Annotated in this window: 54 protein-coding genes, 1 tRNA gene and 1 riboswitch (2 of these 56 cut by a window edge); of the genes, 34 read left to right on the plus strand and 21 right to left on the minus strand. The window is 67.4% G+C overall.

The window, feature by feature from the left end; translation table 11 throughout:
- The 3 genes from ACKTTN_RS11290 to ACKTTN_RS11300 all read left to right on the plus strand — a co-directional run.
- On the plus strand, positions 1 to 112 hold the final stretch of the coding sequence (locus tag ACKTTN_RS11290) for a TonB-dependent receptor plug domain-containing protein (RefSeq protein ID WP_407909928.1). The gene continues 2,801 nt to the left of window position 1, outside the view; 112 of the gene's 2,913 nt are visible here — the last part of the coding sequence; its start codon lies off the left edge, out of view; its stop codon occupies positions 110 to 112.
- A gap of 237 nt (positions 113 to 349) precedes the next feature.
- A complete protein-coding gene (locus ACKTTN_RS11295) occupies positions 350 to 3,274 on the plus strand; it encodes a TonB-dependent receptor plug domain-containing protein (protein WP_407909929.1) in 2,925 nt (974 codons plus the stop codon).
- A 96-nt stretch (positions 3,275 to 3,370) separates the two neighbouring features.
- Positions 3,371 to 4,048, plus strand: coding sequence for a putative 2OG-Fe(II) oxygenase (locus ACKTTN_RS11300; RefSeq protein WP_407909930.1), 678 nt, complete (start codon positions 3,371 to 3,373; stop codon positions 4,046 to 4,048).
- On the opposite strand, the gene ACKTTN_RS11305 is transcribed toward ACKTTN_RS11300, so the two are convergent.
- Genes ACKTTN_RS11305 through ACKTTN_RS11325 form a run of 5 tightly spaced genes read right to left on the minus strand, consistent with a single transcriptional unit; the run spans position 4,049 to position 9,664 of the window.
- Positions 4,049 to 5,626, minus strand: a complete 1,578-nt coding sequence (locus ACKTTN_RS11305; RefSeq protein ID WP_407909931.1) for a tetratricopeptide repeat-containing sulfotransferase family protein — start codon at positions 5,624 to 5,626, stop codon at positions 4,049 to 4,051. It lies immediately after the preceding gene.
- Positions 5,627 to 5,636: 10 nt separating this feature from the next.
- Positions 5,637 to 6,662, minus strand: a complete 1,026-nt coding sequence (locus tag ACKTTN_RS11310) for a hypothetical protein (protein ID WP_407909932.1) — start codon at positions 6,660 to 6,662, stop codon at positions 5,637 to 5,639.
- Positions 6,659 to 7,237 carry a 2OG-Fe(II) oxygenase gene (locus ACKTTN_RS11315; protein ID WP_407909933.1) on the minus strand — a complete coding sequence of 193 codons (579 nt, stop codon included), beginning with the start codon at positions 7,235 to 7,237 and terminating at the stop codon, positions 6,659 to 6,661. Before ACKTTN_RS11315 ends, ACKTTN_RS11310 begins: the two co-directional genes overlap by 4 nt.
- A complete protein-coding gene (locus ACKTTN_RS11320) occupies positions 7,234 to 9,036 on the minus strand; it encodes a phosphoenolpyruvate carboxykinase (GTP) (RefSeq protein WP_407909934.1) in 1,803 nt (600 codons plus the stop codon). Before ACKTTN_RS11320 ends, ACKTTN_RS11315 begins: the two co-directional genes overlap by 4 nt.
- Positions 9,037 to 9,079: 43 nt before the next feature.
- Positions 9,080 to 9,664, minus strand: coding sequence for a TetR/AcrR family transcriptional regulator (locus ACKTTN_RS11325; RefSeq protein WP_407909935.1), 585 nt, complete (start codon positions 9,662 to 9,664; stop codon positions 9,080 to 9,082).
- Positions 9,665 to 9,872: 208 nt separating this feature from the next.
- Between ACKTTN_RS11325 and ACKTTN_RS11330 the strand changes: the two genes are divergently transcribed.
- Together ACKTTN_RS11330 and ACKTTN_RS11335 are read left to right on the plus strand one after the other, a co-directional pair.
- A complete protein-coding gene (locus ACKTTN_RS11330) occupies positions 9,873 to 12,347 on the plus strand; it encodes an acyl-CoA dehydrogenase (RefSeq protein WP_407909936.1) in 2,475 nt (824 codons plus the stop codon).
- A gap of 65 nt (positions 12,348 to 12,412) precedes the next feature.
- Positions 12,413 to 12,886: a hotdog fold domain-containing protein gene (locus ACKTTN_RS11335; protein WP_407909937.1), complete on the plus strand. Its 474-nt coding sequence runs from the start codon at positions 12,413 to 12,415 to the stop codon at positions 12,884 to 12,886.
- Positions 12,887 to 12,889: 3 nt separating this feature from the next.
- Here ACKTTN_RS11335 and ACKTTN_RS11340 read toward each other — a convergent pair whose 3' ends face one another.
- Positions 12,890 to 13,744: a metallophosphoesterase gene (locus ACKTTN_RS11340; RefSeq protein ID WP_407909938.1), complete on the minus strand. Its 855-nt coding sequence runs from the start codon at positions 13,742 to 13,744 to the stop codon at positions 12,890 to 12,892.
- Complete coding sequence (locus ACKTTN_RS11345) at positions 13,741 to 15,048, minus strand: NTP/NDP exchange transporter (protein WP_407909939.1); 1,308 nt, start codon at positions 15,046 to 15,048, stop codon at positions 13,741 to 13,743. Before ACKTTN_RS11345 ends, ACKTTN_RS11340 begins: the two co-directional genes overlap by 4 nt.
- 106 nt (positions 15,049 to 15,154) lie before the next feature.
- Here ACKTTN_RS11345 and ACKTTN_RS11350 point away from each other — a divergent pair, with 106 nt between their 5' ends.
- A complete protein-coding gene (locus tag ACKTTN_RS11350; RefSeq protein ID WP_407909940.1) occupies positions 15,155 to 16,750 on the plus strand; it encodes a GMC family oxidoreductase in 1,596 nt (531 codons plus the stop codon).
- 220 nt (positions 16,751 to 16,970) lie between these two features.
- The gene (locus tag ACKTTN_RS11355; RefSeq protein ID WP_407909941.1) at positions 16,971 to 18,320 is read left to right on the plus strand and encodes a serine hydrolase domain-containing protein; all 1,350 of its coding nucleotides are present in this window, start codon (positions 16,971 to 16,973) and stop codon (positions 18,318 to 18,320) included.
- Between the two features lie 641 nt (positions 18,321 to 18,961).
- On the opposite strand, the gene ACKTTN_RS11360 is transcribed toward ACKTTN_RS11355, so the two are convergent.
- The 6 genes from ACKTTN_RS11360 to ACKTTN_RS11385 all read right to left on the minus strand — a co-directional run bounded on the left by ACKTTN_RS11360 (position 18,962) and on the right by ACKTTN_RS11385 (position 23,465).
- Complete coding sequence (locus ACKTTN_RS11360; protein ID WP_407909942.1) at positions 18,962 to 19,486, minus strand: histone H1-like repetitive region-containing protein; 525 nt, start codon at positions 19,484 to 19,486, stop codon at positions 18,962 to 18,964.
- Between the two features lie 361 nt (positions 19,487 to 19,847).
- Complete coding sequence (locus ACKTTN_RS11365; protein WP_407909943.1) at positions 19,848 to 19,979, minus strand: hypothetical protein; 132 nt, start codon at positions 19,977 to 19,979, stop codon at positions 19,848 to 19,850.
- Between the two features lie 408 nt (positions 19,980 to 20,387).
- Positions 20,388 to 20,780, minus strand: coding sequence for a glycine cleavage system protein GcvH (gene gcvH, locus ACKTTN_RS11370; protein WP_407909944.1), 393 nt, complete (start codon positions 20,778 to 20,780; stop codon positions 20,388 to 20,390).
- Positions 20,781 to 20,891: 111 nt separating this feature from the next.
- A complete protein-coding gene (gene gcvT, locus ACKTTN_RS11375) occupies positions 20,892 to 21,995 on the minus strand; it encodes a glycine cleavage system aminomethyltransferase GcvT (protein ID WP_407909945.1) in 1,104 nt (367 codons plus the stop codon).
- Positions 21,996 to 22,069: 74 nt separating this feature from the next.
- Positions 22,070 to 22,510 carry an NfeD family protein gene (locus tag ACKTTN_RS11380; RefSeq protein WP_407909946.1) on the minus strand — a complete coding sequence of 147 codons (441 nt, stop codon included), beginning with the start codon at positions 22,508 to 22,510 and terminating at the stop codon, positions 22,070 to 22,072.
- Between the two features lie 10 nt (positions 22,511 to 22,520).
- Complete coding sequence (locus ACKTTN_RS11385) at positions 22,521 to 23,465, minus strand: SPFH domain-containing protein (protein ID WP_407909947.1); 945 nt, start codon at positions 23,463 to 23,465, stop codon at positions 22,521 to 22,523.
- A 97-nt stretch (positions 23,466 to 23,562) separates the two neighbouring features.
- Here ACKTTN_RS11385 and ACKTTN_RS11390 point away from each other — a divergent pair, with 97 nt between their 5' ends.
- The 3 genes from ACKTTN_RS11390 to ACKTTN_RS11400 are packed head-to-tail and all read left to right on the plus strand — an operon-like array spanning position 23,563 to position 26,196.
- Positions 23,563 to 24,159, plus strand: a complete 597-nt coding sequence (locus ACKTTN_RS11390; protein ID WP_407909948.1) for an RNA polymerase sigma factor — start codon at positions 23,563 to 23,565, stop codon at positions 24,157 to 24,159.
- Entirely contained in the window at positions 24,152 to 25,015 is an 864-nt protein-coding gene (locus ACKTTN_RS11395; RefSeq protein WP_407909949.1) for a hypothetical protein, read from the plus strand. The genes ACKTTN_RS11390 and ACKTTN_RS11395 overlap by 8 nt, the downstream gene beginning before the upstream one ends.
- 17 nt (positions 25,016 to 25,032) lie before the next feature.
- Positions 25,033 to 26,196, plus strand: coding sequence for a PDZ domain-containing protein (locus ACKTTN_RS11400; RefSeq protein ID WP_407909950.1), 1,164 nt, complete (start codon positions 25,033 to 25,035; stop codon positions 26,194 to 26,196).
- 54 nt (positions 26,197 to 26,250) lie between these two features.
- Here the strand turns inward: ACKTTN_RS11400 and ACKTTN_RS11405 are convergent, their stop codons facing one another.
- Positions 26,251 to 27,225, minus strand: a complete 975-nt coding sequence (locus ACKTTN_RS11405; protein WP_407909951.1) for an aldo/keto reductase — start codon at positions 27,223 to 27,225, stop codon at positions 26,251 to 26,253.
- A 290-nt stretch (positions 27,226 to 27,515) separates the two neighbouring features.
- On the opposite strand from ACKTTN_RS11405, the gene ACKTTN_RS11410 reads away from it, so the two are divergent.
- The 13 genes from ACKTTN_RS11410 (at position 27,516) to ACKTTN_RS11470 (ending at position 41,615) form a co-directional block, all read left to right on the plus strand.
- Positions 27,516 to 28,079, plus strand: a complete 564-nt coding sequence (locus ACKTTN_RS11410) for a TMEM165/GDT1 family protein (protein WP_407909952.1) — start codon at positions 27,516 to 27,518, stop codon at positions 28,077 to 28,079.
- An 87-nt stretch (positions 28,080 to 28,166) separates the two neighbouring features.
- Complete coding sequence (locus tag ACKTTN_RS11415; RefSeq protein WP_407909953.1) at positions 28,167 to 29,447, plus strand: nucleoside permease; 1,281 nt, start codon at positions 28,167 to 28,169, stop codon at positions 29,445 to 29,447.
- A 10-nt stretch (positions 29,448 to 29,457) separates the two neighbouring features.
- Positions 29,458 to 30,438: a ribokinase gene (locus ACKTTN_RS11420; protein WP_407909954.1), complete on the plus strand. Its 981-nt coding sequence runs from the start codon at positions 29,458 to 29,460 to the stop codon at positions 30,436 to 30,438.
- Positions 30,439 to 30,459: 21 nt separating this feature from the next.
- Positions 30,460 to 31,452: a tRNA dihydrouridine synthase DusB gene (gene dusB, locus ACKTTN_RS11425; RefSeq protein ID WP_407909955.1), complete on the plus strand. Its 993-nt coding sequence runs from the start codon at positions 30,460 to 30,462 to the stop codon at positions 31,450 to 31,452.
- A 55-nt stretch (positions 31,453 to 31,507) separates the two neighbouring features.
- Complete coding sequence (locus ACKTTN_RS11430; protein ID WP_407909956.1) at positions 31,508 to 32,341, plus strand: class I SAM-dependent methyltransferase; 834 nt, start codon at positions 31,508 to 31,510, stop codon at positions 32,339 to 32,341.
- 107 nt (positions 32,342 to 32,448) lie between these two features.
- Positions 32,449 to 33,660, plus strand: coding sequence for a methionine adenosyltransferase (gene metK / locus ACKTTN_RS11435; RefSeq protein ID WP_407909957.1), 1,212 nt, complete (start codon positions 32,449 to 32,451; stop codon positions 33,658 to 33,660).
- 224 nt (positions 33,661 to 33,884) lie between these two features.
- Entirely contained in the window at positions 33,885 to 35,483 is a 1,599-nt protein-coding gene (locus tag ACKTTN_RS11440) for an SDR family NAD(P)-dependent oxidoreductase (RefSeq protein ID WP_407909958.1), read from the plus strand.
- A gap of 184 nt (positions 35,484 to 35,667) precedes the next feature.
- Positions 35,668 to 35,773: riboswitch (S-adenosyl-L-homocysteine riboswitch) on the plus strand.
- Between the two features lie 48 nt (positions 35,774 to 35,821).
- On the plus strand, positions 35,822 to 37,252 hold the full coding sequence (ahcY, locus tag ACKTTN_RS11445) for an adenosylhomocysteinase (RefSeq protein WP_407909959.1): 1,431 nt from the start codon (positions 35,822 to 35,824) through the stop codon (positions 37,250 to 37,252).
- 313 nt (positions 37,253 to 37,565) lie between these two features.
- Entirely contained in the window at positions 37,566 to 38,249 is a 684-nt protein-coding gene (locus ACKTTN_RS11450; RefSeq protein WP_407909960.1) for a hypothetical protein, read from the plus strand.
- Between the two features lie 171 nt (positions 38,250 to 38,420).
- Positions 38,421 to 39,242, plus strand: coding sequence for a methylenetetrahydrofolate reductase [NAD(P)H] (gene metF / locus ACKTTN_RS11455; RefSeq protein WP_407909961.1), 822 nt, complete (start codon positions 38,421 to 38,423; stop codon positions 39,240 to 39,242).
- 106 nt (positions 39,243 to 39,348) lie between these two features.
- Positions 39,349 to 39,990 (plus strand): hypothetical protein, encoded by a 642-nt coding sequence (locus ACKTTN_RS11460; protein ID WP_407909962.1) that lies wholly within the window; start codon positions 39,349 to 39,351, stop codon positions 39,988 to 39,990.
- A 46-nt stretch (positions 39,991 to 40,036) separates the two neighbouring features.
- Complete coding sequence (locus tag ACKTTN_RS11465; RefSeq protein ID WP_407909963.1) at positions 40,037 to 40,642, plus strand: hypothetical protein; 606 nt, start codon at positions 40,037 to 40,039, stop codon at positions 40,640 to 40,642.
- Between the two features lie 55 nt (positions 40,643 to 40,697).
- Positions 40,698 to 41,615: a branched-chain amino acid transaminase gene (locus tag ACKTTN_RS11470; RefSeq protein ID WP_407909964.1), complete on the plus strand. Its 918-nt coding sequence runs from the start codon at positions 40,698 to 40,700 to the stop codon at positions 41,613 to 41,615.
- A 35-nt stretch (positions 41,616 to 41,650) separates the two neighbouring features.
- Here the strand turns inward: ACKTTN_RS11470 and ACKTTN_RS11475 are convergent, their stop codons facing one another.
- The 6 genes from ACKTTN_RS11475 to ACKTTN_RS11500 form a co-directional block, all read right to left on the minus strand.
- Entirely contained in the window at positions 41,651 to 42,979 is a 1,329-nt protein-coding gene (locus tag ACKTTN_RS11475) for a sensor histidine kinase (RefSeq protein ID WP_407909965.1), read from the minus strand.
- Positions 42,980 to 43,057: 78 nt separating this feature from the next.
- A complete protein-coding gene (locus ACKTTN_RS11480; protein ID WP_407909966.1) occupies positions 43,058 to 43,741 on the minus strand; it encodes a response regulator transcription factor in 684 nt (227 codons plus the stop codon).
- Between the two features lie 310 nt (positions 43,742 to 44,051).
- Positions 44,052 to 44,960 carry a 30S ribosomal protein S6--L-glutamate ligase gene (gene rimK / locus ACKTTN_RS11485; protein WP_407909967.1) on the minus strand — a complete coding sequence of 303 codons (909 nt, stop codon included), beginning with the start codon at positions 44,958 to 44,960 and terminating at the stop codon, positions 44,052 to 44,054.
- On the minus strand, positions 44,957 to 45,421 hold the full coding sequence (locus ACKTTN_RS11490; protein WP_407909968.1) for an ATP-dependent zinc protease family protein: 465 nt from the start codon (positions 45,419 to 45,421) through the stop codon (positions 44,957 to 44,959). Before ACKTTN_RS11490 ends, rimK begins: the two co-directional genes overlap by 4 nt.
- A gap of 60 nt (positions 45,422 to 45,481) precedes the next feature.
- Positions 45,482 to 45,555, minus strand: a tRNA-Gly gene (locus ACKTTN_RS11495).
- Between the two features lie 55 nt (positions 45,556 to 45,610).
- Positions 45,611 to 47,437 (minus strand): autotransporter domain-containing protein, encoded by a 1,827-nt coding sequence (locus tag ACKTTN_RS11500; protein WP_407910078.1) that lies wholly within the window; start codon positions 47,435 to 47,437, stop codon positions 45,611 to 45,613.
- 176 nt (positions 47,438 to 47,613) lie between these two features.
- On the opposite strand from ACKTTN_RS11500, the gene thiS reads away from it, so the two are divergent.
- From thiS to ACKTTN_RS11545, 9 genes are all read left to right on the plus strand, one after another.
- The gene (gene thiS / locus ACKTTN_RS11505; RefSeq protein ID WP_407909969.1) at positions 47,614 to 47,826 is read left to right on the plus strand and encodes a sulfur carrier protein ThiS; all 213 of its coding nucleotides are present in this window, start codon (positions 47,614 to 47,616) and stop codon (positions 47,824 to 47,826) included.
- Positions 47,827 to 48,065: 239 nt separating this feature from the next.
- Entirely contained in the window at positions 48,066 to 48,860 is a 795-nt protein-coding gene (locus tag ACKTTN_RS11510) for a thiazole synthase (protein ID WP_407909970.1), read from the plus strand.
- Positions 48,860 to 49,582, plus strand: coding sequence for a tRNA (guanosine(46)-N7)-methyltransferase TrmB (gene trmB, locus ACKTTN_RS11515; RefSeq protein WP_407909971.1), 723 nt, complete (start codon positions 48,860 to 48,862; stop codon positions 49,580 to 49,582). The genes ACKTTN_RS11510 and trmB overlap by 1 nt, the downstream gene beginning before the upstream one ends.
- A 68-nt stretch (positions 49,583 to 49,650) precedes the next feature.
- The gene (locus ACKTTN_RS11520; RefSeq protein WP_407909972.1) at positions 49,651 to 51,492 is read left to right on the plus strand and encodes an SLC13 family permease; all 1,842 of its coding nucleotides are present in this window, start codon (positions 49,651 to 49,653) and stop codon (positions 51,490 to 51,492) included.
- 111 nt (positions 51,493 to 51,603) lie between these two features.
- A complete protein-coding gene (locus ACKTTN_RS11525) occupies positions 51,604 to 52,014 on the plus strand; it encodes a YciI family protein (RefSeq protein WP_407909973.1) in 411 nt (136 codons plus the stop codon).
- A gap of 12 nt (positions 52,015 to 52,026) precedes the next feature.
- Entirely contained in the window at positions 52,027 to 52,458 is a 432-nt protein-coding gene (locus ACKTTN_RS11530; RefSeq protein ID WP_407909974.1) for a VOC family protein, read from the plus strand.
- Positions 52,455 to 52,865, plus strand: a complete 411-nt coding sequence (locus tag ACKTTN_RS11535) for a VOC family protein (RefSeq protein WP_407909975.1) — start codon at positions 52,455 to 52,457, stop codon at positions 52,863 to 52,865. Before ACKTTN_RS11530 ends, ACKTTN_RS11535 begins: the two co-directional genes overlap by 4 nt.
- A gap of 4 nt (positions 52,866 to 52,869) precedes the next feature.
- Entirely contained in the window at positions 52,870 to 54,132 is a 1,263-nt protein-coding gene (locus ACKTTN_RS11540; protein ID WP_407909976.1) for an RNA polymerase sigma factor, read from the plus strand.
- Positions 54,133 to 54,185: 53 nt separating this feature from the next.
- A complete protein-coding gene (locus ACKTTN_RS11545; protein WP_407909977.1) occupies positions 54,186 to 54,560 on the plus strand; it encodes a YciI family protein in 375 nt (124 codons plus the stop codon).
- Here the strand turns inward: ACKTTN_RS11545 and ACKTTN_RS11550 are convergent.
- Positions 54,557 to 54,886 carry a Rieske (2Fe-2S) protein gene (locus ACKTTN_RS11550; protein WP_407909978.1) on the minus strand — a complete coding sequence of 110 codons (330 nt, stop codon included), beginning with the start codon at positions 54,884 to 54,886 and terminating at the stop codon, positions 54,557 to 54,559. The genes ACKTTN_RS11545 and ACKTTN_RS11550 overlap by 4 nt on opposite strands.
- Positions 54,887 to 54,963: 77 nt before the next feature.
- Between ACKTTN_RS11550 and ACKTTN_RS11555 the strand changes: the two genes are divergently transcribed.
- Together ACKTTN_RS11555 and ACKTTN_RS11560 are read left to right on the plus strand one after the other, a co-directional pair.
- On the plus strand, positions 54,964 to 55,266 hold the full coding sequence (locus ACKTTN_RS11555; RefSeq protein ID WP_407909979.1) for a hypothetical protein: 303 nt from the start codon (positions 54,964 to 54,966) through the stop codon (positions 55,264 to 55,266).
- Between the two features lie 2 nt (positions 55,267 to 55,268).
- Positions 55,269 to 55,929, plus strand: partial view of a fumarylacetoacetate hydrolase family protein gene (locus tag ACKTTN_RS11560; RefSeq protein ID WP_407909980.1) — the 5' portion only. Its footprint extends 50 nt past the window's final position; the window shows 661 of its 711 coding nt (coding positions 1-661); the start codon lies at positions 55,269 to 55,271; the stop codon falls past the right edge of the window.

Here is a 55,929-nt window from a genome sequence, read left to right on the forward strand (position 1 = left end):
TGTGTTCGCGAAGGATCCGCCGACGGCGTTCACCGCGTTCGCCAACTCGTTCGATCCGCAGTACGAAGTCCCGGGCCGTTTCTTCTATATGTCGTACAACCAGAAGTTCTGATCCGACGACTCTCGCTCCACCCGCTACGGCCCCGAAAGGGGCCGTAGCTTTTTGGGAAGCCCGTCCCTACGGGGTTGTGCCCCCGGAAACGGCCGCTTGGCGGTCGCCTCTTAACGACCCTTTAATTCTCTGGCGGACCCGATTACCATCGGACCGACCTCAACGGATTGCGTTCTCCGAGACTCAGCCGGGGGGGTTCCCATGGGAAACACCAAGCCACACTTGGAGAGAGAGAGAATGACCTTTAAGACCACCAGGCTCCGGGACGCGATCACCTTCGCGCTCGCCGTGGGCGCCGCCGGTACGGGCACCGCGTTCGCGCAGACCGCCACGACCCCGACCACCTCGGGCGACACCAAGCCCGCGCAGGAGCTGGGCCGCGTCGAAGTGACCGGTTCGCGCATCCGCCGCGCCGAGTCCGAGACCTCCCAGCCGATCATTTCGCTCAACCGCGAGGAAATCCAGGCGCAGGGCCTGACCTCCGTCGGCGACGTGATCCAGAACCTCGCCGCCAACGGTTCGACGCTCAACACCACGTTCAACAATGGTGGTGACGGCGAAACCCGCGTCAGCCTGCGTAACCTCGGTTCGAACCGCACCCTCGTCCTCGTCAACGGCCGTCGCTGGGTCGGTGGCACGGGCCTCGGCGGCGCCGTCGACCTCAACACGATCCCGACCGCCGCGGTCGAGCGCATCGAAGTCCTGAAGGCCGGCGCGTCGTCGATCTACGGCTCCGACGCGATCGCGGGCGTGGTCAACGTCATCCTCCGCACGGACTACCAGGGCGCCGAGTTCAACGGCTACCTCGGCCAGTTCGACAAGGGCGACGGCTTCCGCCAGTCCTACGACTTCACCATCGGCACCTCCGACGACCGCTTCAGCGCCATGTTCGGCGCCGGCTACGTCAAGGAAGATCCGGTCATGGCCGGCGATCGCGAGATCTCCGCCGAGCCGACCCACGGTACCGGCGTCGCGTTCGGTTCGTCGACCACGCCGTTCGGCCGTTTCGCGCTTTGCCGCGGCACCTATTCGGCTTCGACGGGCTGCTCCGTGCCCGAGACCCGCCCGAACGGTACGACGGGCCAGTTCACCTACAACCCGGGCGGTAGCGGCGCAAACGGTTTCCGTAACTTCTCGACGGCGACCGACCTCTACAACTTCGCCCCCGACAACTACCTGCTCACCCCGCAGGAGCGCAAGTCGGTCTTCGGCCGCGCGTCGGTCAACCTGACCGACAACGTCAGCGCGTTCATCACGGCGACCTACAACAACCGTCGTTCGGAGCAGCTGCTCGCTGCCATGCCGATCGTTCTCGGTTCGGGTCCCGGCGCGAACACGCAGTCGAAGCAGATCACGATCTCGCAGTTCAGCATGTACAACCCGTTCGGTGCGCCGGTCTCGCGCATCCAGCGTCGTGCAGTTGAAACCGGCGGTCGTTCGTTCAACCAGAACGTCGACACGTTCGGCTTCAACGGCGGCCTCGAAGGCAGCTTCGAGCGTTGGAACCGTTACTTCACGTGGGACGCGGGCATGGTGTATGGCCGCAACGACGAGAACGACACGACCAACGGCCTGTTCAACGTCCTCGCGCTGCGCAACGCCCTCGGCCCGTCGGAAATGCGTAACGGCGTCCCGACCTGCGTCGTCGCCCCGGGCGGCGCCGCGATCCCGGGCTGCGTTCCGCTCAACCTGCTCGGCGCGCCGGGCGCGATCACGCCGGCAATGCTGTCGTACTCCGGTTTCGTCGCGCACGACGAACTGTCGTACAAGATGAAGGACTACTACGCCAACATCACCGGCGAAATCGCCGAACTGCCGGGCGGCATGCTCGCCTTCGCAGCTGGCGTCGAGAAGCGCACGGAATCGGGCTACGACTCGCCGGACGCGCTCATCGCCTCGGGCAACACGACCGGCAACGCGCGTACCCCGACCAGTGGCGGCTACTCGATCCAAGAAGGTTACGTCGAGTTGTCCGTCCCGCTGCTCAAGGACGTGACGTTCGCCAAGCAGCTCGAGTTCGACCTGTCCTCGCGTATCTCGGACTACAGCAACTTCGGCCAGACGACGAACTCGGCGTTCGGCTTCAAGTGGCGTCCGATCGACGAACTGATGGTTCGCGGCAACTGGGCTGAAGGCTTCCGTGGCCCGTCCATCCTCGAGCTGTACCAGGGCGTCGCCGACTCGTTCCCGACCATCGCCGATCCGTGCTCCACGACGTTCGGTGGCCGCTACAACATCCTGACCCCGGAACAGCGCGCGCGCTGCACGGCGCAGGGCGTGCCGGCCGGTGGTTACGACCAGGGCAATGCGCAGATCCGCATCAGCGTCGGTGGCAACCCGAACCTGCAGCCGGAAACCTCGACGACCAAGACCCTCGGCGTCGTGTGGAGCCCGAAGTACGTCCCCGGCGCGTTCGACGTGTCGTTGGACTGGTGGCGCATCGAGCTGCGTAACGCGATCACCAGCTTCTCGGGTCAGGACATCCTGAACCGCTGCATCCTGCAGGGCCTGAGCAACTACTGCACGCTGTTCAACCGCAACGGCACGGGTCAGATCAACGACCTGCTGTCCGCCGGCCTGAACATCGGCGCGCAGAACGTCGAAGGCTGGGATCTGACCGCGAACTACAAGCTGCCGGAACAGAGCTGGGGCAAGCTGTCGTTCTCGTTCGACGCCACGTACCAGTCGCTCAATGAGGTCGACGACAACAACGACGGCATCATCGACGACAACGACAACGGCAACAACGTCGCCAACTACACGCAGAACAACAATCAGTGGCGCATCCGCGCCAACATGATGACGCGTTGGGAGAAGGGTGACTTCGGCGCCACGTGGTTCACGCGTTACTACTCGCGTCAGGAAGAGTCGTGCCCGTTCTACTACAACGACTACGGCTTCGGCGAGCTCTGCAACGCGGCTGTGACGAACGCGGCGGGTGCGGTTGACCCGGTGCTGTCGCGTAACTACATCGGCGCCACGACGTATCACGACGTGTCGGTGTACTGGAAGGCTCCGTGGAACGCGAAGGTCACGCTCGGCGTGAACAACGTGTTCGCCAAGGATCCGCCGTACGTCTTCAACGCGTTCGCCAATACGTTCGATCCGCAGTACGAAGTCCCGGGCCGTTTCTTCTACCTGTCGTACAACCAGAAGTTCTGATCCGGCGCTACACCGCTCCACCCGCTACGGCCCCGAAAGGGGCCGTAGTTTTTTGTGCGCCTTGCGGGTGACGACGTGCGTTGGCACCATCGCTCCATGGCATCTGAAGAACTCCCGGAACACGCCGAGATCGCATCGATGTTCGCCGTGCCGCTCGCGCAGGCGCGCTTTGCGGACCACGCGACGGTGAATGCCGAACTTAGGGCGCTACTGGCCGAACGGTCCAAGGATCCGCGAATCGCGAACGCCAGCCCGTCTCTGAAGCAACAGGCGGGCGTCTACGAAAGCCAGTTCAACCTGTTCTCGTGGCCCGAAGCCTGTGTGCAGAAGCTGCGCGAGTTCTGCTGGACCGAACTCGGCCGGACGATCCAGGCCATCAACGGATATAGCGCCGCCGAGATGGCGAATCTCCGCATCTATTCGCACACGTGGTTTCACATCACGACGGCACCCGGATTCGTGATCGCGCACACGCATCCGATGGCGTCATGGTCCGGCGTTTACTGCGTGAGCGAGGGCGAATCGTCGCCCGATCATCCGGAATCGGGCGTGCTGCGTTTCCACAACCCGCACTACTACAGCAACATGTTCCTCGACCCCGGCAACGCGCGACTCCAAGCGCCGTATCACCACGGCACGTGGAGCATCCGCCTGAAAGCCGGCCAGCTCGTCCTGTTTCCGTCGTGGGTGTCCCACGAGGTCCTGCCGTTCCACGGAAGCGACGAACGCATCACCGTCGCCTTCAACTGCTGGTTCGGAACCAAGGACAGCTGATCAGACGGGGAGGACTTCGTCGTACGCGGGCTGCAGCATCGCGCGCAGCGGCTGCAGCTGCTGCTCGTAGTTTCGCCACACCTGTCCGCGGTCCTTCCTGAAGCCCTGTCGCGCCGTGCCCGCGCTCGGCGTGGCCACGGTGCCGGAACTGCGCTGGATGTCGACCATCGCGTCTTCGAAGTCCAGCCCGCAATGCGCGGCTACGCGACGTGCCATCGCTTCCGGGTCCTCGATAAGGGCGTCGTAACTGATGTCGAGCACGCGGCCCGGCAGCACGTTGCGCCAATGCGCCATCGTTCGCCGGTACAGCAGATAGAAGCCCGCGAGTTCCTCGGCGACGTACGAATACTGCGCGGCGCCGGAAAACAGCTGCCGCAGATTCGAGAAGCACGTGTCCATCGGGTCGCGCACGAGATGGAGGAAGCGAGCCTGCGGCATCGCCTTGGCGATCAGTCCGACGTTGAGGAAGTTCTGCGGGAGCTTTTCGGTGAAGAACGGCTTGCCGCCACTGAGCCAGCGCGCGCGACGCGCGTAACCACGCGCGACCGCGTCGAAGTCGGCTTCCGGGGTCGCCCGGACGAAGGCCGCGTCGGGTCCCTTCGGTGTTGCACGATCGAGCGCGAGTTCCAGCTCGGCATGGAACGCCGTCGTCTCGCCTGCGTCACCGACGAGGCTGTGCCCCGACAGCATTCGCTCGAGAAGCGTGGTGCCCGACCGATGCATGCCGACGATGAAGATCGGCACGATCGGCTGGTCGACGGTGCTCGTCTGCCCGATGAACTGCGCGGTGCACGTGGCTTCGATCGCGTCGACGAGCGCGCGATCGGTCGATAGGTGGTACGGCGTCTGCTTGCGCTTGGCGACGCACCCGCGGGCCAGCGCATCCCACGCTTCGTCGTAGCGCTTGAGTTCGTGCAACTGCTTGTGCAACGCGAACGGCAGGTAGATCTCTCCGTTTCCGCCGGGCCGCGCGCGCGTGAGCTGCTCCCGGAAGCGCTCGACGTAATTGCGTTCCTCGGTGGCCGGGCGAACACCCGCGAGCATCATCGAGTTCTGGAACAGCAGCGGATCAGCGCGCAGCGACGCCTCGTAGCAGGCCTCAGCGCGATCGAGCTCACCGCGGAAATAGTGGAAGTTGCCGCGAACGTGCAGGCATGCCGCATCCGACGGCTTCTTCGCCAGCCCCTGCTCGACGAGCGCCACCGCCTGATCGTGCGCGCCGATGGAACTCAACATCACCGCGGCCTTCGCGATGATGTCCGCCGGCGCATCGCGACCGAACGACGGCGTCGCCAGGCACTGCGCGAGCGCATCGAACTCGTGGAAGTAGCGAAGTCGCTGCGCGATCGCGAATATGACCGGCGCGATGGGCGGGCGCTTCTGGAACGCCATCATCGCCGCCTCGTGCGCCTCGCGGTGGCGGCCAAGCTCGGACAGCGCGGAAGACAAGCCAATGAGCGACGGCGCGTGCGAAGCATCCAGCGCCAGCGCCTGTCGGTAACTGATCTCGGCCCGCTTGAAATTCTTGCGGTCCATGGCCTGCTCGCCGGCCATCCAGAGCTGATTGGGGTGTGTCATGGCTCGATCGTCAGTCGTTCGTCGCGGGCACCAATGGCGCGGCGGCGTCGAGGTTGAATGCCGTGTCCGACATGTGCGGCGCGACGTTGAGGTCGAACCAGTTTCGCGCGGCCCGCAGCTCGCGCGCGTAATGCCGGGCGACCGCCGCGACCTCGCGATCACGTGCGGCGGCATCGTACGCCACGTCCGTCGCCTTCGCATTTCGCGTGGCGACGCGCGATGCGCGGACGCGAATGTCGCCGGTATCCGTGCACTCACCGAGCCACAGGGCGGCCGCGACCGCGACATCGTCCGGATGGCTGTAGAGCTGCGCGGCGTCGAGCGTGCGCACGCGTTCCGCGACTCCGGCCCCGAGCAGGTCGGCACACACCTGCCGCTGCGCCGCCCACTGCAGCGACACCGCGCAAAGCAGGTCCGGCGGCGTCAGCGCGGGCGTCGGCAGGCGCTGGCCGAAGGTCGACGCGTTGAGCGCGCGCTCGGCCAGTTCGGAAACCTTCGCCTGCGTCTCCGGCGCCTTCTTGATGTTGGAGACGAGAAAATCGTCGAGTGACGACGTCAGGATCACGGCACGGCTCGTCGGCGTCGCATCCAGAAGATCGCGAGCGACGTTCAGCGCGGCATGGGTCGGTTTGACGATGACCTGGCCGCCAAGAGTCCACGGTCGGCCGAGTAGCCGCGCTGCGGCGTCCGACAGTCCGGCGATGTCCGCGCCCGACCGACGTGCGTCGCCGAGTCGGCGTAGCACGAGCGGTTCGCGTAGCACCGTGCGTGCGCCACCGTGCAGCGCCCGGGCGAGCAGCGTCGAGCCGCAGAACGATGTATGGAACAGCCAGCCCAGGTGCAGCGGCATCGGTATTGGGGGGAGTTCGTCCACCGGCACGCGGCGGAGATCGTCGATGCGCGCCTCGATCCGCGTGTCGAGGAACGCGGATCGCTCGACCACGTCGGGCGCGACGCGCGCGAAACTGAACCAGCGCTCGGGAACGTGCAGGTCGACGGGGAACCAGCTGGCCTCGTCGAAATCCGCTCGATTCATCCTGCCCCGCCCGTCCGCATGAGCTTCAGCGCGAACGTGTAGCGCGGGTGGTAGCAGATGCGGTTGGGGGGACGACCGACGTGCTTGATCGCGCCGTCGAAAATGACCAGGCGACCGGGCGACGGACGAACCGCCGCGGCGATCTCATCGCTCGCGTCGAAGAACACCGTTTCACCGCCCCACTCCACGTCCCACTGTTCGCACATGTACCAGAGCGCGGTGAGGTCGTGCTGGTCCGGCAGGCAGTCGACGTGCGTGAACAGCATGTCGCCGTACGACGCGACGTTGGTGTACGCGCGGTGCACGTCGTAGCGGTGGGTCGGATGCAACGCGCGGACGGCATCCAGCGTCAGCTGGAAGATCGGTTGCTGGCGCAGCACGTCGACGCGCGTCTCGGTCACCCAGTGGCGGTAGCCGGCGGTATCCGGGCGCGCGACTTCTGTTCGGGTGAATGCGGCGCGCGCGAGGCCCTGCTCGTACGCGCCGGCATTTGGCAACAAGCCGTCGAAGACATGGACAGCCCGTCCGTCGACGTCGAACGAACGGGCCGGTTTCAGCGTGGACTCTGCGGTCATCCGCCAAGCATAGCGGCGATCCGCTGCTGCTCGTCGTGCAGCGCCTGCGGCATGCGCGGGCCGTATTCGCGCAGGTAGTCGCCGATGCTGGCGAACTCGGCGGTCCAGCCGGCGTGGTCAAAGCCGAACAGCTTGGCGCGGGCTTCGTCGGAGAGCGTGACGCCGTCGAGGTTGAGGTCCTGTTCGCGCGGCAGCGCACCGATGGGCGTTTCCGAAGCGTCCGCTGAGCCTTCCACGCGCTTGATCATCCACTCGAGCACGCGGAGGTTGTCGCCGAAGCCGGGCCACAGGAACTTGCCGTCGTCGCCCTTGCGGAACCAGTTGACGTGGAACACCTTCGGCAGCTTGTTCTGGCCGTTGTCGAACGACAGCCAGTGCGCGAAGTAGTCGGCGAAGTTGTAGCCGCAGAAGGGCTTCATCGCCATGGGGTCGCGACGCATGACGCCGACCGCACCGGTCGCGGCAGCGGTGGTCTCCGAACCCATCGCGGCGCCGACGAGCACGCCGTGCGTCCAGTCGCGCGCCTCGAACACCAGCGGCACCAGCGATGCGCGACGGCCACCGAACACGATCGCGCTGATCGGCACGCCCTGCGCGTCTTCCGCATGCACGGAATAACTCGGGCACTGCTTGGCCGACACGGTGAAACGCGCGTTCGGATGCGCGGCCGGGCCCTTGTTGCAATCGTAGTCATTTCCGCGCCAATCAATGGCGGGCACGCCTTCGTCGAGACCCTCCCACCACGGCTGGCCATCGGCGGTCAGGCCGACGTTGGTGAAGATGGTGTTGCTTCGGATCGTCGCCAGCGCGTTCGGGTTCGACTTCGCCGACGTACCGGGCGCGACGCCGAAGAAACCGGCTTCCGGATTGATCGCGTAAAGGCGGCCATCGGGGCCCGGGCGCATCCAGCAGATGTCGTCGCCGACGGTCCAAACCTTCCAGCCTTCGGCGCGGTAGCCCTCGGGCGGAATCAGCATCGCAAGGTTGGTCTTGCCGCAGGCGGACGGGAACGCCGCGGCGATGTAATGCGTGTCGCCCTGCGGGTTCTCGATGCCGAGGATCAGCATGTGCTCGGCCAGCCAGCCTTCCTGCCGCGCCTGGTGCGAAGCGATGCGCAGCGCGTGGCACTTCTTGCCGAGCAGCGCGTTGCCGCCGTAGCCCGAGCCGTACGACTTGATCGTCAGCTCCTCGGGGAAATGCATGATGAAGCGACGATTCGGATCGAGCTCGCCGATCGAATGCAGGCCGCGAACGAAAGTGCCGTCGCGCTCGATGCGCTGCAGTGCCGGCTCGCCCATGCGCGTCATGATGCGCATGTTCGCAACGACGTACGGGCTATCGGTGATCTCCACACCACAACGCGAGATCGGCGAATCGATCGGGCCCATGCAGTACGGGATGACGTACATCGTCCGCCCTTCCATGCAGCCATCGAACAGCGCGTCCATCTGCGCATGGCCGTCGACGGGCGACATCCAGTGATTGTTCGGGCCGGCGTCGTCCTGCTGCCTGGTGCACACGAAGGTGAGGTGCTCGACGCGCGCGACGTCGTCCGGATGCGAGCGGTGCAGCCAGCTGCCCGGGTTCGTCTCTTCGTTGAGACGCATCAGCGTGCCGTCCGCTTCCATCTTGGCGACCAGCGCGGCGTTCTCGGCGTCGCTGCCGTCGCACCAGTGGATGGCATCGGGACGCGTCAACGCGGCGACGTCCTCGACCCAACGCGCGAGGCTCGCCAGCGTGGTCCCACGGCCATGCACCTCGGGGGCGCGTTTGTCGACGTCCTGGACGAGGGCATTCATGCGGGAACCTCCTTCAAACAATGGGAAACGGTGCGGCGATCCCTCAGGGGATCAGCGTGGCCATCATGTGCTCGACGAACGCCTCGAACTCATCGCGCGGCAGGCGCGTCTGGTTGAGCTGGAGGTTGAGCTGCAGGAAGCCCACGTAGGCGGCGTACGCGAGGCGCGCGCGGTTGAGCGCGGCGTGCGGGTCGAGACCGGCCTGGCGGAAGGACGCGGCGAGCCACTCGAGGCGACGCTGCGAGACGCGGCCGATGACGGGCGCGACGATCGGGTGGTCCAGCGCCTTGAGCAGCGCCGAATAGATGATGTGCGAGGTGACCTCGTGCGCGACGACGTCGAACAGCTGGCGCAGGCGCTGGCGGGGGTCGGCGATCTGTTCGAGCTGGCCGAAAATCGCTTCCTGCTCGGTCTTCTCCCAGCGTTCGAGCGCGGCGACGAGCAGCGACTCGCGCGACGGGAAGTGCCAGTAGAAGCTGCCCTTGGTGACGCCCAGGCGGCGCGCCAGCGGCTCGACCGCGACGGCGGCGACACCCTGCTCGGCGATCAGGTCGAGGGCGGCCTGCGCCCAGTCGTCGGCGCTGAGGCGCCCGGTTCGGTCGGACTTGGCCGGCGTGTCGGTCGTCATGGGATCAGTGTATCCGTACGGGTCCGGCCGGGGCAGTATGCGGAGCAAAAATCCGCGCATCCGTCGGCGCGAATTGGCGTTGACAGCGGTCCGGGAACGTTACCATACTCGTCCGTATGTCGGGCGTTTCATGCTGCCGTTTGAATCCGGCGCCCGGCGACATTCGCCATCACAACCCCGCGCGGACGGTCGTCCGCTGGAGCGCTCCATGAGCATCGCCGCACCGTTCCTCGTCCTGCTCATCCTCGGCGGCGTGGCCGCCTACCACCGCATGCGCCTCGCGCCGTGGGTGGCGATGTCGGCCGCCGGGCTCGTCGCCTGCTGGCTGCTGCATGCGAACCCGACCGCCACCATCGTCGCGACCGTGCTGTTCGCGATCATCGCGGTGCCGCTGCTGGTGCCGGCTTTGCGCCAGTCCCTGGTGACCCGGCCGCTGTTCGGCTTCTACAAGAAGATCCTGCCGCCGTTGTCGGAAACCGAGCGCGTTGCGCTGGAAGCGGGCACCGTAGGCTGGGAAGGCGAGCTGTTTTCCGGCAAGCCCGAGTGGAACGTGCTGATGTCGCAGCCGAAGCCGACGCTCAGCGCGGACGAGCAGGCCTTCCTCGATGGCCCGGTCGAAGAGCTGTGCCGCATGGTCGACGACTGGTCGATCACGCATGTGCACGCCGACCTGCAGCCGGAGATCTGGGACTACATCAAGCGCAACAAGTTCTTCGGCATGATCGTGCCGAAGGAGTACGGCGGCCTCGGCTTCACCGCGCTGGGCAACCACAAGGTGATCGAAAAGCTGGCGTCGATCTCGTCGGTGGTGAGCTCCACCGTCGGCGTGCCGAACTCGCTCGGCCCGGCCGAACTGCTGATGCATTACGGCACGACCGAGCAGAAGGACTACTACCTGCCGCGCCTGGCCGACGGCCGCGAAGTGCCGTGCTTCGGCCTCACCGGACCGTGGGCGGGCTCGGATGCGACGTCGATTCCCGACTACGGCATCGTGACGATGGGCGACTGGAACGGCGCGCGCGTCGTCGGCGTCAAGCTCACGTTCGACAAGCGCTACATCACGCTGGCGCCGGTCGCGACGCTGATCGGCCTCGCGTTCCGTATGTACGACCCGGACGGCCTGCTCGGCGAGAAGCAGGACATCGGCATCACCCTCGCGCTGTTGCCGCGCGACACCGCGGGCGTCGAGATCGGCCGCCGTGCCATGCCGCTCAACTCGCCGTTCCAGAACGGCCCGATCCGCGGCAAGGACGTCTTCATCCCGCTCAGCCAGCTCATCGGCGGCGAAGCGTATGCCGGCAAGGGCTGGCAGATGCTGGTCGAGTGCCTGTCGATCGGCCGCTCGATCACCCTGCCCTCCACCGCGTCCGGCGGCTCGCGAATGGGCGCGCGCGTGACTGGCGCGTACTCGCGCATCCGCAAGCAGTTCGGCCTGTCGGTCGGCCGCTTCGAGGGCGTCGAGGAAGCGCTCGCGCGCATCGGTGGCAATGCGTACACGATCACCGCGCTTGCCGAGGCATCCGCCGCCGCCGTCGCGCGTGGCGAACTGCCGGCCGTGCCGTCGACGATCGCGAAGTACCACTGCACCGAGATGGGCCGCGAGGTCATCAAGGACGCCATGGACATCCACGGCGGCAAGGGCATCATCCTCGGCCCGAAGAACTACCTCGGCCGTGCGTGGCAGGCGTCGCCGATCGGCATCACGGTGGAAGGCGCGAACATCATGACGCGCTCGCTGATGATCTTCGGCCAGGGCGCGATCCTCTGCCATCCGTGGGTCCTCAAGGAAATGAAGGCCGCGAACAATCCGGATCGCACGCAGGGCCTGCGCGACTTCGATTCCGCGCTGTTCGGCCACATCGGTTTCGCGATCAGCAACGCGGTGCGCTCGCTGTGGTTCGGCATCACCGGCGCGACGATCGGTGCGGCACCCGGCGACGACTACACCAAGCGCTACTTCCGCAAGCTCAACCGCTATTCGTCGGTGCTGGCGCTGATGGCGGATACGTCGATGCTGCTGCTCGGCGGCAAGTTGAAGTTCAAGGAGTCGCTGTCGGGTCGCCTAGGCGACGTGCTGAGCCAGCTCTACATCGCCAGTGCGATGCTGAAGCGCTATCACGACCAGGGCGCGCCGGCGGCCGACCAGCCGCTGCTGGCGTGGTCGTTCCACAACGCGATGCACAAGCTCGAGCTGTCGCTGTCGGCCGCGCTGCGTAACTTCCCGGTGCGCCCGGTCGGTTGGCTGCTGTGGGCGCTGGTGTTCCCGTTCGGTCGTCGTGCGGTCGCGCCGAGCGACCGCCTGAGCCACAAGGTGGCGTCGATCCTGATGACGCCTGGCGAAGCGCGCGACCGCCTCGGCCGCGGCGCGTTCCTGACGCCGGGCGAGCACAACCCGGCCGGCCGCATCGACAGCTACCTGCCAGCCGTCATCGCCGCCGAACCGGTCGAGCGCAAGTTCCAGAAGGCGCTGAAGGGCCACGAGGTTGAAGCCCACGACTTCACGTCGCAGCTCGACCTCGCCGTTCGCAACAACTGGATCACCGCGGACGAGCGCGCGCAGCTCGAAGCGTTGCGCGAGATGACGATCGACACGATCAGCGTCGACGACTTCGAGGCATCGGAACTGCGTTCGGCCGGCTACGCGGCGATCACTGGCGACGAAAGCCACCGCGCCGCGGCCTGATCGCGCCGAACATGTTGTTGCACGACGGCGGGCCTGACCCGCCGTCGTCGTATCCGGAGCCCGCCATGAACCTGCTCGACCTTCATCAACGCATGACGCGGTGGCCGCTCGGTCGCTGGCTGTTCGCACGCGCCGTGTGCTTCAAGGCGCCCTACTTCGCCAGCATCGCGCCGCGCATCGACGCACTGGAACCGGGCCGTTGCGTCGTGTCGTTCGCGCACCGTCGCGCGGTCACCAATCACATCGGCACCGTGCACGCGATCGCGTTGTGCAACGCCGCGGAACTCGCGGCCGGCCTCGCGACCGAAGCGGGGCTGCCGCCGTCCATGCGCTGGATACCGAAGGGCATGCAGGTGGAGTACGTGCGCAAGGCGATGGGGCGAATGACCACGACCGCGCGCATTCGCGACGACATCGCGGCCGGCAGCGACGCCCGCGAGGCGCCGGTCGACGTCGAAACCACGGACCCGCGCGGCGACGTCGTGTTCCGCGCGGTGGTGTCGATGTGGGTGTCGCCGAAGCCGCCGCGCGAGGGCTAGTTCTCAGCGCTGCGCGCGCAAGGTCAGCTGCGAGATCTCGGGCGGCACGCCGATGCGCATCGGCATGATGCTGGTGCCGATCCCGGGCGACACAAACAGGGGGCGTGCGGCGTCGCCGTAATAGCCGCGGATGTAGCGGTTCTCCGGCTTGCCCCACTGCGCGGGCTGGCCGATTCCCGGCAGCGAAATCTGCCCGCCATGCGTGTGGCCCGCGAGCACGAGCGACGCGCGCGGCGGGATCTCGTCGACGATCGCCGGGTTGTGCGTGATGACGATCGCGGGTGCGCCGTCGTTGATGCCCGAGAACGCCTTGCGCACGTCGTGCTTGGCCGTCCACAGGTCGCCCACGCCGACGATCCACAGCGGGCAGCCGCGGATGACCGTGCGACGCGACTCGTCTTCCAGCACAACGACGCCCGCGGCCTCCAGCGCGCGACGCACGCCCGGTCCGCCCTTCCACCAGTCGTGGTTGCCAAGAACCGCGTAGACGGGCTTACGCGCGGTGAGTGCGCGCCAGTGCGGCGCACTGACGTCGGCGGAAATGTAGTGGCCGCCAAGCACGCTGAGGATCACGTAGTCGCCGGTCATCAGCACTGCGTCGGAATCGCTGGAAGCGAGCTGCGCGACCACGCGGTCGAGGTTGTCGATGCCGTTGTTCGGCGACCCCGTATGCACATCGCTGACGTGGTCGATGCGCAGGCCTTCGCAGCTCGCCGGCCAGTCCGGCAGCGCGATCGTGTAGTCCCGCTCCACCAGCCGGCGCGGCTCGACGAACACGCCGTAGACGACCATCGCGAACGCGAGCACGACCCACGCGAAGAACAGCCGCCGCAGCCAGTGCCGGAGTCGCGGCCTCATGTGCGCGGCGGGTCGACTCGCGCGTCGCGCACGTGGGACAGGCGCCAGCCGATCGCGGCGGCGGCGGTCGCTGCCGCAAGGCCGATCGACGCGACGCCGCCGACGGTCGCGCCTAGCGCCTTCATGCTGTTCATCGTCAGCGCCACCAGAAGATCACCGAACCGCCAGACCGCCGTGTCGACCGCGTTCTGGCCTTTGTAACGTTCGTTTCGCGCGACCTGCGTGAACAGTGCATGGCGCGATGGCTCGGCGAGCCCGTAGCCCAATGCCCGCGTAATGATCGCCGCGAGCGCCACCGCCGGCATTCCGCCGATCAGCGGTGCGTACGCGTCCGGCGAGAAGACAACCGATGCCAGCGACGCCATCGCGATCGCGGCCCAGATGATCAGCACCCTGCCCGGGCCGATCATCGGCATCAGCCACCACGTCACGCCGACCTGCAACACCATCGTCAGGATGTTCGACGCGAGGTCGACGCTTGCAGCAAACGCGGTGCGCGCCTCGCTGGTCGCGAAGGTCGCGCCGCTGTAGTCGGCGAGCAGTGCGTAATTGATCGTGCCGATGCCGTCCGCGAGGATCAGCAGCAGCGCGATGTTGCGCATGAACGGACTGGCGATCACCTGCTTCAGCCCATCCAGCATGCCGCCGCCCAACGGGGCATCGTCCAGTGCTTCGGCACGCGTGTCCTCGCGCGCCCAGCGCCCAAGCACGATCGCGAGCGCCGTCGCGATGGCCAGCAGCGACGCCGACACGCCCAGCAGCGGCGCTACACCGACCACGCCGACCAGCGACCTGGTGATCACCGGGCCGACGAGCGCACCCGCCGTGCCCGCGAAGCCGATCAACGGGAACAGGCGTCGCGCCTGCACCGGCGACCAGATGTCGGACATGAACACCCAGAACACCGACACCACGAACAGGTTGAACACGCTAACCCAGACGAAGAACACGATGCCCAGCGTGCGCGCGTCGAGCGCATCCTGGTGCGCGAAGAACGGCATGAAGCCGAGCAGGCAGGCGACGAACACGCCGTAGACCACCGGCACCATCACGCGGCGACGCCAGCGAGACACCAGCGCGGCGAACAGCGGCGTCAGCGCGAGCGTGGCGATGAAGGTCGCCAGGTAGAACCACGGCAGTTGCGTCGAGCCGACCGCCGCCGAGAGCTGCTCGCGCACCGGGCGGATCACGTAGTACGCCGTCAGCACGCAGAAGAAGTACGCGAGCGAGAGCAGCAGCGCCGGCCATTCGCCGCGACGCACGCGTCCCTGATCGGTCGGGGACTGCTCGGGATGCGCGCTCATCGGTCGCTTCCGGTGGGGGATGCGCACCGTACCGTCCGCGCGGCCGCACCGCCACCCTCGCCGCTATGCTGCGACAGCGGCCGTTCCGTCGCCGCGCGGGGTCGGCATGTACGACTACATCATCGTCGGCGCGGGCTCGGCCGGCTGCGTGCTGGCCAATCGCCTCAGCGAGGATCCGTCCGTGCGCGTGCTTCTGCTCGAAGCAGGCCCGCGCGATCGTCATCCCTTCATCCACATGCCGGCCGGCATCGCCAAGCTCGTCAACGTGCGCCGGCTCAACTGGAGCTATGACACCGCACCCGAGCCGGCGTTGAACGGTCGTCGCCTGTGGTGGCCGCGCGGCCGCGTGCTCGGTGGCTCGAGCTCGATCAACGCGATGTGCTACGTCCGTGGCGTTCCAACGGACTACGACGACTGGGCCGACGCCGGTGCAACGGGCTGGTCCTGGCGCGACGTGCTGCCCTACTTCATCCGCAGCGAACACAACGCCCGCGGCGCCGATGCACTGCACGGCGACGCCGGGCCGCTGCACGTCAGCGACCTGCGCCACGTGAACCCGCTGTCGCATGCCTTCGTCGATGCCGGCGCGCAGATGGGTTTCGAACGCAACGACGATTTCAACGGCCCCGCGCAATCGGGCTTCGGTCTCTACCAGGTCACGCAGAAGGATGGCGCGCGTTGTTCCAGCGCGGTGGCCTACCTGCGGCCGGCGCTTGGGCGGCCGAACCTGGACGTCCGCACCGGCGCGCTGACGACGCGCGTGTTGTTTGACGGACCGCGCGCGACGGGCGTGGAGTACGCAAGCGGTCGCTCGCTCAAACGCGTGCAGGCCGCGCGCGAAGTCCTGCTCTGCGGCGGCACGATCAATTCGCCGCAGCTGCTCATGCTGTCGGGCATCGGCCCGGCCGACGCGCTGCGGCGCCACGGCATCGACGTGCGGCACGACGCGCGCGACGTCGGCACGAACCTGCAGGACCACCTCGACATCTGCACGCTGCACGCCAGCCGCCTGCCGATTACGTACGACCGCGTGAGCGACCTGCGCATCGCATTCGACTACTTCCTGCGCGGGCGTCGCGGACCCGGCACGTCGAACATCGCGGAAGGCGGCGCGTTCGTGCGCTCGTCGCTGGCACGTGACGCGCATGCCGACATCCAGCTGCACTTCGTCCCCGCACAGCTCGACGATCACGGCCGCCATCGCCTGTCCGGCGACGGCTACACCATCCACGCGTGCTTCCTGCGTCCACGCAGCCGCGGCGCGATCGAACTCGCCTCGGCCGATCCGGCGCGCGCACCGCGCATCGCAGCGAATTACCTGTCGGACCCCGAGGGTTTCGACCTGCGGATGATGGTGGAGTGCGCCCGGCTGTCGCGCGAGCTGCTCATGCAGCCGGCGTTCGATGCGTATCGCGGCGCGCCGGTACTGCCTGCGAGTAATGACCTCGACGACGCACAACTCGTCGACTTCATCCGCGCCAAGGCGGAGTCGGTGTACCACCCGGTCGGCACATGCCGGATGGGCGATGACGATGCCAGCGTGGTCGATGCACAGCTTCGCGTGCGCGGAGTCGACGGACTGCGGGTGGTCGACGCATCGGTGATGCCGCGACTGATCGGCGGCAACACCAACGCGCCGACGATCATGATCGCCGAGCGCGCAGCCGACCTCATCCGCCAGCGCCCGACGATGCGCGCCTGAACGCGCTTTTTACAAACTGCTGACAGCTTGCGAACGCGGCGGGGTTCGCAATCACCAAGCGGCCGGCGTTTGGACGCCGCGCGTGAACACCGAGCAGTGAAGCGGCCGGCTCTGCGTCACTGTTTTCGAGGAAAAACATGAATATGAATGTCTTTCCTCTGGCGTCACATGATGACGACGCTATGATCGGCCCGTGAATGTTTCGTGGAAGTCCGCACCCATGACTGATGCCGCCATCCGCTTCCGCCGCCGTGGTTTCCATGTCGGCGTGCTGGCCTTCCTGCTGCCGGTCGCCGTGGGTTCGGGCGCCGGCGCGCAGACGCCTCCACCGCGTTGGACGCCCGCGGTTGCGACGACTGTCGCTGCACCGCAGCAAGTGGTGCGCAATCCGCTTCCGATCGCTGCCGACTTCAACGTCGCGCAGATGGAAGCGCTCGCGCAGTCGCTCGTCGCCGGCCAGAAGGTGCCCGGCCTCGCGATGGCGATCGTGCACAAGGGTCGCGTGATCAGCGTGCGCGGTTACGGCATCACCGACATCTCCGCGGCTGAACCGGTCGACGCGCACACCGTCTTCCGTCTCGCGTCGCTGTCGAAGGCGTTCGCGGGCACGCTGACCGGCATGCTCGTCAACGACGGCTCGCTGCGCTGGGACAGCAAGGTGACGCAGTACCTGCCGAACTTCCAGCTGAGCGATCCGAACGCGACGCAGGCGGTGACCGTCGCGAACGTGGTCAGCCAGAGCGTCGGCCTGCCGCGCAACTCGCTCGACCGCGACCTCGAGTCGTACGTGCCCTATTCGACGCTGACGCAGCGCCTGGCGAGCGTGCCGCTCGCGTGTGCGCCAGGCGCCTGCTACGGCTACCAGAACGTCGCCTTCAGCCTGATCGGCGATGTCGTGTTCGCGGCCACGGGCCAGTTCTACGGCCAGGAAGTGCAGCGCCGCATCTTCAAGCCGCTCGGCATGAACGATGCGAGCGTCGGCATGGAAGGCCTGGAGTCGAGCCCGCGCTGGGCGCATCCGCACGTGCACGGTCGCGGCGGCTGGGTGTCGGTCATGCCGAAGACGCCGTACTACCAGGTGTTGCCGGCGGCCGGCGTCAACGCCAGCGCGAGCGACATGGCGCAATGGCTCGTCGCGCACACCGGCTATCGCCCGGACGTGCTGCCGCCCTCGCTGCTCGCCACGCTGCACACGGCGCGCGTGGATACGCCGAGCGAGATGCGCGCGTCGCCGTGGCGTCGCGAGCGCCTGAGTTCGGCGGGTTATGGCATCGGCTGGCGCGTCTACAACTACGCGGGCAATACGATGGTCTTCCACGGCGGCGCCGTGCAGGGCTATCGCGGCGCGGTGGCGATGCTGCCCGACCGCGACTTCGGTGTCGCCCTGCTGTGGAACAGCGAGAGCTCGCTGCCGTCCGCACTCGTGCCCACCATCCTTGACCGCGCGCTGGGCATTCCGGGCAGTCACTGGATGAAGGACGACTTCGACGAGCCGACCCAGTTCGTGCAGAACGACGAGGACGCGCAGCCGGGTCCGAGCACCGCGAAGTCGACCGCGGCGCCGCACTGAGTTTCGATCAGCGGGAGAAGACGGCCGGCATCGTGCCGGCCGTTTTCATTTGGGGCGGTCGCGGTTGCGGACCGATGGATCGTGTCGTCGTTCGTGACTGCGCGGCGACGTGGCGACGCGACGGCGCTCGCCGATCGCCCGTCGAACCATCGCGGCGGGAGTGCTCAGCCGTTCGGCGTCCGCGATCTGGCGCCCGCTCACTGCCACTGCGCCGCGAGTTTCCGAGCGGCGACCTGCATGGCATCGCCCGGCTATCGGTGGGGCGAACCACCTCGTCTCTTGCCGCCATCCGCAATCGGCACGGTCGCGATGGGTGGACCGTGTCGCTGACCGCCACGCCAGGCGGCGGGCGCGTCCTGCGTCCCGGTCTCGATGCGTCGGGAGGCTTGCGTCGTACACGCACCTCCGCGTCGTCACAAGCGATTCGTGTTTGTCGGTCGCGGCCTCGCCGCCAGCGTCATGCCACGCATCCCGCTGGGCGCATCACGCGAGCTGGCCTCGCCTCCAGCGTCATGCCACACATCTCGCTGGGCCCATCACGCGAGCTGGCCTGTTTGTCCGGACGACCGCGCAAAAAAAAACTCTCCCCCGCCTGGGCTGCGGGAGAGAGTCGGGTGTCGCGGTAACCGGGTGTTGTTTTCTTAGATCATCGGCGCCGGGGTAGCCGGCATCGTCATCGGAGCATCCGCTCGGCGACGGGTCGTCTTGCGCGCGCCGGCCTTCTTGGCGGTCTTGCGAGCGCCGGCCTTCTTGGCGGTCTTGCGAGCGCCGCCCTTCTTGACGGCCGTCTTGCGAGCGCCGGCCTTCTTGGCAGTGGCCTTGCGAGCGCCACCCTTCTTGGCTGCGGTCTTGCGAGCGCCGCCCTTCTTGGCTGCGGTCTTGCGAGCGCCGCCCTTCTTGGCTGCAGTCTTGCGAGCGCCGCCCTTCTTGGCTGCGGTCTTGCGAGCGCCGCCCTTCTTGGCTGCAGTCTTGCGAGCGCCCTTCTTGGCGGTGGTCTTGCGGGCGGTCGACTTCTTCGACGCGGCCTTCTTGCCAGCGGCCTTCTTCGTGGCCTTCTTGGCGGTGGTCTTGCGGGCGGTCGACTTCTTCGACGCAGCCTTCTTGCCAGCAGCCTTCTTCGTGGCCTTCTTGGCGGTGGACTTCTTGGTGGCTTTCTTCGTGGCCATGGGGTGGCTCCTCGTTTAGTGGTCTATCGGGGTGTTGCCCAGTTCAAGACAACGTCGCGGGAACAGCCCAGCGACTGGCCGCCACACCCTGGAACCGATGTGGCGGAAGCAGCGGCGAGACGCGGATGCGTCCGCCGAAATCGACAGCACCTGTCTGGTTTGCACACTCCACCGAGGCATGAAAAAGCCCGGCCCGCCAGCGGCGGATCGGGCTGCTTCGGAATGCGGAGAGTGTTTTCGCGAGGGAAACGAATCCTGCGTCCACCGGTTTGATGTCCCGGGCGGAGGTCCGTTTTGTCGTGCGCGTTGTCGCGTCTGTTTTGATCACTCGCTTTCGCAGGTTTAGCTGCTGGAGCGAAACCTAATCACCGATTTTTTTGATGTCAACAACCTGGGCGAAATTTTTTTTCCCAAGTCCGCGCCGCAGTTGGGTTTTCGGTCCGCGGCCGTGGCGGCCGACACGCACGACCGCGATGCGCGAAATCATCGACATCATTTTCGTTGCGCAACGAAACCCCTTCGTTTCAAGGGTTTCGTTGCACGCGCTGGATTTACTCCGACGTATTCGACGACGTCGCGCGATGCATTTTTCGAACCCGAACCGAAGCTCAACGCCCCGCGTCGGGGGCGTGTGCGCAATGCGAAGACGCGGCCGCGATCTGGCGTCGCACAACCCCGTTTGCGCGAAAGTGCGCGAACTTCTCGGCGCCCGCGACGCGTCCGCGTCCACCGTTTCGAGCATCGCGATCGCGCGTCGCGCGCCGCCAGCACGCCTTTCGCGAACCGTTCGCGAACCACTCGCGCGACATCGGCGACGTGCATCGACCGTCGCTTCGCAGCGTCCGAAACGAAGAAGGCCGCGGATGTCCGCGGCCTTCGGTGACTGCTTCGCGACTGCGAATCAGTGCTCGTCTTCCAGCTGCTCGGCGTAGTCGTCCGGGTCGAGCAGTTCGTTGAGCTGCTCGGCGTCCTCGATCTCGAGCTGGTACAGCCAGCCTTCGCCGTAGGCGTCTTCGTTGATCGTTTCCGGCTTGTCGGCGAGCGCGGAATTGACCGCGACGATCTTGCCGGTGAGCGGTGCATACACGTCCGATGCGGCCTTGACCGACTCGACGACGGCGCACGCGTTGCCCGCTTCGACGCGGTCGCCGACGTTCGGCAGTTCGACGTAGACGAGGTCGCCGAGCAGGCCCTGCGCGTGGTCGGAAATGCCGACGGTGACCTTGCCGTCGCCTTCGACGCGGGCCCACTCGTGGGTCTTGAGGAACTTCAGGTCGCCAGGGATCTCACTCATGGGGGCTCCGGTGCGTCGTGGGTCGCGTGCAGTGGTGGGGTGGATGCGATGCGCGGCTAGTTTAGCCAAGCGATGCGGACGGGACAGCCGCTCGTCCGCACGATGTTTCGATCAGGCGTCGGGCACGAGGTTCGCGCCTTCGCGCACGAACGGGTACTTGACCACGCGTACCGGAACTTCGCGGCCGCGGATGTCGACGCGCACGTCGCCCGGTTCGCCTGCCGGAATGCGCGCGAGCGCGATCGCCTTGCCGATGGTCGGCGAGAACGTGCCGGAGAGAATCTCGCCGTCGCCATTCGCGGTGATCACCTTCTGGCCGTGGCGCAGCACGCCCTTCTCGTCCATGACGAGTCCGACCATCTGCCGGGCCGTGCCTTCGGCGAGCTGCTTCTCGAGCGGCGCACGGCCGATGAAGTCACGGCCGTCGTCCATCGACACCGTCCACGCCAGGCCCGCCTCGTATGGCGACACGTCGTCGTCCATGTCCTGGCCGTAGAGATTCATACCGGCTTCGAGGCGCAGCGTGTCGCGCGCACCGAGGCCCGCCGGCTTGACGCCCGCCTGTACGAGTCGATCCCAGACGCGCACGGTCTGGTCGGCCGGCACGAGCACTTCGAAACCGTCCTCGCCCGTGTAGCCGGTACGCGCGACGAACAGTTCGAGGCCGTCGTCGGTCACGCCGGTCGCCGCGGCGAAGCGGCCGACCTTCTCGACCGCGGCGCGATCGGATTCGCGCAGCAGCCCGATCACCTTCGCGCGAGCGTTCGGACCCTGCACCGCGATCATTCCGTAGTCGTCGCGCTCGGTGACGGTGACGTCGAACGCCGCGGCCTGCTGGCGGATCCATGCGAGGTCCTTCTCGCGGGTCGCGGCGTTGACCACGAGGCGGAAGAACGACTCGTCGAGGAAATAGATGATGAGGTCGTCGATGACGCCGCCGCGCTCGTTGAGCATGCAGGTGTACAGCGCCTTGCCCGGCTTCTTGAGCTTGTCGACCGAGTTGGCGACCAGCCGGCGCAGGAACTCGCGCACGCGCGCACCGCGCAGGTCGACCACTGTCATGTGCGAGACATCGAACATGCCGGCGTCGCGACGCACCTGGTGGTGCTCGTCGATCTGCGAGCCGTAATGGATGGGCATGTCCCATCCGCCGAAGTCGACCATCTTGGCGCCGTGGGCGCGGTGGGTCTCGTTGAGGACCGTCTTGTTCGTCATGGCGGGATCACGGCGTGGGGTGAGCCCGTGATTATCGCGGATCGGCGGCGAGCGGTCAGACGCCGCCGAATGGGTCAATCCTGCGGACGCACTTCCAGCGTCATGCCGCGCACGCCGATGACGCGCACGCGCGCGCCCAGCGGCAGGTCCGGGCCTTCGACATCCCAGATGGCATCGGCGATCTGCACGCGGCCGTGGCCGTCGATGATCGGCGCCATCAGCGGCACCACGCGCCCGACCAACTGCTCGGCACGCCGATTGAGCGACGGCTGGTCGCTAGCGCGGCCGTGGCTGCGGAAGAAGCGCAGGTAGACGAAGACCGACAGCAGGCTCAGCACCGCGAATGCGACCATCTGCCAGACGAGCGCGAGGCCGGGCATCGCGACGACCAGCACGCACGTCGCCGCGGCGGCGATGCCGAGCCACAGCATGAAGGCGCCGGGCGCGATCACCTCCGCCGCGATCAGCACCAGCGCGACGAGGGCCCATATGGTGGCGTTCAACGTCCAGTGCATGGCGGCGACCTCAGCGCGGAAGCGCCGGCGGCTTGGGCGCGGACGGACGGTCCAGCGCCTCCTTCGCGAGTTCGGCGATGCCGCCCAGCGAACCGATCACGCCCGACGCTTCCATCGGCATCAGCACGAACTTCTGGTTGGGCGCTTCGGCCAGCGACTTGAACGCCTCGATGTACTTCTGGGCGACGAAGTAGTTGATCGCCTGCACGTTGCCCTGCGAGATCGCGTCGGACACCAGCTGCGTCGCCTTCGCTTCGGCTTCCGCCGAACGCTCGCGCGCTTCCGCGGCACGGAACGCGGCTTCGCGCTGGCCCTCGGCCTCGAGGATCACCGACTGCTTCTCGCCCTCGGCCTTGAGGATCGCCGCCTGGCGGAAACCCTCGGCCTCGAGGATGTTCGCGCGCTTCTCGCGCTCGGCCTTCATCTGCCGCGCCATCGAGTCGACGAGGTCGCGCGGCGGCGCAATGTCCTTGAGCTCGATGCGGTTGACCTTGATGCCCCACGGGTGCGTCGCCTGGTCGACCGCGACCAGCACCTTCGTATTGATCTCGTCGCGCTTGGAGAGCGACTCGTCGAGGTCCATCGAACCGATCGCGGTGCGGATGTTGGTCATCACCAGGTTGAGGATGGCGATCTCCAGCGTCGCCACTTCGTACGCGGCCTTGGCCGCGTCGAGCACCTGGAAGAACACGATGCCGTCGACCTTGACGACCGCGTTGTCCTTGGTGATGACGTCCTGGCTGGGCACTTCAAGCACCTGCTCCATCATGTTGATCTTGCGGCCGACGCCGTAAACGATCGGGAACAGGAAGTGCAGCCCGGGGTCGAGCGTGTGCGTGTAGCGGCCGAAGCGTTCGACCGTCCACTCGAAGCCCTGCGGGACCATGCGGACGGTCTTGAACAGCACGATCACCACGACGAACGCGATGACCAGCCCGACGATCGATCCACCCATGACGCTCTCCCCTTATGGATGGGCCGAGTATAGGCCGCTCGGCGGGCTGCGACGGTTTGCCGGCCCGGTGCATCGATAGGAGGGAATGACCGTCGCCATGACCGCCGTCGACCCCTCGCCCATCGTTGCACCGCGCCAGCGGAGCAGCTTCGCGATCGACGTGCCGGCGTCGCTGCTGGATCGCGCGCGGCGTGGCGATCACGCCGCGTTCGAGCAGCTGTTCCGCTGGTTCGAACGCCCCGTGTTCACCCTCGCGATGCGCCTGTGCGGCGATCGCGACGACGCGTCGGACGTGCTGCAAGACACCATGCTCAAGGTGTTCCGCAACATCGGCGCGTTCCGCGGCGGCAGCCCGTTCTGGGGCTGGCTGCGGCAGGTGGCGGTCAACGAGGCGCTGCAGAAGCTGCGCAAGCGCCGGCTGCTCGACAGCGAATTGCCGATGGGCGAGCACGAGTTCGAGGACTTCGCGCCGCCGCCGGCCGCCGCCGCAGATGCCGCCTCGCTGTCACGCGCAATGCAGAAGTTGCCGTCGTCCACGCGCAGCGTGCTCTGGCTCTACCACGCCGAGGGCTACACGCACGAGCAAATCGCCGACCTCATGCAGCGCACACCCAGCTTTTCCAAATCACAGCTCGCACGCGGCAGCCGCCGCCTGCGCGCACTACTGGAAACACCGGAGGCCGACCATGGCTGACACGTTCGATTCCCGCCCGTCGCCCCCGTCCGACTGGGCGCAGGCGTTCGCTACGTTGCCGCAGGAGACGCCGCCGTTCGATGCATGGTCGCGCGTCGTGGCATCGCTGCCGGGTGCAGCGCCGCGACGCCGTCGTTCGACCTCGGGCTGGGCGATCGCCGCGACGCTGGCAGTCGCGAGCGGTGGCGCGTGGCTGGCGACGTCGGCATTGCGTGAGGCACCGATGACGATCACGCAGCAGGATGCTGCCGGACCGGCGAGTGCCCGGGCGATGCAGGGTGATCGCGCGACCACGGTGGCGGCGTCAAGCGCGCCCTCGTCCGCGATGACGTCGACTGTTCCGCCGACCGCTTCCGCCGAACACATTAATAAGACGTCCGGCATCGATGCGCCGATCGCCGTATCGCGATCGGCGCAGGCGAACGTCGTGGCCTTGGCCGCACACACGCTACCGACTGCGCATCGTCAGGCCAGGTCAGCATCGGACGCGGCCGACGTCACCACATCATCGACTCCGGACCCGCGCGCCGTCGCATCAACCGGTGCCGCTCCATCCGCGACGTCTTCGCTCGCCGATCTGCGCGCCGAGTCGGCACGACTCGAAGCACTGGTCGCCTACGCGCGCGACGACCGCATGCAGAGCGCGGCGGCGGCGATGCTCACCGGTGATGTCGACGATCGCCTGCACGTGATCGATGCCGCGCTCTCGCAGACTGGCCTCGCCGATGCGGAGCGGCGCGACCTGTGGACGCGCCGCGTCGACGCGCTGCGCGAACTGGCGGGACTGGAAGGCACGCAACGCTGGCTCGCCGCGCACGGCGAGTCGTACGAGGACGCGCTCGCGCGCGTCGACTGATCAACACCGAGGTGACCATGTACGCACGAATCGCAACCCGCTCCACGCTCGCCGTCGCGCTCGCGGCCACCGTCGCCTTCGGCGCGTTCGCGCAGTCCGGCGATCGCACGCAGAAGGAAAAGGAACTCGCCGACGCCCGCGCGCGACTCGAGCAGGACGCCACGCGCGTCGCCGAGTTGTCGAAGGAATTGGGCGTGCCGGGCGGCGGCCCGATGATGATCCAGCACCGCATGATGCGTCGCCCGGTGCTCGGCGTGCTGCTCGAGCCGGACGCGACGCGCGGCGTTCTCGTCGCCGGCGTGACGCCCGACAGCGGTGCATCGACCGCGGGCCTGGGCGCGGGCGATCGCATCACCGGCATCGATGGCAAGACACTTGCCGGCACTGACGGGACGGCGCGACTCGAAGGCCTGCGCACGCGGCTCGCCGATCTCAAGACCGACACGCCGGTGAAGGTCGACTACGAACGCGACGGCAAGAAGGCCAGCGTCAATGTCACGCCGAAACTCGCCGATCGCATGATGGTGATGGGCCCTGGCGGCGGCATGCCGGGTATGCACGGCATGCATGGCCCGATGGCGGGCGGCCCCGGCGTGCGCGAAATCCGCATCGTGCGCGGGCCCGATGGCGAGGCAATGATGGACGCGCCTGTCGGCGTCGATCCCGGCATGCATCGCGAGATCGTTCGCATTGCCCGCGACGGCGCCTGCAAGGACGGCGACAAGTGCGAGCACCTCGCGCTCGCCGAAGCCTTCCGCTGGAACGGTCTCAACCTCGCGTCGGTCGACGCGAAGCTCGGGCGTTACTTCGGCACCGATCGCGGCGTGCTGGTGGTCAGCGCGGGTGCGGAACTCGCAGGCCTGCAGTCCGGCGACGTGATCCGCAAGGTCGACGGCCGCGACGTGGCGACGCCGCGCGAGGTGATGGACGTGCTGCGCGCGAAGCCCGAGGACAGCAGCGTAGCCGTCGAATATCTGCGTGATCGCAAGAGCGGCACGTCGCAGGTGAAGGTGCCGAAGCCGATGCATTTCCGCGACGGCCCGATGGGCCCGATGCCACCGATGCCGCCGCGCGATCCGAACATGCCGCCTCCGCCGCCGGCGCCGGAAGTCGGCACGCGCATGGGTGCTGCCGATGCGCCGCTCGCTGCCGGCGCGCCGCCCCCGCCGCGCGTCGACTGACGCGCGCGCGCCGCTTCCCCAATTGGCGCCGGCTTGCCCGGCGCCTCTTTTTATCTACGCAGCCGCGGCTTCGAGCTGCTGCCACTGCACTTCGTCGATCGTGTCGACGAGCTCGAGCGCCTTCAGGTTCTGCAGCAACTGTTCGACCCGGCTCGCGCCCAGGATCACGCTCGACACGTGCGGGTTGCGCAGGCACCAGGCGACCGCGAGCGTCGCCGGCGGGTGACCGATCGACGCCGCAGCCTCGGCGAACCGACGTGCACGCTCCAGGCGTCGCTGGCTCTCGTCACCGACAACAATGTGCTTGAGCCAGCCCAGTTCCTCGCGCTCCAGCCGCGCGGGTTCGTACTTCGACGCATCGGCGTACTTGCCGGTAAGCAGGCCGGACGCGAGCGGCGAAAAAGTCGTCGTGCCGAGACCGAGTTCCGCGTACAGAGGCGCGTATTCCAGTTCGACACGCTCACGATGCAGCAGGTTGTACTGCGGCTGCTCCATCACCGGCGCGTGCAGGTGGTGCGCCTTCGCGACGCCGTGCGCCTCGCGGATCAGCGTCGCCGGCCATTCGGACGTGCCCCAGTACAGCACCTTGCCCTGGCGGATCAGCGCGTCCATCGCCCACACGGTTTCCTCGACCGGCGTGTCGGGATCGGGGCGATGGCAATAGAAGAGGTCGAGTGCATCGACGCGCAGCCGCTTGAGCGCGGCATGGCAGGCGTCGTGCACGTGCTTCTTCGACAGGCCCCGCTGCGTCGGGCGCGGGTCTTCCGCCGCGCCGAAGAACACCTTGCTCGATACGCAGAAGCCGTCGCGCGGCAGGCGCAGGTCGGCGATGACGTCGCCCATCACCGCTTCGGCATTGCCGTGCGCATAGCTCTCGGCGTTGTCGAAGAAGTTGATGCCGTTGTCCCACGCGGCGGCGATGAGGTTTCGGCACTCGTTGCGCGGCACCTGGTTGCCGAAGGTGAGCCACGCGCCGAACGAGAGCGCGGAGAGCTGCAGGCCGGACGATCCGAGGCGGCGGTAGTGCATGGGCATCTCCGTGGTGGGGCGTCGAATCGTAACCGTGCACAGCGTGACGCCGGTCCGGTAATCGATTGCAGCGGCGCCGTTCAGCGCGGGCGGCGCGCGTCGCCGGTACAATGTGCGCTCCTCTCGGGGAGTAGTCCGCCGTCGCTCGACGGCCCGCGCGTCAACACACTCGGCCAGTCGGCCGTGGTGCGCGGAGGATCGCAAGGCGATCCGGGGCAAGACCGAAGGCGATGCGCGCCCAGCCGGGCCGCGCTTCGCCTTCGTGCATGCCCGGCATCGGAACCCTCGACTTGAACGCACTCCTCGTTTCGACCGGAACGGTCGCGCTCGCCGAAATCGGCGACAAGACGCAACTCCTCGCCCTGATGCTCGCCGCGCGCTATCGCAAGCCGTGGCCGATCATCGCGGGCATCGTCGTCGCCACCGTGCTGAACCACGCACTCGCGGCGGCGCTCGGCGACTGGCTGTCGTCGCTGCTCACGCCCGACGTGCTGCGCTGGATCGTCGCCGGCAGCTTCATCGCGGTCGCGCTGTGGACCCTCAAGCCCGACACGCTCGACGATGGCGACGACAAGCTGTCGAAGTACGGCGCGCTGGCCGCGACCACCATCGCCTTCTTCCTTGCCGAGATCGGCGACAAGACGCAGGTGGCGACCGTCCTGCTCGCCGCGCGCTTCCACGACTTCGTCCCCGTGGTGACGGGCACGACGCTCGGCATGCTGCTGGCCAACGTGCCGGTGGTGCTGCTCGGCAGCCGCTTCGCCGACCGCCTGCCGCTAAAGGCCGCGCGCCTGACCGCGGCGGCGGTGTTCCTGGCACTCGGCGTCTGGGCGCTGGTGCGCGGAATCGGCTAGTCAGCTTCCCGTCCGGGCGGCCGGCTTCACCACGGCCGCTTTTGCCACTACGCTGCGGCGACTTCCGCGCCGTATCCAGGACCGCCCGTGAACCTGAAGCTCCGTCTCACGCTGATGAACTTCCTCCAGTTCTTCGTCTGGGGGGCGTGGCTGCTCACGGTCGGCGCCTACTGGTTCCAGAACCGCCAGTGGTCGGGCACGAGCTTCGGCCAGATCTTTTCGACGATGGGCATCTCCGCATTGTTCATGCCGTCGCTGATGGGCATCGTCGCCGACCGCTGGATCAACGCCGAGCGTCTTTACGGCGCGCTGCACATCCTCGGTGGCGTGTTCCTTTGCATGCTGCCGCGCGCGGCCAATCCCGATCAGTTCTACGCACTGATCCTCGCGACGATGCTCTGCTACATGCCGACCATCTCGCTGGCGATCGCGGTCGCCTACAACGCGCTCAAGGGCGAAGGTCTGGACGTCGTGCGCGATTACCCGCCGATCCGGGTCTGGGGAACGGTCGGCTTCATCGCCGCAACGTGGACCACGAGCTGGCTCGGCTTCGAGTCGTCTGCGAACCAGTTCTACGTCGCTGCAGCAGGTTCGGTCCTGCTCGGCCTCTATGCCTTTACCCTCCCCGCGGCGCCGCCGCGCCTGGGTCGCGGTGATAGCCGCTCCCTCGTGGACGCGTTGGGCTTGACGTCGTTCCGCCTGTTCCGCGACCGCAACATGGCGGTGTTCTTCATCTTCGCGATGCTGCTCGGCGCGGCGTTGCAGCTGACGAACGCCTACGGCGTCACCTTCCTCAAGGACTTCGAGTCGCTGCCGCAGTTCAAGGACGCGTTCGGCGTGCGCCACGCCGCGGTGATCGTCTCGATCTCGCAGATCTCCGAAACGCTGTTCATCCTCACCATCCCGTTCTTCCTGAAGCGCTTCGGCATCAAGACGGTCATGACGATCTCGATGATCGCCTGGTTCCTGCGCTTCGGCCTGTTCGCTTACGGCGATCCGGGCCCGGGCCTGTGGATGATCGTGCTGAGCTGCGTCGTCTACGGCATGGCGTTCGACTTCTTCAACATCTCCGGCTCGCTGTTCGTCGAACAGCAGAGCGACCCGCGCATCCGCGCTTCCGCGCAGGGCCTCTTCATGCTGATGACAAACGGCGTCGGCGCGGTGCTGGGTAGCCGAATCAGCGGCTGGATGATCGACCGTTTCTTCACCGGCGCGAACGGTGCGAAGGACTGGCACGGCATCTGGACCACGTTCGCGCTGTACTCGCTCGCCATGGCCATCCTGTTCGTGCCGCTCTTCCGTCACCGCCACAATGCCGCCGCGGTCAGCGTCCCGGGTCACGGCGCGGCCGATGTCACCAATCCCTGAGCCCCGTTTGATGACGGCAACGGTCGCGGTGGTCGGCAGCTTCAACGTCGACCACGTCTGGATGCTCGACGCACTGCCCGCGCCGGGCGAGACACGTTCGTCGCGTTACATGAGCGGCCCCGGCGGCAAAGGCTTCAACCAGGCGGTAGCGTCTGCGCGCTCCGGCGTGTCGACGCATTTCATCTGTGCACTGGGTGACGATGCCGGCGGCGCGTACGCACGATCGCTCGCCGTGGCCGATGGCATCGACCTCCGCGACGCGCGCAGCGATGCACCGACCGGCTCGGCCGGCATCTTCGTCGACGCGAACGGTCGCAATTCGATCGCCGTTGCCGGCGGCGCGAACGACACGCTGACCGCTGCGCATGTGCGGGATGCGCTGGCAGGCCAAGCGCCGTCTGTCGTGCTTGTGCAACTTGAGACGCCGACGGATGCGGCGCTCGAAGCCTTCGCCATCGCGCGTTCCGCGGGCGTCATCGCGATGCTCAATCCCGCACCCGCGAACGTTCGCGTTGAAGCGCCCCTGCTGGGTGCGGCCGACATCGTGACGCCGAACGAAACCGAATTCGCCGCACTGGTGCGGATGCACCTGGGCCGCGACATCGACGCATGCACGCTGGCCGACACTGCCGATGCGAAGCTGCACGCGCTGTGTCGCGCATTGCTTCCGAACGGCACGGTCGTCGTGACGCTCGGTGCGGGTGGCGTTCTCGTCTCGCATGCAGATGCGCAGCTGCGTGGTGACAACGCCTCGCACTATCGCGTACCCGCACCGACGGTGAACGTCGTCGACACCACTGGGGCCGGCGATGCCTTCAACGGCGCGCTCGCGTCGTCGCTGGCGGCGCATCCGGCACGCTCGTTCGTCGCACATGCGCGCTACGCCGTCGCCTACGCCAGCCTGTCCGCCGAGCAGCCAGGCGCCGCGCTGTCGATGCCATCATTCGACGCCGTTCAGGCGCGTTTCCCCGACGCGACCGCCGCCGGCTGACCCGCCGCGTAGAATGGCGGCATGCGCATCGGCCCCTACGGGATCGCGCCCCGCGTGATCCTCGCGCCCATGGCGGGCGTTACCGACAAACCATTCCGGCTGCTTTGCAAGCAGCTGGGCGCCGGGCTGTGCGTGTCCGAAATGACGACGTCGGACCCGCGTTTCTGGACGACGTCGAAGTCGCGCCACCGCATGGACCACGTCGACGAGCCGGCGCCCATCAGCGTGCAGATCGCCGGCACCGTGCCCGAGGTGATGGCCGACGCCGCGCGCCACAACGTCGAGCACGGCGCGCAGATCATCGACATCAACATGGGCTGCCCGGCCAAGAAGGTCTGCAACGCGTGGGCGGGTTCGGCACTGATGCGCGACGAGGCGCTGGTCGGTCGCATTCTCGAAGCCGTGGTCAATGCAGTGGACGTGCCCGTCACGTTGAAGATCCGCACTGGCTGGGCCGCGGACGCGAAGAACGCACTGACCATCGCGCGTATCGCCGAAAGCGCGGGCATCGCCTCGCTCGCGGTCCACGGCCGCACGCGCGACCAGCAATACACGGGGTTCGCCGAGTACGACACGATCGCCGCGGTGAAGGCCGCGCTCTCGATTCCGGTGGTCGCCAACGGCGATGTCGATTCGCCGCGCAAGGCCGCCGACGTGCTCGCCTACACGGGCTGCGACGCGGTGATGGTCGGCCGCGCGGCGCAGGGCCGGCCGTGGATCTTCCGCGAGATCGCGCATTACCTCGCGACGGGCGAGGAACTCGCGCCACCGTCGCTGGAGGACGTGCGCGACGTGCTGATGGGTCACCTCGAAGCACTGCACGCGTTCTACGGCGAAGTCTCGGGCGTGCGCATCGCGCGCAAGCATCTGGGCTGGTACGCCAAGGACCGGCCCGAGAACGCCGCGTTCCGCGCGGTGGTCAACCGCGCCGAGACGGCCGAGGCACAGTTGCGCCTCACCCGCGACTACTTCGACGCGCTCATCGCCGGCGAGCCGGTGCGCGAAGCCGCCTGACCTCACGGCAGCTTTCCGCGGCGTCGCGACAATCACGCCGATACGGAGATCCGCCATGACCGACGCCGAAACCGACAACGACCACGTCTACCTGCACGGCTTCTCGCGAACGGAGCAGGCGCGCCTCATGCGCCAGGCGCGGATCGCCGAGTCGACGATCTTCAAGCACATCGACTACTCCGGCGCGCGGCGCGTGCTCGAGGTCGGCAGCGGCGTCGGCGCTCAGACCGAAATCCTGCTGCGACGGTTCCCGGATCTGCACGTCACGTGCATCGACTTCAGCGAGGCCCAACTCGCGACGGCGCGAACGCATCTCGGCGCGATGTCCTGGCTCGACGGCCGCTACGACCTCACCCAGGCCGACGCCACCGACCTGCCCTTCGAGCCGCGCAGCTTCGACGGCGCCTTCCTGTGCTGGGTGCTCGAGCACGTGCCCTCGCCCGCGCGCGTGCTCAACGAAGTGCGCCGCGTGCTGATGCCGGGCTCGCCGGTCTACATCACGGAAGTGATGAACTCTTCGTTCTTCCTCGACCCGTATTCGCCAAACGTCTGGCGCTACTGGATGGCGTTCAACGATTTCCAGCACGAGCACGGCGGCGATCCGTTCGTGGGCGCCAAGCTGGGCAACCTGCTGCTGGCCGGCGGCTATCGCGACGTCGCGACCGAGGTGAAGACGTTCTACTTCGACAACCGTGAGCCGGCGCGTCGCAAGGTCATGATCGCGTTCTGGGAGGAACTGCTGCTGTCGGCGGCCGACAACCTGCTCGAAGCGGGCGCGGTCACGCAGGACATCGTCGACGGCATGCGTCGCGAGATGCACCAGGTGCAGAACGACCCGAACGCGGTGTTCTTCTATTCGTTCCTGCAGGCGCGGGCGACCGTGTTCTGAACCGCCGTTGACCCCGTCCGCGCACGAGCCGGCGCAGAATGCGCGGGCGGCCGCGAGCCTGTATCATGCGCGGCCATCTTTCTATCCGAATACAGGGATATAAGCCGATGTCCAGCTACCTCTTCACCTCCGAATCGGTCTCGGAAGGCCATCCGGACAAGATCGCCGACCAGATCTCCGACGCCGTCCTCGACGCGATCCTCGCGCAGGACAAGCGCGCCCGCGTGGCCTGCGAGACGATGGTGAAGACCGGCGCCGCGATCGTCGCCGGCGAAGTCACGACGTCGGCTTGGGTCGACATCGAGTCGCTCGCGCGCAACGTGATCAATGCGATCGGCTACGACAACTCGAACGTCGGCTTCGACGGCCACACCTGCGCGATCATCAACATGCTCGGCAAGCAGTCGCCGGACATCGCCGCGGGCGTGGATCGCACCTCGCCTGAAGAACAGGGTGCGGGCGACCAGGGCCTGATGTTCGGCTTCGCCTGCGACGAAGCGCCGGAGTTCATGCCGGCGCCGCTGTACTACAGCCACCGCCTCGTCGAGCAGCAGGCGCGCGTTCGCAAGAACGGCACGCTGAACTGGCTGCGCCCGGACGCGAAGTCGCAGGTCACGCTGCGCTATGACGCCAACCACAAGGTGCTCGGCCTCGACGCCGTGGTGCTGTCGACGCAGCACGACCCGGACATCGCGCAGAAGGACCTCGTCGAGGCCGTCTACGAGGAAATCCTGAAGCCGGTGCTGCCGGCGGAGTGGCTCGAGAAGCTGCCCAAGCACAAGGTGCACATCAACCCGACCGGCATCTTCGTGATCGGCGGCCCGGTGGGCGACTGCGGCCTGACCGGTCGCAAGATCATCGTCGACAGCTACGGCGGCATGGCCCGCCACGGCGGCGGCGCGTTCTCGGGCAAGGATCCGTCGAAGGTGGATCGCTCGGCCGCGTATGCCGCGCGTTACGTCGCCAAGAACATCGTGGCCGCCGGCCTCGCCGAGCGCTGCGAGGTGCAGGTGTCGTACGCGATCGGCGTTGCCGAGCCGACCTCGATCTCGGTCACCACGTTCGGCACCGGCAAGATCTCGGACGACAAGATCGAGCAGCTGATCCGCGCGCACTTCGACCTGCGCCCGTACGGCATCGTCAAGATGCTCGACCTGATCCACCCGGTCTACCAGCCCACTGCCGCGTATGGCCACTTCGGCCGCGCGCCGTACGAGCTGACCTACACCGGCCAGGACGGCAAGTCGGAAACGGCGACGGCGTTCTCGTGGGAGAAGACCGATCGCGCCGACGCGCTGCGCAAGGAAGCCGGCCTCTAAGCCGCTTCGAATGCTTCACCGGACGGGCCGCGCAAGCGGCCCGTTTCGTTTGGCGGCGCAGGTTGAGCCACGGCCGCTGCGTTAACGGCGTCACGCTGCTGGGTGCGCAGATCACCTGGCCGGCCGGCTTCAGTCGCGCATTGGTGCGAAAATGCCGCCGCGCCGGCCTGCCCGGCCCTCCACGACCGTCGACTCTCGACGACTCGCTGACCTTCGGTATTCCTATGAACGCATCCCACGCCGCCGACGCCGTCGCGGTCGACCCCGCCGCGTCCGACCTCGCCGAGCGCGTGCGAGATGCGACTGCGCTGCTTGCGCGCGTCGCGGCAGATCGCACCATCCTCGATGCCATTCCGGCCGAGGATCGCGCGCAGCTGCACGCGGTGGTCGCGCAGGTCTACCACCCGGATCCGCGTGCGCGTCGCCAGCGGCTGAAGGCGCGCGAGCGAGAGCGCAATGCGGAGAACGTGCGTCGCACCGAAGCGTTGCTGGATTCGACCGGCATCCGCGAGCTGCGCCGCAAGCCGGTGTTCACCACGCCGAACTACTTCCCGCCGAGCGCGCCGGGCCAGCCCATGCTCGAGCTGCAAACGCCGCATGTGTCGACGCCGGAGCGCGAATCGCCCGAGCTGCTGCACTGCTACGTCTGCAAGCAGAAGTACACGCAGGTGCATCACTTCTACGACCAGCTGTGCCCGTCGTGCGCGGACTTCAATTACTTCAAGCGCACGGAGTTGGCCGACCTGACGGGTCGTGTTGCCTTGCTGACCGGTGGCCGCGTCAAGATCGGTTACCAGGCCGGCATGAAGCTGTTGCGCGCCGGTGCACGGCTCATCGTCACCACGCGTTTTCCGCGCGATTCGGCGATGCGCTATGCGCAGGAGCCCGACTTCGCCGAGTGGGCGCATCGCCTCGAGATCTTCGGGCTCGACCTGCGCCACACACCGAGTGTCGAGGCGTTCTGCAGCGAGCTTCTGCGCACGCACGATCGCCTCGACTTCATCATCAACAACGCCTGCCAGACGGTACGCCGTCCGCCGGAGTTCTACGCGCACATGATGGCGGGCGAGACCGCCGCGCTGCACGAAGCGCCGGAAGAGATCCGTCGACTCATCGGTCGTTACGAAGGCCTGCGCAGCTACACGATGCTGCCGGAAGGCGATGCGTCGCAGTCGCTGCTGTCCACGGATGCGAAGGCGTTGCGCGATGCGGCGGGGCTGACGCGTGCCGCCGAACTCTCGCAGGTGCCGTTGCTCGCCGAGGAACTGCTGGGACAGAAGCACCTTTTCCCGGAAGGCCAGCTCGACCAGGACCTGCAGCAGATCGACCTGCGCGGTCGCAATTCGTGGCGTTTGCTGATGCATGAAGTGCCGGCTGTCGAACTGCTGGAGACGCAGCTCGTCAACGCCATCGCACCATTCATCATCAATGCGCGCCTGAAGCCGCTGATGTTGCGCACGCCCGGCCACGACAAGCACATCGTCAACGTGTCGGCGGTCGAAGGCCAGTTCTATCGCAACTTCAAGACCACCAAGCATCCGCACACGAACATGGCGAAGGCCGCGCTCAACATGATGACGCGCACCTCCGCGGCCGATTACCAGGCCGACGGCATCCACATGAACTCGGTCGACACCGGCTGGGTGACCGACGAGGATCCGGTGGAGATCGCCGCGCGCAAGGTGGTCGAGGAACGCTTCCACCCACCGCTGGACATCCTCGATGGCGCGGCGCGCATCGTCGATCCGATCATCCACGGGCTCAACATCGGCGAGCATGTCTGGGGTCAGTTCCTGAAGGACTACAAGCCCACCGACTGGTAACGGCGGCGCTGGCGAAGCGGTGTCGTGAGAGGCGGCCTGTTCAAGGACGGCTAGCGCGCGCAGCCAGGTACCGCCGCTTGGGTCTTGGATAAGCGCCCGCGACGAGACGAGACGAAGCATGACGCTGCGGCGCGTCGGGTTGGCGCCGGGCGTGCGGTTGGCGCGGCGCGGTACAATGGCCATGCCCACCAAGGGGCGCTGCGACCGTCGCGCGGATTCCGCGCCGAGCCTTCGACGAAGGCGACGACGGCCAGGCTTGGTGGCGATCTTTCCAACGGCGCCCGTGCAGGAACCGAACGCATCGACATGCCGGTTCCCTCACGACCACGGAGCTTTCAATGAACGCGATGCCCAAGACCTTCTCGACGGAAGGCGATTACAAAGTTGCCGATATCTCGCTGGCCGACTGGGGCCGCAAGGAGATCGACATCGCCGAGCAGGAAATGCCCGGCCTGATGTCGATCCGCAAGAAGTACGCCGCCGCGCAGTCGCTGAAGGGCGTGCGCGTGACCGGCTCGCTGCACATGACCATCCAGACGGCGGTGCTGATCGAGACGCTGAAGGATCTCGGCGCCGACGTGCGCTGGGCCTCGTGCAACATCTTCTCGACGCAGGACCATGCGGCCGCCGCGATCGCCGCGTCCGGCACGCCGGTGTTCGCGTGGAAGGGCGAGTCGCTGGAGGAGTACTGGGACTGCACGCTCGACGCGCTGACCTTCCCGGGCGGCCTCGGCCCGCAGCTGGTCGTCGACGACGGCGGCGACGTCACCCTGCTCATCCACAAGGGCTACGAGCTCGAAAAGGGTTCGAAGTGGGTCGACGAGGCGGCCTCCTCGCACGAGGAGCAGGTCATCAAGAACCTGCTCAAGCGCGTCGCCACCGAGCGCCCGGGTTTCTGGCACAAGGTCGTCGCCGACTGGAAGGGCGTCTCCGAAGAGACGACCACCGGCGTGCACCGCCTGTACAAGCTGGCCGAAGCCGGTGAACTGCTGGTGCCGGCGATCAACGTCAACGACTCGGTCACCAAGTCGAAGTTCGACAACCTCTACGGCTGCCGCGAGTCGCTGGCCGACGGCCTGAAGCGCGCGATGGACGTGATGCTCGCCGGCAAGGTCGCGGTGGTCTGCGGCTACGGCGACGTCGGCAAGGGTTCGGCGCATTCGCTTCGTGCGTACGGCGCGCGCGTGGTCGTCACCGAGATCGATCCGATCAACGCCCTGCAGGCCGCGATGGAAGGCTTCGAGGTCAACACTGTCGAGTCCACGCTCGGCCGCGGCGATATCTACGTGACCACTACCGGCAACAAGGACGTGATCACGCTCGAGCACATGTCGCGCATGAAGGACCAGGCCATCGTCTGCAACATCGGCCACTTCGACAACGAGATCCAGGTCGATGCGCTGAACGAGTCGAACGCGGTGCGCCTGAACATCAAGCCGCAGGTCGACAAGTACACGTTCGCGAACGGCAACTCGATCTTCCTGCTGGCCGAAGGCCGCCTGGTGAACCTCGGCTGCGCCACCGGCCACCCGAGCTTCGTCATGTCGAACTCGTTCTCGAACCAGACGCTCGCGCAGCTGGACCTGTGGGCGAACAAGGCGACGTACGAGCCGAAGGTCTACATCCTTTCGAAGAAGCTCGACGAGGAAGTCGCGCGTCTGCACCTGGAAAAGATCGGTGTGAAGCTGACCGTGCTGACCGACGACCAGGCCGCGTACCTCGGCGTGGACAAGGACGGCCCGTACAAGCCGGACCACTACCGCTACTGATCGCTCGCGATCGGCGGTGACGGAACGGGCGCTTCGGCGCCCGTTTTGTTTTTGCGCAGAGGCGGCGGCGCACAACGGTCGCTCGCCGCGCTAGCGGTCGACTTCGCTTTCGCAGGAGCACATTCGGGCAAGCGGCAGAACAAGCGGCCGCCTAGCCACGCACGCTGTAATGACGGTGTGAATCACCTCAGTGAAACTGCGGAGGCCCGCACATTCAGTTGCCGTGTTCAAGATGATTTTGCGATGAACGGCACGGAGCCCCGTGACGATTGCGCGACGATGGGCCTCGGGGATTCCGAACCGGTGCACGTCAGTGAAGCGCTTTCTCGTCGCGGCGAATATCGCCCTTCTGCTGGTCGCAGGCGCGACGCGCGCGGCCGATGTGCCCGACGTCGACGTCGACAACGCGCACGTGGAGGCCGCTCCGGCGGATCACGCTCTGCGCATCAGTGGCGTCATCGGCACGCGCTTCGAGAGCGACGTCCGCGCCGCGCTTGATCGCAATCCGGATACGCGACGCCTCATCGTCAGTGGCCCCGGTGGCATGCGCGCGCAGGCGTTGCGCGTGGCCGAACTCGCCAATGCACGCGGGCTCGCGGTGCGCGTTTCGGGCCGGTGCGCCAGCGCGTGCGCGCTGATGTGGGCGGCGGCCAACTCGCGCGAAATGACCTTCGATTCGGGCGTCGGGTTGCACCGCAGCGCACTCGACCCCACGCTGCCCCTGCCCGACCCGTTGCGCCAGAAGATCATGGCGCGCAATGACCGCCAGACCGACGACGTGCTGCGCCACGCAGGCTTCCCCGAACGCGTGATCGCCGCGGGTGCCTCGACGCCCGCCACGTCGATGAGCTGGTTCAGCCCGTACGAGCTCAAGACCGGCGGCGTGCCGTTCGTGCTGCTCGACACCTCCGGGCATGCCGCATCGATCGACACGCGCACAGGCCGGCTGATGAGCGCGATCTCGAGCGACGCGACTCAATCGCACTCCAGGCAATAGCGGCTGGCTGTCGACCGATTCGAGCGGCGCGCGTTCGACGCCGGCCACCGCGCCATTCCCGGCTCCGCTGACGCAGAGCGCGTCGGTTCGTGACGCGCGCCACCACGCCACCTGTTTCGCTCCATCGCGATAGAGAGATAGAATGCCGCCCATCTTCTCCGTGGGCGCGCCATGGTTCCCGTCAGCTTCGAGTTCTATCCCCCGAAGACGCCCGAGCAGCACGCGCAGCTCGACAAGACCGTCGCCAAGCTCCGCACCGAAGGCCCCGAATACGTCAGCGTGACCTTCGGTGCAGGCGGCTCCACGCTCAGCCACACGCCGGAGACCATCCAGAAGCTGCGCACCGACGGCTTCGACGCCGCGCCGCACATCACCTGCATGGGCGGTTCGCGCGAGGAGATCCGGGGCCTGCTCAAGCTCTACCGCGCACTGGGCGCCAAGCGGCTGGTGGCGCTGCGCGGCGACCTGCCGTCCGGCATGGTCAGCGCCGGCGAGTTCCGCTATGCCGACGAACTGGTGGCGTTCATCCGCGAGGAAACCGGCGACCACTTCCACGTGGAAGTCGCCGCGTATCCGGAAATGCATCCGCAGGCGCGTGATTCGCAGGCCGACCTGCGCAACTTCATCGGCAAGGTGCGCGCAGGCGCGAACGGCGCGATCACGCAGTACTTCTACAACGCCGACGCGTATTTCCGTTTCGTCGACGACGTGCGTCGCGCCGGCATCGACATCCCCGTCGTGCCCGGCATCATGCCGATCTCGAACTTCAGCCAGATCCGTCGCTTCTCCGAACTGTGTGGCGCCGAGATCCCGCGCTGGATCGCACAACGCATGCTCGCGTACGCGGACGACGCCGACAGCGTGCGCGCGTTCGGGGCCGAGGTTGTCGCGCAACTTTGCCGCCGCTTGGTCGAGGGCGGCGCGCCGTCGCTGCACTTCTACACGTTGAATTTGTCGAAACCGACTCTGAACGTTTTGACGCAAATGCGCTGATTGACCGGATCAGTTCGCTAGCGGTTCAGTTCGAGGGCATCTGTCACACTTCGCGTTGACACACACGTTTCGACCATGAACGCACCGAAGTCTGCAGGTGCGTGCCATGAAAGTTCCGATGTCGTTGCTCACCGTCGCGCTGGGTGTCGGGCTTACGCTGCCGGCCTCCTCCGACGTGCATGCCGCGTACACCGGCATCCAGCGTTGCCGCGCACCGGACGGCACCGCCGTCTACACGGACAAGCCGTGCGGCGCGTTTTCCGCGCAGCCGGAAGCGATATCGCAGGATCTGGGCATGCGCCTCGTCAGCGAGGCGTCGCGCGAGCCGGAGGCGTACGCGGATGCGATGCAGAGCAACGCGATCGCGCCGTCTTCGAATGTAGGCCGGCGTTCGCTCGCCGACGGTTGCGCGCGTTCACCGACGCAACTGGCGATGGACATCCAGGGCTCGATGGCGATGCGTGACGTGAACCGCCTCGCCGAAAGCTGGCAGTGGGCGGGCATGACTAAGCAACGCGCGATGCCCGTGATGGCGCGCCTGGAAAAGCTGACGCACGAACAGCTGGTGTCGACGCAGTATTTCGATGCGCAGATCGGCTTCGGCATGCAGCTGGCGTCGGCCGACGACTCCGCGACTGCCGATGGGCGCGCGGGCATCCTGCAGATGTCGCTGGTGGGCAAGTCCATGCCGCAGTCGATGGAGCTGAACGTCGAGCGTTACGCGGGCTGCTATTTCGTCCACTTCTGACCTTTGAGAGGGCGACGCCGCGCCGCGCCGGCTTTAGGCTTGGCGGGTGCGACGCCTTGCCCTGCTCCTGATCGTCCTTCTCGTTTGCGCATTCCCGCTACAGGGTCTGGCGCAGGTGCGGCATTGCGTGATGCCGAACGGCACGGTCGTCTACACCGACCAGCGCTGCGACGCCATCGGCGCGCGCGAGCAGGCGCCGCAGCCCAGCGCGCCCGGTGGCGCACCGCAGCTGCGCAACTACCGGCCCGCGTGCCCGCGCACGTTGCGTGATCTCGCGTACGAAGTGACGTCGGCGGTCGAGGCGCACGACGTCAACCGGCTTGCGTCGGTCTACCTGTGGGACGGCATCGGCACCCGCGAGGGCTATGCGTTGATGGACCGACTCCAGGTGGTCGTCGACCGACCGCTGGTCGACCTGCAGCCGGTGTGGCCGGACGGCGAGCCCTATCCGTCGTCGGTACCCCCGACGCGTCCGCCGCTCGCGCTGCGGCTGGAGCAGACGTCGATCCGCGGCGGTACGCCGATCCGTGCGGTGTTCGGGTTGCGCAAGTACCTGGACTGCTGGTGGATCGTCGAAGGCGGTGCCCGTCGCCCGCCTGCGACGCCGCCTCCGGCCGACGCCGCCACCCCCGCCGCACCGCCGGTCGACTGACGTCGTTCCGCCCGCTCAGGGCACAATACGCGCTTCCCTGTACCGGACGTCGCGCATGCACTACCCCGAATGGATCTGGCACAACGGCGCGATCAAGCCGTGGGCCGAGGCCACCACCCATGTGATGTCGCATGCGCTGCACTACGGTTCGTCGGTGTTCGAAGGCATCCGCTGCTACGAGACACCGAACGGCCCCGCGATCTTCCGTCTCACCGACCACAACCGTCGCCTGTTCGCGTCGGCGCGCATCTACGAGATGGCGATCCCCTATTCGCTCGACGAGATCAACGCCGCCTGCCGCGAGGTGATCCTGCGCAACGGCCTGACGCGCGCCTACCTTCGCCCGCTCGCCTACCGCGGTCTGGGCGGCTTCGGCCTGTCGGCGGAGACGCCGGTCGACGTGTCGGTGGCGTCCTGGTTCATGGGCCCGTACCTCGGCGAAGGCGTGCTCGAACAGGGCATCGACGCCTGCGTCTCAAGCTGGCAGCGTTTCGCGCCGAACACCATTCCGGCCGGCGCGAAAGCCGGCGGCAACTACCTGTCGGGGCAGCTGATCGCGCGTGAAGCGCGTCGCCTCGGCTTCGGCGAAGGCATCGCGCTGGCATCCTCCGGCCTGCTCAGCGAAGGCGCCGGCGAGAACCTGTTCCTGGTGTTCGACGGCGCGCTGCACACGACGCCCGTCAGCGCCGCGCTGCTCAACGGCCTCACGCGCAACACGATCATGACGCTCGCTCGCGACAACGGCATCGCGGTGATCGAGCGCGACATCCCGCGCGAATATCTCTACCTGTGCGACGAGCTTTTCATGTGCGGCACCGCGGCCGAGATCACGCCGATCCGTTCCGTCGACGGTCGCCAGGTCGGCACCGGCAAGACGGGGCCGATGACCAAGCGCATCCAGGACCTGTTCTTCGGTCTGTTCGCAGGCACCACGCCCGATCGCTACGGCTGGCTGGAACCGCTCGAAGGCTGATGCCATGGACGCGACGCTGCAACGGCGTCGCGTCCTCAGCCGAATGTCAGGGTCGCCAGCACGCCGCGCTCGGCGCCCGGTTTGACCTGCACTTCCCAACCGTAGAGTTCGCACAGGCGTCGAACGATCGACAGGCCGATGCCGCCGCCCTGCGAATGGCCGGCGTGCGTGCCGCGATAGCCACGCTCGAACAGCCGCGCCGCGTCCTCCGGGCTCAGGCCCGGGCCCGAGTCGATGACATCGACGGCGAGCGGTCGCAGGTGGACGATCACCTCGCCTTCCATCGTGTACTTCACGGCGTTGCCGATCAGGTTGTTGAGCGCAACGGTCACGGCCGACTCCGGCGCGTCCACGACGAGCCCGCGCTGGCCCTCGATGCTCAGCGTCACCGGCTTGCCCCCGAGCTGCGCGCGGTGCGCATCGAGCAGCTGCTCCGCCACCTTCGCGACATCGGTCCTGCCCGACCCACGCTCGTTCCGCGACAACAACAGCAGCGCGCTGATCAGGTCGGTGCACTGCTGCTCGGCGCGCTGGATGCGCATCATCCGGTTCCGTGTCTTCTCGTCGACACCGTCGCGCGCTAGCAGCAACTCCACGGCGCCGCGGATCACGGCAAGCGGCGTGCGCAGCTCGTGGCTGACGTCCGCATTGAATTCGCGATCACGCTGCACGATGTGGGTCAGGCGCGCGGAATAGTCATCGAGCGCCGCTGCGAGCTGACCGACCTCATCGTCGGCGAAGTCGTTGGCGAGCGGTTCGTTGAGTCCTGCGCGCGATCGCTTGAGTCGTCGCGCGAGTTCGAGCACGGGGCTCATCACGCGCGACGCCGACCACCAGCCGAGCAGGAACGACAGCACGGTGAAGAAGATGACGACGCCCACCAGCAACTGGTTGAAGCGCCCCTTGCCGCGCTCGGATTCCGAGAGGTCGTAGGCGAGGAAGAACCACGCGCTCGGCGTCTTGCGCACCGCGAGGCGATACGCGAACGGCGTGCCGTCGTCGTTCTTGCCGCTCACCTTGTGGATGCCGTCGCCGAGCACGTACCACTCGGGCTGGTCGACCTTGAGCCGGTCGAACTTGTCGGGCGTCACCACGCGCGCGAGGAACTGCTGCACCGGAATCGCGGGATCGCGCGTCGGGTTGCGCGCGTACTGCCGCGCCACCTCGTCGATGTTGCGATTCATGACGTCGGTGACGAGTTCGTCCTCGACGCGATCGCGCACCCAGTTGGTCGCGAATGCGAGCAACAAGGTCAGGCTGAAACCCAGCAGGACGAAGCCGAGGATGATTCGGCTGCGCAGCCTGCGGCGGTAGCGGGTGCGGGTTCGGGCGCGCGGTGACGCGGCCGGGCTGGCGGACGCCATGGGTCGTCGGGGCTTGCGGGAATGCCGCAGTCTAGGCGTTCGCGCGGCCTGTCACGAGGCCGCGCGGTGCAACGCCGATCAGGTGCTGCCTTCAGGCGCGGCGATGCGATAGCCGATGCCGTGGCGCGTCTGGATGAGCGGCACGCCGAACGGCTTGTCGACCACCGAACGCAGGCCGTGGATGTGCACGCGCAGCGAGTCCGAATCCGGAAGTTCCTCGCCCCAGACGCGGGTCTCGAGTTCCTGTCGCGTCACCACTGCCGGGGATGCTTCCATCAGCGCCTGCAGGATCTTGAGTGCGGTCGGGTTGAGCTGCAGCAGCTTGCCCTGGCGGCGTACCTCGAGCGTGTCGAGGTTGTATTCAAGGTCGGCGACGTTGAGCACGCGCGTCTGCACGCCGCGTCCGCGACGCGACAACGCCGCAAGGCGCACTTCGACTTCCTGCAGCGCGAACGGCTTGATGAGGTAGTCGTCCGCGCCGGAGTCGAAGCCGGCGAGCTTGTTGTCGAGCGAGTCGCGCGCGGTGAGCATCAGCACCGGCGTCTGCTTGCGCGCTTCGTTGCGCAGCTTGCGGCAGACCTCGAGTCCATCGAGGCCCGGCAGGTTGAGGTCGAGCACGATCGCGTCGAAGTCGTGCACCACGGCGAGATGCAGGCCGGTGATGCCGTCCGCGGCGAAGTCGACGGTATGGCCGCGGTCTTCGAGGAAGTCGCCCAGATTGGCGGCGATGTCCTGGTTGTCCTCGATGACAAGGATGCGCATGGCGGTTTCCTGGGGCTGGAGCCGGCTACCGCCCGAGAGCATCGGATTCGGGGTGTGGGAAGCGCGGGGATCGGGGGTTCGCGTATGCATGGGGTCGATTGTGTCAGACGGCTGTTCATGCAGCGTCTTCACGTCGGACCGACGGAAACAAAAAAAGTGCCCGGACGCGAGCGTCCGGGCAAAAAGGTGTTACCCCGATTACCGCGGCCCGCCGAGGAGCCACCCCGGGATGAGCTGCGGTCGGGGCACGCTACGCCCGAAACCCTTAAACGATGGTTAAGGACGTACCGGTTTTTTCGTAAGGAAATCGTTATTTCTTACGGGCGGTTCGCGCCGGCTTCGGTGGCGGGCACGCCCGTGCAACAAAGCGGATGATTTCACCCGCAACGTCCTTTCCGGAGGCCTTTTCGATGCCTTCCAGCCCGGGTGAAGCGTTCACCTCCAGGACCAGCGGACCCCTGTCGGACCGGATCAGGTCCACGCCCGCCACCCCCAGCCCCAGCACCTCGGTGGCCCGGACGGCGACCTCGACCTCGGCCTTGGTCGGCTTGACCCCGACGGCCGTGCCGCCGCGATGCAGGTTGGACCGGAACTCGCCCGCGGGCGCCTGCCGCCGCATCGCCGCGATGACCTTGTCGCCGACCACGAAGCAGCGCAGGTCCGCACCCTTGGCCTCGGCGATGAATTCCTGCACCAGGAAGTTCGCGTAGAGCCCGCGCAGCGCCTCGGTGATCCCGCGCGACGCCGACAGCTTCTCCGCGAGGATGACGCCCGTGCCCTGCGAGCTCTCGGTGAGCTTGATGACGTGCGGCGACGCGCCGAGCAGGTTGAGCAGGTCGCTGGTGTCGTCCGGGTTGTCGCCGAACACCGTCACGGGCATGCGGATGCCTTCCGCCGCGAGCAGCTGGTGCGCACGCAGCTTGTCGCGCGCGCGAAGGATGGCGTCGGATGGATTCGGCGTGTACGTGCCCATCAGTTCGAACTGGCGAAGCACCGCGGAGCCGTAGCGCGTCACCGACGCACCCACGCGCGGTATGACCGCGTGGTAGCCCGTCAGTGGCTTGCCCTTGTAGTGCATCGCGAAGCCTTCCGACGCGATGCGCATGTAGCAGCGCAGCGGATCGAGCACGCGGACCGTGTGGCCTTCCTCGCGCGCGGCCTCGACGAGGCGACGTGTGGAGTACAGCGAGCTGTTGCGCGAGAGGATCGCGAGTTTCATGGGGAAGGCGTTGGTGTGGGGGAGCGCCGCGCGGCGCGGCCGTGCAGGAAGGATCGTGACGGATCGACCGTAAAAATTCCGGAGAGCGCGGTCCGGCCGATCAGCATGGGAAACCGCATTTCGCGACGGTCGGCGAGGTTCACTTCGATCTCGCGCTCCACGCCACCCAGACTCATGCGCATGCGCAGGAAAACCCGCGCGGTGCGACGGCCACCGGAATCGACGACCTCACGCTCGTCGTGAACAGGCGCTTCGAGTTCGACGGTGTGGCGCGCCCCCGGGCTCATGCGGAAGCCGACCCAGGGCGCACCGTCACGCTCGAACCGCCATTGCGTATCGACATGCAATGCGGACGTGCGGGCGCCGGTGTCGATCTTCGCGCGCACCGTGGCGAGGCCGAGATCCGGCAGCGCCACGCGCTCGCGCCAGCCGACCACGATGCGGGACGACGGGGTGTCCAATCAGCTTCCCCTGACAAACGAAAACGGCGACCAGTGTGCCCGGTCGCCGTTTCGATTATGTGGAGCGGGTGATGGGAATCGAACCCACGCTAGCAGCTTGGGAAGCTGCAGTTCTACCATTGAACTACACCCGCGAGGGGCGAAGTCTAGGCCGCGCGCACGCCGCTTGGCAACGCGCGCGGCGGTGGATCAGAAGCCGCTACCGACCGTCAGGAACACCGACGCGTCGTTGCCGCCCTTCTGCATCTCGGTCAGGCTCGCACCGATGTTGGTGTCGAGGCCGAACGCCTTGGTGCGAACGCCGAACGCCAGCGTCGCGTAGGTGTCGTCGAACTCGACGCCCGGCACGGCGTAGTCACCGGTGGTGCCCAGCGACTGCGAACGTGCGAACGCCTGCTCCGGCTGGTCCTCGAACTCGCGGTCCAGAGTGAGACGCGCATACGGCATCACCGCACCGCCGTCGTAATGCGCCTGCCAGCCGATCTTGCCGATCAGCGAATCGAACGACTGGTCCGGATAGGCCAGCGAGGTCGACAGCGTCGGCTGGTCTTCCTCGAAGCCGTCGATGTCGATGTGCTGCGACAGCACGCCGATCACCGGGCCGTGCTTGAACGCGCCGGCGCCGAACTCCCAGCCGCCCTCGGCACCGATCGTCAGCGTGTTGCCATTGGTGTCGCCGCGGTGGATGCGCTCGGCGTTGCCCAGCTGGACGTGGCGGTCGAGGTCGTAGTTGGTGCGCGTGTAACTCAGCTGGCCGTCGACCCATGCCGCGCCGCTGTGCCAGGCGATGTAGCCGCCCAGCGTCGCGTCGTGCTGGTCGAACTCGCCGCCGTTGTTGCCCCAGTCGAACGAGCTGCGACCGAAGCCGCCGAAGCCGCCGTACACGAGGTTGCCCGACTTCCAGTCGACGCCGCCGGTCAGCGACGGACCGGTGCCGTCATACAGGTCGCCCTTGCCGTAACGCTGGAAATCGCCGCGGGCGTTCGCCCACCAGCGCATGCCCTCGCCTTCGATCATCGAACGCGCCATCGCTTCGCCACCGACGACTTCGGCGCGCGAACGGTTGATGACCGACGTGGTGTGCGTCAGCAGCTGCACCTGGCGCGGCGCTTCGACGATCGAGATCGCGTAGTCGCCCATGATCGCGTGGCCGGCAAGCGTCGGATGCACGCCGTCGGCGAACAGGTACGTGTACGGCGCGCTCGGATTGACGTAGGTGGTCGGGTTGCAGGTCAGCGACTGCGCGGTGATCTGCGGCTGGCAGGCCGTGCCGGTGGTGTTGGTGATGCCGAACTGCGCCGGGTTGGCGATGACTTCGTTGAGCAGGTGGAACGTGTCGAGCGGAATGACGTTCGCATTTCCCGACGCCAGGCCGGTGAACAGCGTCTGGTTGTAGAGGTTCGACAGCGCGGTGCCGTTGGCCTGCGCCGCGGCGCCCTGCGCGCGGAACGACGGCGTGGCGCCGATGTCCGGCACGGTGGCGACGAGGATGTAGCGCGCGCCGGCGTTGCTCAGCTGGTTGACGATGTTCACCTGCGCGGTCGCCGCGGCAGCGGTGGTGGCCCCGGCGGTCGCCGGCACGGTCACTGCGCCGAAGATGTCGTTCGCGCCCCCCCAGACGGTGAACAGCGCATTGCCATCAGCGCGGCCGCCGTTGTTGTTGAGATAGGTGTTGACCTGCGTCTGCAGCGACGGCACGGCGCCAAACGCGCTCGGAGCCGTGGTCGCGACCTTCGCGCCGCCGACGGCGAAGTCGGTGCCGGTCGCGTTCTGCACGGTGCTGTTCGCACCGTAGTACGGAACCGCGCTGGTGCCGTAGAAGTCGGCGAGGTACTCGGCCCAGATCAGGCCCGGGTTGGTGGTGAAGCGGCCTGCGATCGCGGCCGACGGGCCCGCTGCCTGGATCAGTGCCGGGCGGAACGCGCCGGTGTCGGTCAGCGAATCGCCGAAGAAGACGGTCTGGGAATAGGTCTGCGCGAAGGCGGGCATCGCGGCAAGGGCAAGCGCGGCGGCCAGCGCGGTACGAACAGGTTTCATCGTTGCGTCCTTGAAAACGGTGGGACCGCCGGCGTACGCGGGCGGATGGCCGGCATCGAAGCACGTGAAGGTCCCGTTACGCAAGCGCCGCCCGGCAGGGTGCAAACCGCTTCAGGAAAGGATGCGAGCCCGCCGCGACGGGGCGACAATGGGCCATGCAATCGAGCCTCAACCTCCAGCTCAACGGCGAGCCCCGCAGCGTGCCCGCCTCCACCGACCTCCGCGCGCTCCTCGAACTCGAAGGCCTGGGCGAACGCAGGGTCGCCGTCGAGATCAATGGCGAGATCGTGCCGCGCAGCCGCCATGCCGGGCATCCGCTGCACGAGGGGGACCGCGTCGAGATCGTGCACGCGCTGGGAGGCGGGTGAGCGGTGCCTGCTTGCGCGGCGCCGCCGCGTAGGCACCACGAACACCGGCGCCGCTGGCGCAGGCCGGATGAGGGCAGGCTGCTCACGCGGAATCACGCGTGCCCCTCCCAACGCGTGCGCTGCAGGCCCAGGCTGACGTTCGCAAACCGACACGCGAGTTTTGGCCCCTCACCCGTGCGACGGCACTCGCATCGAATCCACCCGCCCGCAGCCGCGACCCCCGATGCGATAATCCCCGGATGACCGATTTCGCCTTGTCCGACCCGCTCGTCATCGCGGGTGTCACCTATTCCTCGCGCCTGCTCACCGGCACCGGCAAGTTCGCCGACCTCGACGAGACCCGTCGCGCCACCGACGCCGCCGGCGCGCAGATCGTCACCGTCGCGATCCGGCGCACCAACATCGGGCAGAACCCGGGCGAGCCGAACCTGCTCGACGTGCTGCCGCCCGAGCGCTTCACCATCCTTCCGAACACCGCCGGCTGCTACACCGCCGACGACGCGGTGCGCACCTGCCGCCTGGCGCGCGAGCTGCTCGACGGCCACAAGCTGGTGAAGCTCGAAGTGCTCGGCGACCAGCGCACGCTCTATCCCGACGTCGTGCAGACGCTCGCCGCCGCGGAAACGCTCGTCGCCGACGGCTTCGACGTGATGGTCTACACGTCCGACGACCCCATCCTCGCCAAGCGTCTCGAAGAGATCGGCTGCGTCGCGGTCATGCCGCTCGCAGCGCCGATCGGCTCGGGCCTCGGCATCCAGAACAAGTACAACCTGATCGAGATCATCGAGCAGGCGAAGGTGCCGATCATCGTCGACGCCGGCGTGGGCACGGCCTCCGATGCATCGATCGCGATGGAGCTCGGTTGCGACGGCGTGCTGATGAACACCGCGATCGCCGGCGCGAAGAACCCCGTATTGATGGCGCATGCGATGAAGCTCGCCGTCGAAGCCGGACGCGCCGCGTTCAAGGCCGGCCGCATCCCGCGCAAGCGCTTCGCGAGCGCGTCGTCGCCGGTGGATGGACTCATCGGCTGATGACCGAGCCGCACGTCCCGCAGGCCAAGCCATTCACGGTCGAGGAAGGCCATCGCCGCATTCGCAGCTTCGTGCTGCGGCAGGGGCGTTTCAGCGACGCGCAGCAGCGCGCGTTCGACGAGGTATGGCCGCGTTACGGCCTGGAATACACCGCGCAGCCGCGTGATTTCGACGCCGCCTTCGGGCGCAACGCACCGCGCATCCTTGAGATCGGTTTCGGCAACGGCGAGGCGTTTCGTTTTGCTTCCGCGAACGATCCCGCACGCGACTACATCGGCATCGAAGTGCATGCACCGGGCGTCGGGCGTCTGCTCAACGCACTGGCCGCGGACGGCATATCGAACGCGCGTGTTTACCACCACGACGCCGTCGAGGCGCTGGAGAACGAGGTCGCCGACGGCGCCCTGCAGGAAGTGCGCATCTACTTCCCCGACCCGTGGCACAAGGCGCGCCATCACAAGCGTCGCCTGGTGCAGCCTGAATTCGCGCAACTGCTCGTGCGCAAGCTTGCGCCGGGTGGACTGCTGCATCTGGCGACCGACTGGGAGGGCTATGCCGAGCACATGTGGGACGTACTCGACGCGACGCCGGGCATCGTCAACCGGGCCGGCCCGCGCGGATATGTGCCGCGCCCCGAATGGCGACCGGAAACGCATTTCGAGAAGCGCGGCCTGAAACTCGGCCACGGCGTCTGGGACCTCCTCTACGATCGCGTGGGATGAGTCCGACCATCGCCGACGCCCGCACCGCTGCACCCGCGCACGATGCGCGATCCGGAGCCCGCTGAGCGATGGATGACGTCGCGCTTCCGCTGACGCAGGACATGGTCGTGGTGCTGGCGATCACCGCCTTCACCATGGTGATGTTCCTGTTCGAGCGGATCCGCGCCGATGTCGTCGCGCTGGTGGTGCTGGTGCTGCTCGGGCTCACCGGCATCATCGAACCCGACGCGCTGTTCAACGGCTTCTCGGGCAACGCCGTCATCTCGATCATCTCGACGATGATCCTCGGCGCCGGCCTTGATCGCACCGGCGCGCTGAACCGACTCGCGGGCTGGCTGCTGCGGCGTTCGCATGGCGACGAGCAGCGCCTGTTCCTGCTCACCACGGCGGTTGCCGGACTCAACTCGTCGTTCATGCAGAACCCGTCGGTGATGGCGTTGTACATGCCCGTCGCCGCCCGTTTGTCGTCGCGCACCGGCCTGTCGTTGCCGAAACTACTGCTACCAATCGCCGCGGCGATCGTGATGGGCGGCGGGCTGACCATGGTCGGCAACTCGCCGCTGATTCTTCTGAACGACCTTCTGGTCGCCGCGAACGCGAACCTGCCATCGGGCGCCGCCACGCTCGAACCGCTGCACATGTTCCGTCCGCTGCCGATCGGCGTCGCGCTGCTCGCCTCGTCGCTCGCCTACTTCCACTATCGCGGGCTCAAGGCGCTGCCCGACGACGAAGGCAAGGGCGCGACGCCTGGCCGCACCGAAAGTTATTTCGCGCAGGCGCACGGCATCGAAGGCGACGTCTACGAACTCGAAGTCACCGACGAAAGCCCACTGGTGGGGCTGACCATCGGCGACGTCGAACGCCTGCATGGCGTGCCGATGCTGCTGGCGCTCAAGACCGGCGACGAAAGCCGCCTGTCGCCCGCCGCCGACGCGACGTTGATCGCCGGCAGCGTGCTCGGCGTGATGGGTCCGCAGCAGCAGGTGCTCGACTTCGCGCAGGGCCAGTTCCTGCGCGTCGGGACGCGGCTGCGCAACTTCGCCGACCTGTTCAATCCCGCGCGCGCCGGCATTTCCGAAGCGGTGGTGCCGGCGACGTCGCGCTACATCGGCAAGACGTCAGGCGAACTGCAACTGCGGCGCCGCTACGGCATCTACCTGCTCGCGATCAATCGCGGCCGCGAAGTGATTCGCGACGACGTGCGCGACGTGGCGCTGCGCGCCGGCGACATGCTCGTCTTCCACAGCATCTGGACCGACCTCGCCGAGATCGCCGCGACGCGCGAAGTCGCGATCGTCACCGACTACCCGAAAGCCAAGCAGCGCCCGCACAAGTTCCGCATCGCGATCGTGATCTTCACCGTCGCCATGCTGCTGGCGCTGTCGTCGCGGCTGCCGGTATCGATCGCGCTGATGACCGGCGTGGCCGGCATGCTGATCGCGGGCGTGATCGACATCGACGAGGCGTACCAGGCGATCAACTGGAAGACGGTGTTCCTGATGGCCTGCCTGATCCCGCTCGGCTGGGCGATGGACTCCAGCGGTGCGGCGGCGTGGCTTGCGGGCCACACGGTCGAGCGCCTGCCGTCGGGCACGCCGCCATGGCTGCTGCAGATCCTGATCGCGATCAGCACCACCGCCTTGTCACTCGTGATCAGCCACGTCGGCGCGACGATCGTCGTCGTGCCACTCGCGATAAACCTCGCGCTCGCGGCGGGCGGTGATCCCACTGCGTTCGCGCTCACGGTCGCGCTGTCCGCATCGAACAACTTCATGACCGCGTCCAACCCGGTCATCTCGATGATCACCGGCCCGGCCGGTTACAGCGCGCGTGATCTCTGGCGCATCGGCGGCCCGCTGTCGCTGATCTATTCGTTCGTCATCGTGGTGATGATCAACCTGATGTTCTGACGGCCGCTTCCGACCGTTCGTCGGCCGGCACTGCGGCGGTGTCGAAATCGCTATGCCTCGTTCGTCGTATCCCATGAAGGCCGGCACTCGCCGCGCCACTGGAGAACGACGATGCGCGTGATGGTGCTGGTGAAAGCGACGAAGGCGTCCGAAGCGGGCGTCATGCCCGACCTCTCGCTGATCAAGGCGATGGGCGACTTCAACGACGAGCTGGTGAAGGCCGGCGTGCTGCTGGCGGCCGATGGCCTGAAGGCGTCATCGCACGGCGTGCGCGTGCATTTCGACGGAACCAAACGCACCGTCAGCGACGGGCCGTTCGCCGAGACGCGCGAACTCGTCGCCGGTTTCTGGCTGTGGGAGGTGCGCTCGATGGACGAAGCGATCGAGTGGGCGCGCCGCTGCCCGAACCCGCACGCCGACGGCGGTGAACTCGAGATCCGCCCGATCTTCAGCGAAGAAGAATTCCTCGCCCTGCTGCCGCCTGAACTCCGCGAGTCGCAGGCGCAGGCCACCAGCCGCTGACCGGAGAACGACATGCAACTGATCGCCTACCTCGCCTTCGATGGCAACTGCCGCGAGGCCTTCGAGTTCTACCGTGCCGCGCTCGGCGGCGACTTCGTGTTCGCCATGAGCTACGGCGAGTCGCCGATGGCCGCGGACATGCCGCCGGAGACGCACGGCCGCCTCATGCACATCCACCTGCAGGTCGGCGGCGCCGCGCTGATGGGCGCCGACGGCCAGCCCGGCTGCGGCGAGACCGCGCACGGCGGCACCAACATCAACGTGATGGCCGACAGCGTCGCCGATGCCGAACGCATCTGGGCCAAACTCGCCGAAGGCGCGAACGTCACCATGCCGCTGGCGCCGACATTCTGGGCCGAACGTTTCGGCATGTTGACCGATCGCTACGGCAAGCCGTGGATGGTCAACTACATGCCGCCGCAGGACGGAGGACACCGCGCATGAAACATCCGCTCTACCTCAATCTGCCTGTCGTCGACGTCGCGCGCACCAAGCGGTTCGTCGAAGCGCTCGGCCTGGACGTCGACCCGACGTTCAGCGGCGAGAACGCCGTCTGCGTGCGCCTCAACGAAGGCGTGCAACTGATGTTCCTCGCGCGCCCGATGTTCCGGTCGTTCACCAAGAAGGCCGCCGGTGACCCAGCGACGTCGACGCAGCATTTCCTCACGCTGTCCTTCGATTCGCGCGACGCGGTCGACGACTTCCACCGACGCGCCGTCGACGCCGGCGCGGTCATGGAGCACGACGCCGAGGACTCGGGGTTCATGTATCAGCGCGCGTTCAACGACCCGGAGGGCCATCAATGGGGCCTGTTCTGGATGGACCCGTCGCAAATGCCGCCGGCCGCGTGAGTCGATGACGGTCGACGTGTCGCGACAGCTGGACACGTTGTGGCGAATGGAATCGCCGCGACTGGTCGCGCGCGTCGCCCGCATCACCGGCGACGTCGGCGTCGCGGAAGAACTGGTGCAGGACGTCCTGGTGCAGGCGCTGCAACGGTGGCCGGTAGACGGCGTTCCGTCCACCCCGGCCGCGTGGCTGATGACGGCCGCCAAGCATCGTGCCGTCGACCACCTGCGCCAACGCGCACTGCACGGCGAACGCCAACGGGAGTACGCGGTGGAACGCGAACTGCACGACGCGTCGGTCGGCGGAGGGCCCGCCATGCACGCCGATGACGACATCGGCGACGATCTGTTGCGACTGATGTTCGTCGCCTGCCATCCGGTGCTGCCGGTCGATGCGCGCGTCGCGCTGACGCTGCGGTTGCTGGGTGGCTTGACCGTCGAGGAAATCGCACGCGCTTTCCTCACGCGCGAGGCCACGATTTCGCAGCGAATCGTCCGCGCCAAGCAGAAGCTGCGCGATGCACGCGTGCCGTTCGAGGTGCCGCGTCGCGAAGAATTGCCGGAGCGGCTCGATGCGGTGCTGCACGTGCTCTACCTCGTCTTCAACGAAGGCTATGCGGCGACCGCCGGCGATGATCTCGTCCGCCCGGCGTTGTGCGAGGACGCGATGCGGCTCGGCCGTGCGCTGGCCGGCCTGATGCCGGACGAAGCCGACGTGCACGGGCTGGTCGCGCTGATGGAACTGCAGGCGTCGCGACTGAAGGCGCGCACCGACGCCGACGGCAACGCGATCCTGCTGACCGACCAGGACCGGCGCCGCTGGGACCGCACGCTGATCCTGCACGGGCTGGCGGAACTCGATCGCGCCATTGCGCTCGGCGGCGCGGAGGGTACGTACGCGCTGCAGGCCGCGATCGCCGCCTGCCATGCGCGCGCGGCGTCCGCCGACGCGACCGACTGGCCGCGCATCGCGACGCTGTACGCGCGGTTGTCGGACGTGACCGCATCGCCGGTTGTCGAACTCAACCGCGCGGTAGCGGAGTCGATGGCGTTCGGCCCGGAACGCGCGCTGCAGCGCGTCGACCGCCTGGTCCGCGAGGGCACGCTGGCCGACTACGCCCTGCTGCCCGCCGTGCGCGCCGACCTGCTCGATCGGCTCGGTCGGGGCCACGAAGCGCGCGTCGATTTCGAACGCGCCGCCGCGCTCACCCGCAATGCACGCGAGCGTCGCGTGCTGCTGGATCGCGCATCGCGCTGCGGGGCCGCGTGACAGCCGCCGCCCACGCGCGCAGCATGTCGACGACCGATCCTCGGACGCCGCCCATGCAGTTCCTCCTGCTCGTGTACATCGACGACGCGCGCCTCGCCGAGCTTCCGGCCGCGGAGTTCGATCGCCACATGAACCATTGCCTCGTCAACGCCGACGAACTGCGCGCGCAGGGCTGCCTGTTGCAGTCGCAGCAGCTGGAATTGCCGGCCACCGCGCGCGCCGTGCGCCATCGCGACGGCGCCGCGCGCATCACCGACGGGCCGTTCGCGGAAACCAAGGAATACCTCGCCGGCTTCAACCTCATCGAAGCCGCCGACATCGACGCCGCAGTGCGCATCGCCGAGTCGATGCCGTGGACGCGCTACGGCGCCATCGAAGTGCGGCCGGTGCGCGACATCGACGCCGTGCGCCGGCGCGTCGGCGCCTAGTCGAGCCGCACGTCGCCGTCCTTGACGCGCACATCGACGCGTCGCAGCGACTCACCCTTGCACGGCCCCGCCACGCACTCGCCGCTCGGCAACGCGAACGACGCGCCGTGCGCCGCGCAGACCAGCAGGCCCTCGCGCGTCAGCAGGAACTTGCCGGGCGCCCAGTCCAGCCGACGTCCCGCGTGCGGGCACACGTTGAGGAACGCGTCGACGCATTCGCCCGAGCGCAGCAGGATCAGCGACTCCGGTTCGCCGTCGATGAGCGCCTCGGCCTCCGACGGCTGGCCGTCGGCCAGCGCCGCCAGCGAAACGAGAACTTGAGTCATCGACTTAACGCTTCCCTCACACGACACCCGGAGCCGCGCCGGATACTCCGACGCTCGCACGACCCGTCGAGTTTCTCATGCGACTGCACACACTGCTCCGCTTTTCCGACCTGCTCGGCCGCGCCGAACGCCCTGTCCGCGGGGTTTTCCGCAGCGTGATCGAGCCGCGCAAGCCGCGCCATCGCCTGCTGCGCGTGGTGCTCGCGCTGGTCGGCCTCGTGCTCCTCATCGGGCTGGTCGCCGCCGCGGCGGTGGTCGGCACCGCGCTGATCGTCGGCGGCATCGGCTGGCGCCTGCTGCGTCGCAGCCCGCGTGCGCAGGAATCGCGCGTGCTCGACGGCAGCTACCGCGTCGTCCCGCGTCCGCTGCTCTCGCGCTGAGCATGGCCGACGTCGTTCCTGCACCCGCGCCGGTCCGCATTCCGGTCGACGGCACCTCCGACCACTTCCCTGTCCGCCGCATCTACTGCGTCGGGCGCAATTTCGCCGACCACGCGCGCGAGATGGGCGCCGCGGTGCCCACGTCGAAAGCCGATCGCGGCACCCCGGTGTTCTTCCTCAAGCCGGCCGACGCCATCGTTCTCGACGGAGAGGTGCCCTACCCCCCGGGCACGAACGACCTGCACCACGAAGTCGAGCTGGTGGTCGCGCTCGGCAAGGACGCGCCGCATGGCGTGGTCGATCCTGCGAACGCACTGGACCTCGTGTTCGGCTACGGCGTCGGCCTGGACCTCACCCGCCGCGACCTGCAGGGCAACGCCAAGGCCAAGGGCCTGCCGTGGGACATCGGCAAGGCGTTCGATCATTCCGCGCCGGTGAGTTCGCTGGTGCCGGCCACACGCGTCGGCGACTACTCGCGGCGTTCGATCGCGCTCGACATCAACGGCCAGCAGCGCCAACGCGGCGCGCTCAACGACCTGGTGTGGAGCGTCGAAGACATCGTGCATGAACTGTCGAAGCTGTACGCCCTGAAAGCCGGCGACCTGATCTTCATGGGCACGCCGGCCGGCGTCGCCGCGCTCGTGCCGGGCGACACGTTCCACG

Source organism: Lysobacter claricitrinus, from assembly GCF_045866565.1.
Taxonomy (GTDB): Bacteria; Pseudomonadota; Gammaproteobacteria; order Xanthomonadales; family Xanthomonadaceae; genus Cognatilysobacter; species Cognatilysobacter claricitrinus.

Excerpts from the sequence above, each read along its gene's own strand:
- ACKTTN_RS11295 (WP_407909929.1), top strand. The coding sequence starts at position 350 with ATGACCTTTAAGACCACCAGGCTCCGGGACGCGATCACCTTCGCGCTC.
- ACKTTN_RS11300 (WP_407909930.1), top strand. The coding sequence starts at position 3,371 with ATGGCATCTGAAGAACTCCCGGAACACGCCGAGATCGCATCGATGTTC.
- ACKTTN_RS11305 (WP_407909931.1), bottom strand. The coding sequence starts at position 5,626 with ATGACACACCCCAATCAGCTCTGGATGGCCGGCGAGCAGGCCATGGAC.
- ACKTTN_RS11310 (WP_407909932.1), bottom strand. The coding sequence starts at position 6,662 with ATGAATCGAGCGGATTTCGACGAGGCCAGCTGGTTCCCCGTCGACCTG.
- ACKTTN_RS11315 (WP_407909933.1), bottom strand. The coding sequence starts at position 7,237 with ATGACCGCAGAGTCCACGCTGAAACCGGCCCGTTCGTTCGACGTCGAC.
- ACKTTN_RS11320 (WP_407909934.1), bottom strand. The coding sequence starts at position 9,036 with ATGAATGCCCTCGTCCAGGACGTCGACAAACGCGCCCCCGAGGTGCAT.
- ACKTTN_RS11325 (WP_407909935.1), bottom strand. The coding sequence starts at position 9,664 with ATGACGACCGACACGCCGGCCAAGTCCGACCGAACCGGGCGCCTCAGC.
- ACKTTN_RS11330 (WP_407909936.1), top strand. The coding sequence starts at position 9,873 with ATGAGCATCGCCGCACCGTTCCTCGTCCTGCTCATCCTCGGCGGCGTG.
- ACKTTN_RS11335 (WP_407909937.1), top strand. The coding sequence starts at position 12,413 with ATGAACCTGCTCGACCTTCATCAACGCATGACGCGGTGGCCGCTCGGT.
- ACKTTN_RS11340 (WP_407909938.1), bottom strand. The coding sequence starts at position 13,744 with ATGAGGCCGCGACTCCGGCACTGGCTGCGGCGGCTGTTCTTCGCGTGG.
- ACKTTN_RS11345 (WP_407909939.1), bottom strand. The coding sequence starts at position 15,048 with ATGAGCGCGCATCCCGAGCAGTCCCCGACCGATCAGGGACGCGTGCGT.
- ACKTTN_RS11350 (WP_407909940.1), top strand. The coding sequence starts at position 15,155 with ATGTACGACTACATCATCGTCGGCGCGGGCTCGGCCGGCTGCGTGCTG.
- ACKTTN_RS11355 (WP_407909941.1), top strand. The coding sequence starts at position 16,971 with ATGACTGATGCCGCCATCCGCTTCCGCCGCCGTGGTTTCCATGTCGGC.
- ACKTTN_RS11360 (WP_407909942.1), bottom strand. The coding sequence starts at position 19,486 with ATGGCCACGAAGAAAGCCACCAAGAAGTCCACCGCCAAGAAGGCCACG.
- ACKTTN_RS11365 (WP_407909943.1), bottom strand. The coding sequence starts at position 19,979 with ATGTCGATGATTTCGCGCATCGCGGTCGTGCGTGTCGGCCGCCACGGC.
- gcvH (WP_407909944.1), bottom strand. The coding sequence starts at position 20,780 with ATGAGTGAGATCCCTGGCGACCTGAAGTTCCTCAAGACCCACGAGTGG.
- gcvT (WP_407909945.1), bottom strand. The coding sequence starts at position 21,995 with ATGACGAACAAGACGGTCCTCAACGAGACCCACCGCGCCCACGGCGCC.
- ACKTTN_RS11380 (WP_407909946.1), bottom strand. The coding sequence starts at position 22,510 with ATGCACTGGACGTTGAACGCCACCATATGGGCCCTCGTCGCGCTGGTG.
- ACKTTN_RS11385 (WP_407909947.1), bottom strand. The coding sequence starts at position 23,465 with ATGGGTGGATCGATCGTCGGGCTGGTCATCGCGTTCGTCGTGGTGATC.
- ACKTTN_RS11390 (WP_407909948.1), top strand. The coding sequence starts at position 23,563 with ATGACCGCCGTCGACCCCTCGCCCATCGTTGCACCGCGCCAGCGGAGC.
- ACKTTN_RS11395 (WP_407909949.1), top strand. The coding sequence starts at position 24,152 with ATGGCTGACACGTTCGATTCCCGCCCGTCGCCCCCGTCCGACTGGGCG.
- ACKTTN_RS11400 (WP_407909950.1), top strand. The coding sequence starts at position 25,033 with ATGTACGCACGAATCGCAACCCGCTCCACGCTCGCCGTCGCGCTCGCG.
- ACKTTN_RS11405 (WP_407909951.1), bottom strand. The coding sequence starts at position 27,225 with ATGCACTACCGCCGCCTCGGATCGTCCGGCCTGCAGCTCTCCGCGCTC.
- ACKTTN_RS11420 (WP_407909954.1), top strand. The coding sequence starts at position 29,458 with ATGACGGCAACGGTCGCGGTGGTCGGCAGCTTCAACGTCGACCACGTC.
- dusB (WP_407909955.1), top strand. The coding sequence starts at position 30,460 with ATGCGCATCGGCCCCTACGGGATCGCGCCCCGCGTGATCCTCGCGCCC.
- ACKTTN_RS11430 (WP_407909956.1), top strand. The coding sequence starts at position 31,508 with ATGACCGACGCCGAAACCGACAACGACCACGTCTACCTGCACGGCTTC.
- metK (WP_407909957.1), top strand. The coding sequence starts at position 32,449 with ATGTCCAGCTACCTCTTCACCTCCGAATCGGTCTCGGAAGGCCATCCG.
- ACKTTN_RS11440 (WP_407909958.1), top strand. The coding sequence starts at position 33,885 with ATGAACGCATCCCACGCCGCCGACGCCGTCGCGGTCGACCCCGCCGCG.
- ahcY (WP_407909959.1), top strand. The coding sequence starts at position 35,822 with ATGAACGCGATGCCCAAGACCTTCTCGACGGAAGGCGATTACAAAGTT.
- metF (WP_407909961.1), top strand. The coding sequence starts at position 38,421 with ATGGTTCCCGTCAGCTTCGAGTTCTATCCCCCGAAGACGCCCGAGCAG.
- ACKTTN_RS11460 (WP_407909962.1), top strand. The coding sequence starts at position 39,349 with ATGAAAGTTCCGATGTCGTTGCTCACCGTCGCGCTGGGTGTCGGGCTT.
- ACKTTN_RS11470 (WP_407909964.1), top strand. The coding sequence starts at position 40,698 with ATGCACTACCCCGAATGGATCTGGCACAACGGCGCGATCAAGCCGTGG.
- ACKTTN_RS11475 (WP_407909965.1), bottom strand. The coding sequence starts at position 42,979 with ATGGCGTCCGCCAGCCCGGCCGCGTCACCGCGCGCCCGAACCCGCACC.
- ACKTTN_RS11480 (WP_407909966.1), bottom strand. The coding sequence starts at position 43,741 with ATGCGCATCCTTGTCATCGAGGACAACCAGGACATCGCCGCCAATCTG.
- rimK (WP_407909967.1), bottom strand. The coding sequence starts at position 44,960 with ATGAAACTCGCGATCCTCTCGCGCAACAGCTCGCTGTACTCCACACGT.
- thiS (WP_407909969.1), top strand. The coding sequence starts at position 47,614 with ATGCAATCGAGCCTCAACCTCCAGCTCAACGGCGAGCCCCGCAGCGTG.
- ACKTTN_RS11510 (WP_407909970.1), top strand. The coding sequence starts at position 48,066 with ATGACCGATTTCGCCTTGTCCGACCCGCTCGTCATCGCGGGTGTCACC.
- trmB (WP_407909971.1), top strand. The coding sequence starts at position 48,860 with ATGACCGAGCCGCACGTCCCGCAGGCCAAGCCATTCACGGTCGAGGAA.
- ACKTTN_RS11520 (WP_407909972.1), top strand. The coding sequence starts at position 49,651 with ATGGATGACGTCGCGCTTCCGCTGACGCAGGACATGGTCGTGGTGCTG.
- ACKTTN_RS11525 (WP_407909973.1), top strand. The coding sequence starts at position 51,604 with ATGCGCGTGATGGTGCTGGTGAAAGCGACGAAGGCGTCCGAAGCGGGC.
- ACKTTN_RS11530 (WP_407909974.1), top strand. The coding sequence starts at position 52,027 with ATGCAACTGATCGCCTACCTCGCCTTCGATGGCAACTGCCGCGAGGCC.
- ACKTTN_RS11535 (WP_407909975.1), top strand. The coding sequence starts at position 52,455 with ATGAAACATCCGCTCTACCTCAATCTGCCTGTCGTCGACGTCGCGCGC.
- ACKTTN_RS11540 (WP_407909976.1), top strand. The coding sequence starts at position 52,870 with ATGACGGTCGACGTGTCGCGACAGCTGGACACGTTGTGGCGAATGGAA.
- ACKTTN_RS11545 (WP_407909977.1), top strand. The coding sequence starts at position 54,186 with ATGCAGTTCCTCCTGCTCGTGTACATCGACGACGCGCGCCTCGCCGAG.
- ACKTTN_RS11550 (WP_407909978.1), bottom strand. The coding sequence starts at position 54,886 with ATGACTCAAGTTCTCGTTTCGCTGGCGGCGCTGGCCGACGGCCAGCCG.
- ACKTTN_RS11555 (WP_407909979.1), top strand. The coding sequence starts at position 54,964 with ATGCGACTGCACACACTGCTCCGCTTTTCCGACCTGCTCGGCCGCGCC.